This is a genomic window from Pannus brasiliensis CCIBt3594 (assembly GCF_036688125.1).
GTDB classification, from domain to species: Bacteria; Cyanobacteriota; Cyanobacteriia; order Cyanobacteriales; family Microcystaceae; genus Pannus; species Pannus brasiliensis.
Map to the genome: position 1 here is coordinate 1 of NZ_JBAFSM010000019.1, position 57671 is coordinate 57671.

A 57671-nucleotide genomic window follows, 5' to 3' on the forward strand; every position below is an offset into this window, starting at 1 on the left:
TTACTCAATTATGAACTGGCACACTCTTCTTGATTCGTGCAGGAGGTCTATTGAAGCGATCGGCGGTTACGCTCGATCGGGAGCGGACGGTCTATCTCCCCAACTGACATTAGGGGGAACCGGGATTATCGCTCTTCGGGATACCGAGGACGTTCATGTTTTAGAAACGGCTTTAGCCGGCCGCGCCGATTTTCTCGTAACGGCGAATTTCAAAGATTTCCGCTCGAACGATACCCGGATTCTCGTACCCGACCGTCACGCGATTCACGTCGCGCCGTCTTATCGTTTGGCGATCGTTCATCCGTACCTCATGGGTGAGTGGTTGAGATCTGGACGGATTCCGCCTTCGCCTGCCGGATGCGACGGGTAGGCGCGCTAATCCGGATCGTCACTTCGATTCGGAACGATCGAGAGGGCGACGCGATTCAGGTTTTTCGGTCAATTCGGCGAAGGTCGGTTGCCCGTTGAGTAACCCACGAAAATTTTCAAGGATTAAGTTTTTCTTAACTCCCTTGACACTCATCATGACTGATCTCTATTCGTTGTAATGAGTTGTAATGATCGAGGAGAAGAAAGGGCGGTGTAGGATATTAAAGATGATGATCGATGGAACGCCGTGAGCAAAAGAGTTTATTTAACTCTAGCCGATACCGTATACGAGGCACTAGAGCGATGGGCTGAAGACCAAGGCCGTCCAGTAGCTAACCTGGCGGCTTATTTAGTGGAAAAAGCGGTAGAAAAAGCTCAAGAAGATGAAAAAATCCCATCGAAAGAGAAAAAAGAGCCGATAGTAGATCGGTGAGCGCGTAAACCTAGTTTTTCCACGAACGCGCGATAAGCAATATGGAGTAAACCAGTAATCGAATGAGTTTGAGCCTAAATCCTCTTTTAACCTATTTGAACAAGGTAAATCCCGTTTTCGCTCGCCATGAAACGTTTCATCCCCGTTTCGGCTGGTTGAAAAAGGGCTTCGACGCGGCCCTGGAAAATCCGAAAATCTTTCTCCGAGAGGACGCTCCCGTGATTCTCGGCGTGGGGAAGAACATGGTGAAGTCGATCCGTTACTGGTGTCACGCCTTTAAAATACTAGACAACGATCGCCCGACGCGTTTCGGCGAACAGTTGTTAGAGGATGAAGGATGGGACTGTTTTCTGGAAGATCCCGCTTCTCTATGGCTTCTGCACTGGAATTTGCTCAAACCTACCTGCGAGGCCGCCACTTGGTACTTCACGTTCAACCTCTTCCGTGCCGTGGAGTTCGCCGATGACGAGCTTTTCCGAGGATTGCGAGACTATAGGGACGCGAACGGCAAGACTGTCGTGGATGACTCCCTCAAAAAAGATCTGAATTGTTTGTTGAAAATGTACGTCGAGCCGAGAAACTCGAATAGCTTTGTAGAAGACTCGCTCGACTGTCCCTTTACTGAACTGGGACTTGTCCGTACCGCGGGAGACTCGAAACGTTACACCTTTCGGGTTGGCGCGAAGTCGAATCTACCCGCCGAGATCCTTGTTGCCACCTGTTTGGAGTACGCCGGTCGGGTTAGTCCGGGGGCGACAACGATAGCGGTCTCTCGCTTGTTATACGATGAGGGAAGCCCTGGAATGGCCTTTAAGGTGTCCGAGAGCGCTATCTGCGACGCGATCGAAGAGTTGTCCGGACGCTGGCAAGCTCTTACCCTATCCGACTCGGCGGGATTAATCCAGTTTTCTTTCCAGGAAGAACCGGAAAAATTGGCGAACGAGATCTTGAACGGATATTATCGAGTACGGAAATGATGGATCTAGAGAATGACCGATAAAACCCTCGCGAATTATTTCACGCTCCATCGTCGCTACTCCCGTTCTATTAACTTAGAACGGGATCTAGAACGTCCGGAAGCCCTCGAAGGGTATATTTTAACCAGTAGGGCCAAAGAAGCGCTCGCTCGAATCGGTCGCCGGGAAAATCACTCTTGGACATTGACCAGTGTTTACGGGACGGGAAAATCGTCCTTCGCTCATTTTCTGTCTTCCCTGTGCGCTCCCGAAGATCATCCCCTGCGGGCTAAAGCTCTAGAGATCGCCGCTCGGTCGTTAGGTTCGGACAACCCCCTCTATAAGGTACTCAAGGAGGATTACCCGGAAAAAGGATACGTTAGAGCCGTCGCGACGGGAAGAAGAGAGCCGATCGGTCACACGATCGTCCGGGCTCTCTATTTCGGTACCCATCAATATTGGGAGGCCACTCAACGTCCTAAAATATCGGTAATTTCCAAGTTAGCCGATCTGGACACGGAAATTAGTTCGGGGAATACTATCAACACGAAAAAGATTCCGGAGCTTGTCTTAGAAGTGGCGAGAGCATCAGAAACGGGAGTTTTTTTAATCCTCGATGAACTCGGCAAAAATTTAGAATACGCGAGTTATAATTTAGGACAAGAAGACCTGTATTTATTACAGCAACTCGCCGAACTTCCGAAACATACCGATACCCCTATCTATATTTTAGGGATACTGCATCAAGCCTTTACCGATTACGGTCAGCGTCTGGCCTCGAAAGAGCGGAATGAATGGGCGAAAATTCAGGGACGATTTGAAAATATTTCGTTCGCCGAATCTTCCGGGGAAGTGATGCGATTGATCGGGGAAACGATCGACGCGACCGGGGCGGATGGTTTTCAATGCGCTATCACCCATCAAGCTAGAGAGTGGTACACCGCTCTGTCTCCACTGGTGGGGGAGGGCGATCTAACCGAGACAATTCTCGCCGGGATCTATCCCCTCCATCCTCTGACGGCTCTCGTTTTACCGATTCTCTGCCAACGGTACGCCCAGAACGATCGCTCCCTGTTTACCTTTTTAACTAGCTCCGAGCCTTATTCTTTTAAAAATTTTCTAACGGAAGTCAAAACGGAGGGAGATCATTTACCGACCCTCAAGCTCGATCGATTATACGATTATTTTATTGAAGCCGTGGGAGCGGGATTAACCTCTCGCCCGCATCTCCAGCGATGGGTGGAAATTCAAGAAGCGATCGCCGACGCGAGAGACCTTTCGGTAGACACGCTTAGGGTATTGAAAACGATCGGTATTCTAAATCTCATCACCACCACGGGGACAATGAGAGCCACGAAGCGGTTAGTAACCTTAGCGATGTCTGACATTCCCTCGGATCTAGAACAGAACCAGTATTGGGAACAGATTATTCAAGAACTCTTCCGAAAAAATCACATCACCCATCGACGGCAATTAGATGAATTACGAATCTGGCAGGGTTCGGATTTTAATATCGATTCCGAGTTAGTGAACTATCTTGAACAAGAGCGCTCGCCTCTCGTGAATCTTCTCACTACATTACGTCCTCTCGCTCCCCTAGTAGCCCAACGCCACAGTTACACGACGGGAACCCTGAGATTTTTCGAGCGAGTTTATGTGGATAGCTCGACCCCGCTCGCTCGATTGGAGTGTTCCTCCGCCGATAGGGATGGGTTGATCGGTTATTGGGTCGATGAGAAGTCACCCGATACGATCCCCCAGTACACGGCGGACGGTAAACCCCTGATCGTTTTGTGCGGCTCGAACTTAGAGGTACTCCGAACTCACACCCTCGAGTTTACCGCTCTCCGGAAAATCCAAACCACCGCCCGCGAACTCCAAACCGATGGAGTCGCCCGGAAGGAAATGCGCTACCGCGTCGTTGAAGCGGAAAGGCTGTTAGATGAAACCCTCGATCGGGCTTTCCGTCTGGAAAATCATCAGAACGCTTGCTGGATGCTAGGAGAGCGCGAGTCGATCGCCCGCGTGACCGAGTTCAAGGCTAAGTTATCGGCCGTGTGCGATCAGGTATATTGCGAGAGTCCGACCCTGCGTAACGAGTTGATCAACCGACGGGAGTTGACTTCCCAAGGGGCGAAAGCCCGACGGGAATTAATCGAGGCGATGGTCGAGCGCGGAGGCGAGGAGAGACTAGGGCTACAGGGATACGGGCCGGAAGTCAGTATGTATTACTCCCTCCTGGAAATGACGGGTATCTATCGGCGGGAGAACGAGGAATGGCAATTCCACCCGCCCGCGAAATCATCGGGTCTACGTCCGTTATGGCGAACGATAGAGGACTTCTGTCTAGAGGCGAGCGACAAATTACAAAGTTTAGAGAAGCTGTATCAGAAATTAGCGGCTCCTCCCTACGGCGTGAAACAGGGGCCGATTCCCGTGATCCTGGCCGCGGTTCTCCTATATCACGTTGAGGATATCGGGGTTTATAAAGATGGGACGTTTATTCCCCTGCTGGGGGCGGAGCATTTCGAGATCCTGCTGAAAGATCCCTCGCGTTTTTCGGTGAAGTATTTCGAGATGGTAGGCTCGCGCTCACGGGTATTCAAGGAACTCGAAGCGATTTTACGCGATCCGAGCCAGAAAAAAACGGAGGCGCTCCGTAACTCGACTTTACTCACGGTAGTTACGCCCTTATATCGGTTCGTTAAGAAACTTCCCGACTACACGAAGCGGACCGAGCGAGTCAGCAAGGAAGCGCGGGCGGTTTTGAAAGCTCTCCAACAAACCGTAGAACCCGATGAGTTGATATTCACGGAGTTACCGATCGCCTGTAATTTATCTCCCATCGGTACGGAGGAGACGGATGACGGGGAGATCGCCAGAAATCTCCGCGATAAGCTGGTTCAGGTAATACGGGAGATCCACTCCGCCTATGACAATTTACTCGGCTCGGGTCGGAATTTGCTTCACGATGCCTTTGGAATACGGGGTACCGAAACGAAGTTACGGGAGGATTTACGAACTAGAGCCAAATATATCGTCGATCGATGTGTCGATCGGGGTTTGAAAAGTTTCGTTCTCGCCGCTATTGACGAGGGTAAGAGCGATCGGGAATGGTTAGAGGCTTTGATGATGATCGTCGCCGACAAGCCGCCAGAGTCATGGAAGGATGAGGATATCACGAAATTCGAGATGAATCTAGCGGATGTATCCCGGCGGTTCAATAACCTAGAAGCGATACAGAAAGAGGTGGTAACGGGTGGAGACGGTCGTGAAGCTCGCCGGATCACGGTAACGCGCCCCGACGGTCAGGAAACCCATCGCTTAGTTTGGGTTGATAACGAGAGCGAGGAACAGGTAGAGAAATATGTTAGAGAAATTTTAAACCTATTACCCGATAATGACCGAATTCGTCAGTCGGTACTGGCGAAACTGACGGAACGAATTTTAAATTCCGAGATCGACGAGGAAGCGACCTCGAATCGAGTCGGGCGTTCATTGCGACAGGGAAAGACGGATGAGGGAAAAAGGTCAAAAGGGAAAGATAGATAGCTATCTATCTTTGTCATTCTGTTCCCTGAACTCGTAACCACGAGGTTCTGAAAAACTTGTAGCGGGGACAGATAACTTTAGAAAATTTTAAGAAAATTTATCGGTAAGGTTGAGCTAACAGGACAATTTACATCTATCATAAGAAGTAGAACGATAACGGTAGAAGCGATGTCACGGAGAAAGACCAGACATATTCTCGGCCTTTCAGGCGGTAAGGATAGCTCGGCCTTAGCGGTTCTCTTGCATAAAGAGATTCCAGAGATGGAATACTTTTTCTGTGACACGCACAAGGAACTACCGGAGACTTATGATTACCTCAAGCGGATCGAGGCGCGGCTAGGGATAAAAATTCACTATCTCGAAGATAAGCGTGGTTTCGATCACTGGTTAACCGTTCACGATGGCTTGCTACCTTCACCGCAAATGCGCTGGTGTACGGTAAAAATGAAGATTAAGCCGTTGGAAGATTTTGTCGGGGATGATGAAGCGATCAGCTATATCGGTATCCGAGCCGATGAGAATCGGCTCGGATACGTCTCGACAAAGCCTAACATTAAACCCGTGTTCCCGTTTAAGGAGCGCGGTTTAGTGAAGGAAGATATTTTCCGAATTTTGGAAGAGAGCGGGATCGGGCTTCCAGACTATTATCGTTGGCGTAGTCGCTCTGGATGCTACTTCTGTTTCTTTCAACGCAAATACGAGTGGGTAATGTTAGCGCAGGAACATCCGGACTTATTCGCTAAAGCGGTCGAGTATGAGTCAAATCATAAAGATGGTAGAACTTATACATGGACAGAGGGTGAAACCCTGTTAGAGCTTTTGGAGAGAAAGGATGAAATCATCGCTAAACATAAAAAAGAAATGGCTAGAGAGAAAAAAGCTACTCCTAATAGACCTTTAACAGAAGCTTTAGAGGCAGTGTTAGATAAAGAAGATGACGATTTACCTTGTTTAGCGTGCTATTTATAAATTTAGTTTTCTATTAGAGTTAAAATGCCTCGAATAGAAATTACTAAAAAAATTATTCCTGATTATTTTGTTTATGTAAGGAGTGGTTCACTTAAATTAGAAAATCTGCTCAAATGTATTTCAATAATCGTTGTTTGGAGAAATATTAAAGATGACTATCACTCCAACTCCAATTTCAAAATGGATTACCTTTCTCCGTAAATACGGACCCATCCCTCGTAACGATAATATGTATGATGAGGCGATTCAACGAGTTTTAAAGAAAAACAACATAAAACCGATTAAATTTGAAACCCCTTACTTACAAGAATTGGTCAATAATTTTCAATCTGATTTACCTAAATCTGTAATATTGACAGGAACAGCAGGAGATGGGAAAACATTCTGCTGTCGAGAGATCTGGGAAAATTTAGGAGGCTCAAAAGAAGGCTGGAAAACAGAAGAAAAAATACAAGAATTACCCGTTAAACAGAAAAAGCTAATTATTATCAAAGACCTCAGCGAACTAAAAGATGAGGAAAAAAGGCAACTTCTACCTCAAATAGCGGAAGCCATTATCGCTCCCTACAGTACAGAGAAAATTTACTTAATAGCGGCCAATGATGGGCAACTGATAGAATCATGGAATATTGCTGAAAATATCCCTTGTGTAAAACAAGTACATCAATTAATCGAAACCTTACTGGTAGAAGATAAAAAAGAAAAATTAGATTTTAACCTACTTCTCTACAATCTAAGTCAATTAAATAATGAAGAAATATTTTCTCGAATTCTTGATGCGATTCTAGCACACTCAGGATGGGAAGAATGTAACCAATGTCCCTATCAAAATCCCGCTGATATTCATCAACGCTGTCCGATTTGGGAAAATAAAACCCGCCTGGAAGGAAATGGCGAGCAACAGTTAATGAGACAGAGAATTACTGACCTTTTAGAATTATCCCGTCATAATGGGATGCACCTTCCTATCCGTCAGTTGTTACTTCTCATTGCTAATCTAATCTTGGGACACCCTGATGCTAAAGATAAACTACTAGACTGTGAGCAAATACCCGAAGTTTTGGCAACAAAAAAAGCTTATTTAGCTAGTCCTTATAGTAATATTTTTGGCAAAAATCTCTCTGTTAGAAAACGAAATAAAACTGATGTATTTGTTACTTTAAGCTCTTTTGGTATTGGTACAGAAAGCAGTAATCACATTGATAATATACTTATTTTTGGGGCGGATGACCCGAAACTGAAGAAAGATTATGAAGACCTAGTATTAGCTGATGCCTATTATGGCGCGCATCAGAAATTTCGCATCGCTCAAAAAAGTTATTTAGAAGGTAATGATTCTCAAGATAATAAAGAAGCCTTCTTAAATATGCTTCAAACACAAAGACAACGATTATTTTTTACTATACCTAACTCTAGAGTGTCCGAATTAAATTTCTGGAAACTAACCGCTTTTCAATATGCAGGGGAATATTTGGAAAAAGTTTGTCGAAATTTGCAACAACATAATCAACTTCCAAAAAACCTTGTGTTTCAATTAGTGAAAGGAATAAATCGCATCTTTACAGGTTTATTAACTAATAATCAAGATAAGCTAATTTTAGCTACATCTGGCAGCTATTCTCAAGCTAGAATTAGTCGAATCTTTGAAGAATCTATTTCCGTTATTAAGAGCCGAGGCGAAAGTGTAACCATTGAATTAAATCCTCACCATAACGCACCCGACTTAGTTATTTCCTTCTCTTCCCATACTGAAATCAAACCCGTAAAACTTCGGTTAAATTTAACTCGTTATGAGTACCTACATCGAGTAGCAGAAGGAGCATTGCCAAGTAACTTTTCTCAAGAATGTTATGAAGATATGTTAGCTTTTAAGACTCGACTGTTAGGACAGCTTAATTTTAGAAGAAAAAAAGAAGAAGAGGATGAAAGTGCAGAAAATGAAATGATTATCCGTTTACTTGAACTCAATGCTGATGGAATTACTAATCCAAGAACTTTGGAGATTCAATTATGACCATAGAAATTCTGCCTAAACCTCAATCTCAAAATAAAATTACCCATAAAGAAACTCAGATGTGGGTTGATGAAGCCATTTGGGGTCATCGTCTTTATGATGAACAAACTCCCTGGTTAACCCTTCTAGAATTTTTCGGAATTGTTCAAACTGAATTAGAAGCGGGGCGTGCTTTTGTCGAAGAACAATATAATCAATTAGAATATGCTTCCTATACTCGTCTCTATCTAAGAAATATTTTATTTAATAATCCTTGTTTAGAAGCTGTTAACGCTGAATTTTCTACTGAAGAAGAACGTTGGCAAGAATGGCTAACTTTAATGATCAATAATTGTGGTGGAATTAATAACCCTGACTTTAGTTATTTACGACAACGCTTTACCACTTTTCGGAACTTTTTAGAAGTGGTAAGATTTCTTCAATCTAATGCTATTGAAGGAGATAGTAATAAACGTTGGAGTTCTAAATTCGTGTTTCCCTACGGTGTGGATTGTCTCTACGAAGATTTAAGAGTTACACCTAACGGTTACAATAATGACCGTCGGTTTTTCGCTAGGACAGGCGAACTACTTTATTTGATGATAAGTCGTAGTTCTCAAAAATCAGAGATTTTAACCCATCTTCAGACAATAGGAATTATTAATAATAAATCTAGTAAATGGAATAAGTTAGTTGCTATTCTTCAGCCCGACTCTGATAAAAAAACAAGGAATAAAAACAGCAATCCCCCTTATCTTCCCTATAAAACCCTTACCGAGTTTGATAACTTAGCTAATGATTGGCTCAATTTATTTAATTGCCAACTTCCCGATTATGATTCTCTACCCCATTTAGTTACTATTACAGGGCTACATCTAGTCATTTATTTACTCAAACGAGCTAAAGCAGTCTTAAATAATCAAGATGACTCTAGATTTATTAATGAAGCGGTCTTAATTAATCAAAATGAACCTAAATTTATACCACAAATAGTAAATGCTCAAGATAATCCCCAGGATAGTCCTACATTTACATTTGTTCTCGAAATTGTTGCCCCTAAGAAAACCATTATTCGTGATCTTGCCTCAGATAGTTTTTTAAACAATAATAATCTCAGTACACAAGCAGTTGAACATTATATTAGAAGATTATCACAACTGTCTAAATGGCAAAATTGCCTAAATTCAGGTAACTCTACAGATGCTTTAGACATTCTAACTGAAGAGTTTTGTTTATCAGATGAATCCGTCAATGAAATAAAAGCTAGTTCACCAGAGATTTTATTAGATAACCTCTCTGAGAAAGCTATTACCAGACACAAACAGCACGTTGGCAAATTTCATGGTAATTGGACAAAAGAAATTGGGCTCGCTTCAAGTCGAGGAAGTCGTCGTAACCGTTATGCGCCTACCGACTCCCTATTAAAAACATTGGTACTGTGTTGTGTTCCCCAACGGATGGAATTTCAAGAATTTTTAGAAACTCTCTATCGAAAATATGGCTTTATTATTGGGGAAAAACAGGCGATCGTAAAGAGATTGACATCATTAGCCGATCAAGAAGCCTTTTCTGATAATGCAGAACGTCTCGAACAACGTTTAGCATCGTTAGGGTTACTTAAACGCCTCTCCGATGCTTGCGCTTACATTATTAACCCTTACACAGTGGAGAAACCGTAAATGCGTTCTATTGACTTAATTGGGCAAGTAGCTACTAAATTCCTGAGAAAATCCCTTAATTTAGAGGATTCCGATGGAGTCGCTCGTTTTTTGCTTGATCGTCTCACAGGAGAACAAGTCACCAACATTTGTCAGTCTATTCTCGTCACTCCCGACTTATCCCCCCGCATTAAAATCCAAATTCCTCGCGCCCTAGTCGAGGGATACAACCTTCCTGAAGCCATCCTAACGGATGAAAAGACAGTTCACCTACGCCATGCTCCCTGTGACCGTCCCTGTTTGCTACTAGCGAACACTAATGACGACCAAGGACAATCCTTAAAAGATATTTTCCCCTTGGGAGCAGGACTATTGAAAGAAAAAATAGAGTTTTGGGTGGAAGTTGCGAGTGAGGGTTTAGATTTACCAGAAGAACAGCTAAAATATTGGCAAAAAGCCTTGAAAGGGCTTCAATCTGCCAGTGAATGTAGTTTAGAGCAATTTGCCAACTATGTAATGGACACTCGTGAGCGCATCGCGTCAGAAAGCGTTCCTATCATTAATGCGTTGGGGTGGGCATTACCTGCTTTGCGATTACCCCGCGATTCAGGCTATTTTGAAGCTATTCCCGAAAAAGAATGGGGACACGCCCAAAAGTGGCAACAGAAATATCAACAAGCTATCTCTAAACGAGGTTGTCTGCTAATCAAACAAACCCCTACCCGTAAAGCGATTGAGGAAAGTGAGCTACAATCAGCTTTTGAAAAAGTTAAAGACGAAATTCCCTCACTTGCCTATTCTACGGTTGAAGCCTTCATAAAAAGTGCGCCTGAATGGAATGAATCAGCGAGAGCATTGACCTATTTTGAATGGGAAACTGATAATATTAACTCTCTTTTTCTGGGGTTAAAGTCCAAAAAGACAGATTTATATAGTTTAACTAAGCAATTTTACGAAGATGAATATCCTAATAGTTTGACAGAAGCGGATATTGAATATTTAGAAACCTTGAAAAAAAGGGGAACAAAGGAAGCTAATGAGGAAGATAAGGAATTTTATGATACCCATCGCTCCGAATTAGAAAATGATCGTTCTCTCAAAACTAAATGGGATAAATTCGTCTATGGTCAACCTATTGAATGCACAGATTTTTTGGTCGGATTATTACAAGCATTTGAGCGACTGTTTGACCAAAATGACTCTCAAAATACTCACTCTCAATTGATTGTTAGCACCCAAAAAAGTTCCCGAAAAAGTAATTGGTTAGAACTCAATGCAGATATAGGATTATATTTTTGTACACGCTACCGAGGGATTGAACAGTTAACCCAACCTGAAATTATTTGGAAAACACACTGTTTGTTTGAATATGACGAATTATTGAAAAATGAACAAACTAAAAATAAGAAAAAATATAAAAAGAATGTCTCGGTTGCTAAAACTGCAACTGAACTAAAATTTTATGTGGAATTGCGTTCTCGTTCCTCTCAAGAATTAATTGGAAAAACTCAATTGATTTGGAAAGGAAATCCTAATGCTATTGGAATGGAACTTCATGATGATTTAGAACGTTTAATTAACCCTCAAAATTCTCCTTTTGTCCTCTCTCAAGTTTCACGAGAATTAGTGAGTAAAAAAGGTCGTCTTCAAGGAATTTCTTTAGAAGATGTCGGTACTTTAATGGCCGCTTATCGGCAAGATAGAGGATCATTAGTCAGTAAATACGAACCAAAACAAGATCTAGCGAAACAGTTTCCCAATGCCCTTAAAGAAGCTGTTAAAGATAATCGCTTATCTTCAGACTCGGCGGAGTTGATCAAACAAGCTTGGGAAAAATTTCAAGAAGTATATCAAAAAGCCTTGAATAGTTTGCTTGGTCTAGAGGGAATTTCGAGTCCTTACTTGCTAGAGCAGTGTGATACGTATCAAAAACTTATTAAAACTCTTCTCAATCATGGGCTTGGGGATATTAATAGAGTTAAATTAATAGAGCCGATTTTACGCTTAGGTTGTGTTCGAGTTGAGCGAGGAAAACCTGCCGCTATTATCCCCCCTTGGCATCCGTTAAGATTAGCTTCTCTAGGTATTAAAGCTCGTCAAATTTCAGGACTGCTCAAACATATTCTTTCAACCGAAGAAGTAAACTTCGGGGATTCTCGTTTATTTTTTTCTGATTTAAGAAATGAACTACTACATCCCTACTATCCCGAAGTTTGTTTAGGTTACAAAGGTAATGAACCCTTATTACTTTCTCTTTCCGATACCGTTAATGATTACAGCCTTTTAGAACAGCCTGTCAGAGATACTACTCAAAACTCCACTAATGATGACCCTAAAGTAGCGGCCACAAAACTGCTAGACTTAATAAAGCGATACCTTGAATTACTTCCCCATAAAAAAAATAATTTAAGTATTGTTCTCTATCAATGTGATTCTACTAGATTACCTCAGAAAATTATTACTCAATTTAGTGAATTACAAGATGATTATAACGAAGCTCGTTGTCAAGTGATTTTATACCATCGAGATTCCAAAAAGTTAAGTGGCTTGTATGAGCAACTCTTAGAAAGTTCGGAAACAGATTCAGATGCTTTTATCGCTAATGAAGCCTCCCGTGATTTTATGGCTAGACTGCGAATTAGTATCATGTCGAATGCCCTCCTTTCTTCCACTGAAAAAGTCGCTGATATCGTTTTTCTTCAAGATATTATTTCCCGGCAAGCAGAGATAGTTTGGCAACCTACCCCCTTATCTGATGATAACCCTGATATTCTCAAGCACGTTCCCTCACGCTGGTCAAAAAAACGCCCAGCTACTAAGGATGAATTAAAATCTACCGTTTATCTCGTTTGTCCGAGCCAACCCGTTGTTGGACAAACTTATCTTGATGCTATTTATAGCAGCTTAAAGCGGGAAGATTGCTCAGATAATCATTTTCTCCCTGCGCTACAAATTTCTTTTCAAGATGAAGATACCTGCACAGTTTTTAAAGAAGTTCATCGTTTAGGGGAATGGGTAGTAAACTATGATAGTTTACTTGAAAGACGACAATTAATGAATCAAGGAGTTAATGTTATTCGCTATCAGCAAACTCGCACAGATGATCCTAATCTTTTAGTTTCCTCTAACGCTCCATTTAACCTTTTGCAAGTCCTTGTTAAATGCCGTTTAGAAGCCTTAAATTTAGGATTGGATGAAATCACACTTAATACTTTAGCCGAAGGCTTTATTAACGAAGCTAATGGTATTTCAGGGGATATTGTGTTAAAGGCCGCCCAAAGTGGCAAGTACGCAAGTGAATTGATGGGAGTGGTGTTAAGTAAGGCTTTATTGTCATCTGAATTAGGTAATAATAATCCTATCGGTTGGTATTTCTTAGATGACTATGCTACTTGGCTGGGACAAAAAGAAGGAAGAATTGCCGATATTTTAGCTATCAGCCCTCAAATCAAAGATGAGCAACCTGTTTTAAAGCTAATCATTTCTGAGGCTAAATATATTGAAGCTAGTGGATTAAATGATGCCCGGAAAAATTCCCAGCATCAATTAAGAGATACGGTAGAAAGAATGACTAATGCTTTATTTGTTAGCCCAGGGCGACTTGATCGGGATTTGTGGTTGTCTCGTTTAGGAGATTTATTATTAGATGGTATTGAATTTAATTCAATTGATCCCATTTCTATTGAACAGTGGCGAAAAGGAGTCAAAAACGGGACGATCAAGATTGATATATTGGGTTACTCCCATGTTTTTATTTCAGGGCCTAGTGATTCTTCTGTTAATAATGATCAAATTCCCATTGCTAAAGTTGACCGATGCTATCAAGAAATATTTAGTAGAGACGCTGTGCGTCAGCTAGTGTTAGCAATTCATCAAAAACGACCATTAGCACCTATTCGAGAACAATTAGGACATGAACAACCTTGGACTATTTCAAACCCCCGATTTCCAGCTTCTAGAGTTGTTTGGGTTAGTCCTATTTTAGAATCACCCATAATTGATAACTCTAGTTCGTCAAAATCTTCTGAAAAATCCCTACAGAATATACCTCAAAAGGGTAAGATTAATGAAGAAAGCTACACTCTTAGTAAAGAAAGTATTACCTCTAATCATCATGTTGAAACTATAAACGCAACTCAGAAATCTGAGAACATTCACGATGATTCTCTCTCTAGCTCTTCAACTATATCAACTCATGTGATAGAAACAGAACATCGCTCGGTTAATCACATTGCACAATTAGCTTGGGCTTCCCCCGCATTAGCAATATGGATCGATCGAACTACCCAATCTCAAATAGCTAATACAGAAGCGGAACAATGGCTCGTTCAAACCGTGTCAGTATTACGAAAAGCTCTGATAAGCTATGATTTACAGGCCAAAGTTTTAGGACAAAGATTAACACCTAATGTAGCTTTAATTCGCTTTCAAGGTTCAGACAGGCTGAATATAAAAGATGTGGAAAATCGACGCTCTCAACTGTTAACCACTCACGGATTAAATGTGATTAATGTTTCAGGTATTCCTGGTGAAATTATTATTTCTGTTGCTCGTCCGAGCAGGGAAATCATTTCCCTATCTCAAGTCTGGAAACAACGGAAAATTAATTTAAAATCGGGAGTTAATCTTAGCCTAGTGATTGGTGTTAAAGAAATAGATGGAGAGCTATTATATCTGAATTTAGGAGGCGATTTTGCCCATCGTCAACAACACGCACCCCATACATTAATTGCAGGAGCGACTGGAAGTGGTAAATCAATTTTATTGCGTAATCTGCTTTTAGATGTTTGTGCTACTAATTCTCCAGATTCTGTTAAAATTTATTTAATCGATGCCAAACAAGGAACAGATTATTTTCCCTTGGAAGATTTACCCCATCTCACACAAGGAATTATTACTGAGCAAGAGCAAGCCATTGAAATATTTGATAATATTGTCAAGGAGATGGATTCCCGATATCAAGCCTTTAGAGACAAAAAAGTGAATAATTTATTCGCTTATAATCAGAAAGTTACTACTAATGAAAAATTTCCCGTTCTTTTTTTAGTTCATGATGAATTTGCTGATTGGATGTTAGTAGATGAATATAAAGAAGCTGTATCTTCTGCTGTACAACGCTTAGGGGTGAAAGCCAGAGCGGCCGGAATTCATCTGATCTTTGCGGCACAACGTCCTGATAGTAATGTCTTTCCCATGCAGCTTCGAGATAATTTGGGAAATCGCTTAATCTTAAGAGTTGAAAGTGTTGGTACTTCGGAAATTTCCTTGGGACAGAAGGGTGCTGAAAGTCTTTTAGGAAGAGGTCATTTAGTAGCACGACTTTCAGGAGAATCAGATATAATTTATGCTCAGATTCCCTTCCTATCTGACGAAGAATTTCCTTTAGTTGCTAATGCTATTAAACAGGATTTAAGTCAAAATTCATGACAACTAAACCTATTTATCTCGATTATCATTCTACAACCCCCGTTGATCCCAGAGTAGCCGAATTAATGCTCTATTATCTGACTACGGCTTTCGGTAACGCCAGTAGCATCGACCACGCTTACGGCGACGAAGCCGATAAAGCCGTATCCAAAGCCCGCCAGCAAGTAGCCGAATTAATCAACGCCTCCCCCCAAGAAATTATCTTCACCTCTGGGGCCACTGAAAGCGTTAATCTCGCGATTCAAGGAAGCATCCGCGTCGGGAAAACCTCTCGTCTCCCCCGTATCGCCCTATCTCCCGTAGAACATAGAGCCGTCATCGACACCTGTGAGAGTCTTCGCAAAAAACAACTCGCCGAGCTAATTTATCTCGAAGTTGATAGTAAGGGCGGATTAGACCTCGAAAACCTCGAAAAAATTTGTGCTGACGGGCTTGATCTCCTCTGTGTCATGGCCGCCAACAACGAGATCGGTAACGTTTACCCGATCGAAGCGATCGGCCGCATCGCCAGAAAATACGGTATTCCCTTTCTCTGTGATGGTTCTCAAGCCGCGGGGAAAATCCCGATCAACTTTTGGGAATGGGGCATCACCTACCTCGCCATTTCCGCTCATAAACTGTACGGGCCGAAGGGAGTGGGTGCTTTAGCGGTCAGAAAAGGATATCCCCTCGAACCGCTTATCTACGGGGGCGGCCACCAAAAAGGAACGCGATCGGGAACGCTAAATGTCCCCAGTATTGTCGCGTTAGGGGAAGCCTGCCGGTTACGCGGGTTGGAAATGGATGAAGACGAGAGAGCGATCGCCGCGAAACGAGATCGATTACAGGAATCACTGCGGGAGCGAATCCCCGATTTAGTCATCAATGGAGATATAGAAAACCGTCTAGCGGGTAATCTTCACATTTCCATTCTAGGAATTCCCAATAGTGCCGTTATCGCCAGAATTCGCCAAAAACTAGCTATCTCTACTGGTGCGGCCTGTTCATCCGGCGTGGTCGCCCCTTCCCATGTTTTACGGGCGATGAAACTCGCCGACGAAGTGATGGAAGGAGCGTTGCGGATAGGGATCGGAAAATTCACGACCGATACAGAAATAGAGCGAGCGGTCGAGATTCTGAAGGGAGCGATCGGTGAAATCCGTCAACTTATGAGCGATTAACCTCTTATTTCGTTTTTACGATTAACTAAAAGGTTTTTGTTCTTGCAGTTTGTTTCTGGTTTTCCAGGGTCATGGCTGGCTTTCTCCTTCGATAGAGCCATATTTTATTCGATTTTTTCGACCCATCTCTAGCATATTCTTCTTTAAAACCGACTTGCTCCCAGATCCGCTATTTTTTCGGTAACTCGATCGAGAAAGTAGTATAGTTCGATCGCCCGTCCACTAATTGCAGTTTTCCCCCGTCTTTCCCCACAATAATATCGCGGGCGATCGAGAGTCCTAAACCGCTTCCTTTTCCCGGTGGTTTTGTCGTGACGAAAGGCTGAAAAATCTTCTCCCGTAATCCCGGATCGATCCCGATACCATTATCGGCGATCTGTATCTCGATAAAATCTCCCCGATCGCGCGTGGCGATAATGATCGTGGGTTCATAATCGACAATTTCCGTGCGAGATCGTTGATAGATCGCGTCGTAGGCATTATCGATCAGATTCACAAAAACCTGAGTGATCTCCGGGACGATAACCGCGATCGGTTCGAGAGATCGATCGTAATCCGTCTCTAACTTGACCCCGATACGCGAATCGGAAACTTTTTTAGTATAGAAAACTAACCGAGCCGCCGTATCTAATAAAGAATGTATATCGGTCAGTTCTGGCTCTATCTCTCGAAACTTCACCCGCGGGGACAGAGCTTGAATCAATAGAGTAATTCTTCGAGTTTGATTTTTGATGGTTTCGATATTCTCGTGAACTAAAGATAATTCTTCTCGGATCTCGTCAGAATAGTTCTCCGGTAGAAAATCCTGACAATCCTCGATTCGCTCTCGAACTTCCCGTTCCGCTTCCAAAGATAGATCGGCGAAATTATCGATTAAATTCACGGGATTTCTAATCTCGTGATTAATACCAGCGCTTAACATCCCTAAATAAGCGAGTTTTTCTTGAGCGATGATCTGCTGTTGGGTTGCGGTTAATTCTTCTAACGTTTTTTCCAATCGCTCATTTTTTAAATACAGTTCTTCCGTCCTTTCCTGTACCGTTTTCTCCAAAATATCCTTCGCTTTCCTAAGCCGATCAATATACAGGGCGATAGTGATCCCCGCGCTCCCTGCCAGAACCCCGGCGAGTGCCGGCACTAGAGGAACCCACCAAGAACCGAGGAAAAGCAAATAGGAACCGCCGATTAAACCGATCGACATCAGGGAAGTTCCGAGCAGAATTCTCGATAGTAAACCGATCGAGTTCCGGGTCGATCGCCCTCTCCATCCCCACGAGGCGGCAAGCGCTATCCAGGCCCAGATCCACAAATACTCTACCGGTTCCGTCCAAGTTTGTAAGAGCGGTCTCTTATCTAAAGCCGTGGCGAGAATCTGACTCGCTAGATTCGCATGGATCTCGACCCCGTAGACTAGAAGCGCGTTAGTATTAAATCCTTTGCTATAGGGGGTAAAAAAATAATCTTTCAAACTCACCGCACGAGAACCGATGAGAACGATTTTATCGTGGAAAAAATTGGCGGGAATCCGTCCCTCCAACACATCGGCGAAGGAAACCGTCGGAAAAGTCCCCGCCGAACCTCGAAAGTTGAGGAGAATTTGATACTCTGCCGTACCGATGCCGACGTACCCTCCCGCGTTTCGATCGAGGGGATAAAAAACCGTGTTCCGTAGTTGCATCCAACCACCATCTTGGGAAGCGATCGGTCGAATGCCTTCTTTTTCCAAATACGCGAGCGCGAGGGCCAGACCGAAGCTCGGGAGAGCGGGATTATCCTTCGTTCTCGGAAACAAAATGGCGCGCCGGAGAACCCCGTCACCATCCAAGAGCGCGTCACTCGCGCCGATCCGTCCCTCTCCCGCTAGAACCGGAGGGGGAGCGATCGCCCCGTACACCCCATCCCCGTTCACTTTTTGAATCCCGATCAAATTCGGTGTTTTTTGAAAAACTCGAACTGATTCATCATTTCCGGGAGGAACGGGAAGATCCCGGTGAAGATCCAAGCCGATCGCCCGAGGTTTTCCTGCATGGATGCGAGTAATCAGTCGGGCGAGCAGTCGATCGCTGACCGGCCACTGTCGGTATTTCTGGATATCGCTTTCCTCCAAACCGACGATGACGATGCGAGAGTCGGGAGATTCGCGGGGACGGAGTTGGAGAAAAAGATCGTACCCCGTCCACTCGGCCGGCTGAAACCAACCCATCAGTCGGAGCGCGGTGATCAGTAAGCCCACGCTTGGAACCACGACCCACACGCCCCACCATTCCCGCATTATTCCGCGTCGCGCTCGATCGACCATAGTTCTACCGGATTTCAAAAAACAGGACGGACTTGCCAGGAATGGGGGAAAGGTTAAAGGGTAAAGGGTAAAGGTGGCTGGCTCGGGCTTTCCCCCTTTCCCCTTTCCCCCGACCATATCCTCGCTAGAACGACAGAACATCGAGATTAGTGTCGGTTGGCGAAGTCCTCGTCTTGCAGAATTCTATTTAAACCGATCTGCTGTAACAGTTGCCGGAAGTAATCGGTTTCCCCGGAACGCTCGCGAGCGGGTACATCCGATCGATAGCTCAGGGCGAGCGCGTCGTACCAGATCCCCGCGAGAGCGTACATTTCAGCTTTCCCGAGGCGATCGGATTCGGCATCGAGTTCCCGTTTCAACTCGGAAGACACGGGAACTCTCTCGATCGCCGCGCGAGCGTAGGTGTTGGCGGAGGGGCGTTTGTCGTTGCACGAGAGGGCGATCGTCCAATAATACTCCTTGCCCTCCTCCAATCCTTTACTATTCGCGGGTAAATTGAGGGAAACGATACCCGCCCGAGCGAGGGTAAATTTTTTCTGAAAGATCGGCTCGGCGACACCGGGTTCTACCAAAGTGAAAATCAAAGGTCGAGGGAAAATGGCATCGAGATGAAACAGAAAAGTGGGATGGCTCAAAGTAGTGGTCGGGACGTGATCGATCGGGACGAGAGGGGTTACGGAGACGTTTCGGATTCCGTCACATCCTCTCGACCCACCCGACACCGTACTCTGGCGACGCTCGTCTCTCGGTGGCGGCGGAACGTATTTCGGCAGAGTTTTCGCTCCCGTGAATGTCCCCCCCGCTAACCCGATGAGTAAGGCGAGCGCTAAAGAGGAGAAAGAAAACACGACTTTTCGATTCATTGGTAATTCGATCGAGAAGGTTGGAAACGGTCAAAAAAATCCTCGAATTGTTTTTGCTATTTTATAGAATTATCGAAGAAAGTCAAGTCTTTTAAAACCTATCTATTGGGCAATCATATATTTTAAACCCTGTAGCTATTTTACAGTTTGTAGTAGGCATGACTCATTTAAAAAAAAGCCGATTCAGAAAGAAAATTATTGCTCGTATATTATCTGTCTATTTATGCCTTATTTTTATCGCTGTAGGGGCGTTCGGGGTGCGGGGTCAAGAAAAAGTAGATCCCTATCAGCAAGCTCTAAATTATTACTCGACGGGAGAATATCGAGCGGTGATCTCCCTATTTGAAAATTTACTTTCTACCTCCGCGGGACTGGAAAAAGCCGAGATTCATTGCTATCTAGCCGCTTCTTACCGAGAGATAGGAGAGTTGAGTCGCGCGATACACGAGTGGAATAGTGCGTTATCGATCTATCGGAAAACGGGAGACAAAAATTTACAACCCCGACTCGCCGCTCTTCTTGTAGATCTCGGACAAACTTACAATTCCTCCGGACAGTTTCGCCAAGCGATTCCTTTACTAGAAGAGGCGATCGAGTTAGCTCGAAAGCGCGGAAATAAAGAGATCGAGGCCATCGCCCTCGATGTACTGGGAACGAGTTATTCCCGAGCGGGCGAACTCGATCGAGCGATCGAATCCTATCGGAAGAGTTTGGCTATAGAACGCGGGTTAAATCGTCCCGACTCGATCGCTACCCTTCTTAACAACCTCGTCAGCGCGTTGCAAAACCGGGAGGCGAGGTATCTCGATCGAGCGCGGGCCGCCGATCTAGAGGGAAATGACAGAGAGACCGATAGATTCAAGAATTTAGCCGAAAAAGACCGCTCGGAGGCGTTAACGACCGCGAAAGAGGCACTAGAAGCGAGCCGCCCCTTGAAAAATCTATCGACCGTGCGGGCGATGCTGAATTGGATGAAACTGTTTCCGAACGAGGATTATCGTTCCGCCGCCCTCGCCCTTCTCGATCGATTGCCCGATTCCCGCCGAAAGGCTTACGACTTAATCGATTTAGCCGAAGGAATGGAGGGAGAGAAAGCCATACCTCTTCTCGAACGGGCGATCGCCGTCGCGCGAAATCTAAATGACCCGCGTACCGAATCTTTCGCCCTGGGCGCGTTAGGAAACGTGTACGAACGGGAGAAACGATACGACCTCGCTTTAGATTTTACCGAGCGGGCGCGATCGGCCGCCGGGGAGACTCTAGCGCGGGATAGTCTGTATCGCTGGCAGTGGCAGGCGGGACGGATTCATCGGGCGAGGGGACGGATACCGGAGGCGAAAGCGGCTTATCGACAGGCGATCGCCAGTTTGGAGAGTATTCGCGGGGATATCGCCATCGCGGGTCAGAATTATCAATTAGACTTTCGCGACGAGGTGGAACCCGTTTATCGGGGGTTATTGGAATTGTTACTCGATCGAGGTTCTGCGATCGAGATCGAGGAAGCGATCCGCGTGTTCGAGGGCTTACAACTATCCCAATTACAGAACTTTTTCGGCGATGATTGCGTGGAGATTCGCGAAGCAACACGACAACCGAAAGAGGTATTATCCCGAACAAAAACGGCGGTCATCCATTCGATTATTCTAAAAGAAAAAACTTATTTTATCCTGCGATTACCGGACGGTAAAATCCGAAGTTATCCGATCGCCGTTTCCCGCGAGCGACTCCAACAAAACCTACTCGACTGGCGGTTAAAATTAGAGGATATTTCTAATTATCAATATTTACCCCTATCTCGAAAGCTTTACGATCTCTTGATTCTTCCTTTAGAAGCCGAGCTAGATGCGGCGAAACCGGATACGGTCTTGTTTATCAATGATGGTCTGTTACGGAACGTGCCGATGGCGGCTTTTTACGATGGGCGAAAGTTTCTGATCGAGAAATATCCCGTTGCCCTATCTCTAGGCTTGAATTTTTTATCCGAAGTTCGTCCATCGCGAAATTTGCGCCCGTTAACCTTCGGACTGACGATAGCGATCCCTCCCTTTAATTCGCTACCGAACGTCGAGAGAGAAACCCGATCGCTACAGAAACTTTTAGGAGGGAGTCGGTTTATCGATCGAGACTTTACCCGCGAGAATATAGAGCGACAACTCCCGAAAAAAGATCACTCGATCGTCCATCTGGCAACTCACGGACAATTCGGAGGAAGTCTCGACAGCACCTTTTTACAGACTTTCGACGGGCGGCTATCGCTAGAAAAATTAGAAAATATCCTCGGAATTAGCGGGAAGAAAATCGAATTGCTTACTCTCAGTGCCTGTCAGACCGCGGCGGGAAACGATCGAGCGACTTTAGGATTAGCCGGTGTGGCCCTTCGATCGGGAGTGAAAAGTACATTAGGAACGCTCTGGTCGGTCAATGACGCGATAACGGTCGATCTGATGGAGGATTTCTATCGATATTTGAAAGAGGGAACAACCAAGGCGGAAGCTTTACGAAAAGCCCAATTAAATCAGATCGCTCGATCGGGTAGCCACGCCTCGATGTGGTCGGGTTTCGTCCTGCTCGGTAATTGGTTGTAAACCGATTTTCAAAAATAAGAGAGACTTGTTTGTAATCAGGGCTATTTCATTCTAAAAAGTGCCAAAAGGTGCTTGAGTCCATAACCACAGAATCGTTTCGCCCGCGCCATATTCGTAAAACCGGCCTCCCGGTAAAGATTAATGGCTAAATCTCTAGTAATCGCCCATAAAATTGGTAGAACTCTTGTTCTAGTTCGAGAACGATCTTCCCAAAAAGTCACATCTCGAACATAATGAACGCCATTCTCTACTTTCCAGTAATCCCGGATTCTTCGGGCGAAATCCTCGGCCGATTCTTCTAGGTCGGAAATATACTAAACTGTCTCGAACTCCACCCAGTTTCGGAGAGTTCGGGTTCTCTCTACCAAGATAATTGTCTTGGCCTCCGGCCAATCGGGAAATCGTTCTGTCTGGAAACCGCAAATGCTCACCGTCCGTTTTTCTCTTCGTCCGTGTCCCTTGTTGACCGCGGTAAATGTCTCGACCGGGACGAAACTTGGCCCGATTCCCTCGTAAAGTGTCGGTTGATTAGCTTTGACCGCCGCTAGATAATGATTTCCCGTTCCCACGATCGTGGTCAGCGTTTTTTTTGCGTGTTCATCGCGTCAAAAGCGAAGACCACTCCTCGAAGGGCTAGATCTTTAATCAGTTCGGGTAAAACCGTGATCTCGTTACTATTGGGTACTACCGCGCGGGGCGGTAAAATGATTCCCCTTTCCACCACAGATGCCGTTACCAGAATAATCGCCGGGTGCGGTGCGCTGGTCGGGTTATTATCTTGTACCATATAAGAACCTCTTAGAGTCTTACCGTCTAGGCTGACCGTCTCTCCTGACCCTGGCTTGACCCCGAAAAATTCGGACCCCTCTTGCGGCGTAATCCCGATAATCGATACCGAGTAGTACCCGTCGAATCGAACTATACGAGGGTAGCCTTTTGACCCCGAACTGTTCGGTGAGTTCGGGTCGATGTTCTTGCAACCAGTCCCCGATGGCCTGAAATCCTTGATTTCCCGCCGCTACGGCCAGGGTAAATAACGCTAGACACAAGGAAACGGAATGTCTTCTTCCTTGGGCGCGTCGGAGATCGGGCAGACCCTCGAAGGCTTGCAAGATAGCTATTTCAGACATAGGTTCGATTGGCTTCTCAGTTTATCCTACCTAGTTTACCGGACAGAATGAAATAGCCCTGGTTTGTAATGGGGAAAGGGGAAAGGGGAAAGGTCATCGAATAATAATTTTCCCGCGTCCCCGATCGTATTCTGACTCACGTTTCTTCGAGCCGTAAACGCATTTTCCGCTCGATCGAATTCGTTGGAAAAACCGTCTCGCCCCGCGGGAGATCGGCTGTAACCCGCCAACGGTAACGGCGCGAGAGAACCGTCAAAATTACTTTAATTTCCATCCTCGCTAATTCGTGGCCGAGACAGTGATGGACTCCGCCACCGAAACCGATGAGAGCGAAAGGATGTTGTTTATCTTCCTCCCGAGGTGGGGCGAAGCGATCGGGATCGAAACGATGCGGATCGGTATAAAGTTCGCTCGAACGGTGTGTTAATAAGGGGGAAAGAACGACGTACCATCCCGCGGGAATCCGATAGCCACCGTACTCCACCTCTCGGATAACACCGCGAGGAATGCTGTAAACGGGCGGATATAAACGTTCGACTTCTTTCAGGAGGCGATCGAGCCGTGTTAATCCCCGGATAGCCTCAAAGGAGATTTTTTCCTCCCCGGCAACTCGCGCCCCTTCTTCACCGATTTTCTCTCTCCACTCCAGGCGATCGCTTAACTCGAATAAAGACCAGCATAACAGTTTAGCCGTCGTTTCATGAGCGCCGAATAGTAATTGTAAGGCTTGAACGATTATCTCGTTATCGTCGAGTCGATCGCCCGATTCATCCGTCGCGCTCAGTAACGTTCCCAGCACATCCGAACCGGTATCGCTATCCGGATTTTTTCTACGTTCCTCGATAACAGAGCGTAAAAATCTCTCGATATTATTCCGGGCTTTTACCGCACGGCCGAATTGGGTGAACGGGACATTCCAGCGAACGACCGTCCGAATCCCCGCTATCAATTCCGAGAAATACCGAGCGAGTTCGATCACTTTTCCCTCGGAAGATACTCCCAATAACAAACGACAAGCGATCTGTAAAGTTAACGAGCGGGATTCATCGGCTAGAAAAACCGGACTTCTCGTTTTCCAATTGTCAATACATTTTTCGGCGGAAGTTTGAATAATCTCTAGATAATTCGGCAATATCTTCTCGTGAAAGGAAGGATACATAAGCTTTCGACTTCTCCGGTGCCGCTCGCCGTCCTGTAAGAGAATCCCCTCACCTAACAGGGGTTCTAATAATGACCACCCTATTTTCGAGGAAAAGTTACCCGCCCCGTCCTTGAGAACGAATTGATTGGCGGAACACCCGACTAGGCAGACGATATCTTTCCCGAGTATTCGGGTCTTAAAAATATTGCCGAAACGTTGAAAACGCTTCCAGTAGAAAAGCTCTTGAGCTTGGAAAAGTTCGAGAGCTTCCCCGACGAAAGGATAGCCGAGATTTCCCCCGATCGCTTCTGCTAATTGAATCATTTGATGCGGATCGATGATGAGTTTGCCACCTAAAGTTCGGCTGGAAAGCTAATTATCTATTCCCCGAACTTTGCTGTAGTATATCGGGAACAGTAACCATCTTTACCAAGTTTCGTATGTCATCTATCGCGAGAATTCTTTTCGGACTAAACATCGCGATCGGGAGTCTCACCCCGGCGATCGCTCAAGTGATCCCCGATGCCACGCTAAAAAACGAGAGTTCGATCGTTCGCCCCGATCGAGATATTCGCGGCATTCCGAGCGTTCTGATCGAGGGGGGCGCGCGACGGGGGGCGAATTTATTCCATAGTTTTCAAGAATTTAACATTAACGAGGGGAAAGGAGTTTATTTCGCCAATCCGAGCGGCGTTACCAACATTCTCAATCGGGTGACGGGAGGTAATCCCTCGCGAATTTTCGGCAGGCTAGGTGTGTCGGGAAACGCGAACCTGTTTTTTCTCAACCCGAACGGTATTCTTTTCGGCCCGAAAGCGAGTTTGGATCTCAATGGCTCTTTCCTCGCGACCACCGCTAGTTCTCTTCGTCTGGCGGATGGAACCATTTTCAGCGCTCGCGACCCCGATACCACTCCCGTCTTAACCGTTAGCGTCCCGATCGGTCTAGGATTCACGAATACTACGGGCGCGATTCGAGTCGAGGGAACGGGGCATAATATCATCAGCCCCGGCGATACCCGCCGCCCGAATATCCCGCTCGGAGGACAGTTTCCACCGGGATTAAGCGTCGCGCCCGATCGAACGCTCGCCCTGATCGGTGGAACGATCGAGCTAGACGGCGGTATCGTTAACGCCCCATCGGGACGGATCGAGATCGGTAGCGTCGGTTCCGGATTGGTCTCGATCGCTTCCACCACCCCGGAGAATTTCCGCATCGAATACGGGAAAATCAACGATTTTCGAGATATTACCCTCGCCCGACAATCTTTTCTGAACGCCAGTGGCGCGGGGGGAGGAAATATCTCCGTCTTCGGCAGAAATATCGGGGTAACGGATGCCTCGCTCCTCTTTATCGAGAATCGCGGCCCGCTTCCCTCGGGAACGATCGAGGTAAACGCCTCTAATAACCTAACTATCACGGGAACAACCGCATCGACCCCCCTTTTCGCTGGTTTCGTGCGGCCGACGCGAGGTATCGTCAGTCAGGCTCTCGATAGCGGCAAGGGAGCCGATGTTAATATTCGAGCCGAGAAATTAGTGGTCGAAGATTCGGGACGCATCTATCTTTCTACTTTCGGTTCCGGTGCCGGCGGAGATCTGAAGATCGTGACCGCCGATTCCGTTCAAATTCTCGGAATCTCTCCTGCCGATCCCACCTTTCCCCTCAGTGGTATCGTCGCTACCGCCACCGCCGGGTCTGGAAAAGCTGGCTCCGTGGAATTATCCGCCCGCGATCTAGTGGTACGGGAGGGGGGACTACTGAACTCTAGCGTTTTCGGTCGCGGGCCGGGTGGGGATATAACCATTCACGCGAGCGATTCGATCGAGGTTTCCGGTTTCAACCCCAACAGCCTGATCCCTAGCTTGATTTCCTCGATCTCGCAAGGTTCCGGACAGGGGGGCAATCTCACCATCACCACCACTCGTCTGAGCGTCCTGGATGGGGGTCGGGTCGATACCTCTACCCTCGCATCGGGTAACGCGGGAAATCTCCGGATTACCGCGGGCGAATCGGTTCGGGTTAGCGGGAGGGTTCCGGGTTCGATCACGCCGAGTCTAATTGTCTCGTCCGCTAACGAGATCGATCCGGTCATTCGGGCGGGTCTGAGGCTCACGGAATCGCCCACCGGCACATCGGGAAACGTCTGGCTCGATACCCGACGCCTGATCGTGTCCGACGGGGGTTCCCTGAGCGTGCGGAATGACGGCACGGGGGATGCCGGGACGCTCCAGATCTCGGCGCGCTCGATCGAATTAAATAATTCGGGCAGTATTACCGCCTCGACGCGATCCGGCAACGGGGGAGATCTCGCGCTGTCGGCCGATCGGATTCAACTCCGACGCGGTAGTGACATCACGGCCACGGCGGGAGGCGCGGGGAATGGCGGGAATATTTCTCTCCGGACGAACACGCTCATCCTTTTAGAAAACAGCGATATTTTGGCGGACGCTTTCGCGGGACGGGGCGGGAATATTCGGATTCTAGCCAGAGGGGTTTTCTCCTCGCCCGATAGCGCGATCTCGGCGAGTTCGCGATTGGGGATCGATGGAACCGTGGCCATCGCGACTCCCGAAACCGATATCGGGACGGCACCGGCCATCACTGAAGCGGTATTCGTTCCCGCGCAAGAGGCGCTCGCGGGAAGTTGTTTGCTCGATGGCGGACGACGGGGGGGAACTTTCACGTTCACCGGAACCGGCGGCGTACCGATCTCACCAGGAACGGCGATCGATGAACGGGACGCGTTGAGCGCCCCCCGCGTGGACGCGTCCCCATCGTCCTCCCGTCCCCCGGTTCCGTCCGATCGAACCGGATTGATCGTTTCCGTTCCCCCGTGGAGATCCGGCGATCCGATCGTTCCGGCCGGAAAGCTGATCCGTACTGCCGACGGGCGGACGTTGCTCGTGGCGGGAGTGACCTCGCAAAACGGGGCTTTACTAGACCTCCCGCTCTGTAAGCCCGAAAAGCCCGGAAACGAACGTTAAATTTTTCGTTCCCACCGGACGGAGAAGGAAAATCCCTCGCCCTGTAGAGAATGATCCGAACTCCCGTCCCGGATCAGGGGAATACCGTAATCCAATCGAACGGCGAGATTCTCGATCTCCCAGCGTAGCTCTAAACCCGTACTGGCTAAAGTATTCGGAGAGGCGATCGGGAGACGGTTATTCCAAACCGTACCGAGATCGACAAAGGGAGATAGCGCGACGCTCCCCCATCCCGCGTCATCGAGCAGGGTAAAACGGGTCTCGACGGAAGCTACGAGGCCGCTATCGCCGACCCGAAAACCTTTCGGATAGCCCCGGACGGTATCGATCCCGCCGATATCGAACTGCTCGATCGGTAACAACGCGTCCGGGGTGAGTTGGGTCGCGAGACGACCGATTACCATTACCCGGTCATCCAATTTCTCCCACCACTGGAATTGTCCTAGCCACGAAAAAAATGTCCCGTCAATCCCGATGTCGTTGGTTGTCGCGTCGAACAGGGGCAGGCCGACACTAAACTGCGAGTTGGCCAGTACAACCCGTCGCGAGGAACGCTCGATCCATTCCCCCGTCAATCGCAAGGCGGTCACTCTCGATCGCCCGTTGTCCGGCCCGGGGGTAAACGAGAAAGGGATCTTATCGAGCAGGAAGGTTCGACTTTCCCGCAAATCGAGCGAGAGAGATAGGGCGAGTTCCTCGGTCGGACGTTGGATCAGAGGCTGGCGGAAACCGAACGATAGGGTATTGGCGCGCGATCGAATGCCCACATCCCGCAAGAAATCCTCGATTACCTGACTCTCCCCGTTTTGATAGGCGACGCTTAATTTCCCGTCTCTCGCGTCGATCGGGAGCGTGTAGGCGATATCGAACCGGTCTAATCCTTCCGCGAGACCGTAATCCGCCGCCAGACGATCCCCGAAACCCAAAAGATTTCCGTGGGCGATTTCTAGGGTTCCCCGATACTCGCCGACGCTAGGATACTCGTAATTATCTACCTGAAGACCGGCGGAGAAATGGGGTGCTTCCTCGATCTGGACGTTTAAAACGCTAGAATCCGGGCTGGTTCCCCGCGATAATTCGGCATTTACCCGAGCGAATAAAGGATCTGATCGCAGTAATTGCAATTTTTCCTCCAACCGTTCGATATTAAGCGGAAAATTCCCCCCGGCCATCAACCGATCCCGTACATAGCCCTCGCGCAGATGGGTCAATCCCTCGATGTTGATAGCTTCTAATTTTCCCTCGATCACTTGAATTTTAAGGGTTCCCCCGGAAAGATCCTGCGGGGGAGGGTAAGCGTCGGAAGTCCGATAACCCCGCTCGTGATAGAAACTCGCGATCGCGCGGGTGATTTCCTCGATCGTATCGGACGAAATCTCTTTTCCGACGTAAGGAGAGATAATTCGGGCGATATCGTCTTCCGAGAGAAGCGTACTACCGAGTACCTCGACTTTTTTCAGCACCGGTGACGGGGAAACGGGAGATGCCTCAACTGGGGCGGTCGGGACGGAAACCCCCGATCGATCCGAAAACCTCTCCAGATAACCGCTCGCTCTCGCGAAAACCGGGTTAGCTTGACCATAAATCAAAAATACTACGGGAATCCAAAGCGATCGATAGGTTATCGCTAACTTTTCCCGAATCTCTCCGATATTTGAATGATAGCTCAACGTTTAATCGTCTTCCACTCTTAATAGGTCATCGATCGTTAGCTCGCTATTTCCGGTCAAGTCTCGAACCCAGTCCCGTAGTCTCAGTAAGGTCAGGTATTCACTACGGGCTAAAGTCCCGCTCCTCGCGGCCGATAGCGTGCGTCGATCCACTTTCGCCCCCCGGATCAACAGTTGCTCGTAGGCGGCATTCACCGATAGTTCGACCGGCCAAAATTTACCGATATCAACGTAAACGCGCACGATAGTCACTCTAAACATTACGTCGATCGATATTCGCGTATTTTACCACCTGTACGTTAAACGTTTAACGTAAATGTCCGGCGTTGTTATAATAACGTTACACTGATAAAATTTCGTCATCTACCGCGGGAGCGGTCATCAGTAGAATAAATAGGAAGTTAGTTTGTCCGTGGCACTTTCGCGGACCCGATTCATGCCCGTCAAATTATTATTCGTGGACGATGAATTAGATTTTGAACGAGCGATCCTACAGCGTTTCCGTCAAGAGATCCGATCGGGAGAGTACGAGATTATTTTCGTCCATAGCGGCGAGGAAGCTCTAGAGGCGATCGAGGCGGATCGGAATCATGAAATCGAGTTACTGATCACCGATCTGAAAATGCCCGCGGCCCGGCTCGATGGATTCGGCTTGATCGGGGCGTTACGAGACCGGGGGATCTCCCTGAAAACGTTGATCGTTTCCGCTTACGGGGACGTGGAAAACTATCAGAACGCGATCCGGGAAGACGTTCTCTTATTTTTAACGAAACCCATCAATATTCTCGAACTGAAACCGTTAATTGAAGAAGCTCTAAAACGACCGGAATCGATCGGGACAAGTTCCCGAAAAGTTCGGCTGAACACGCTCCAGAGGGTGATCAAGGAACTTCCTTCCGGGCAAAAAGGCAAGCTCATCGAAAACTTACTGGAATCTCTCGATCTCGAAGATCTAGAGCGACTCCGGGAAGAACTTCCCGATCGATTAAACGAGCGGATCGAGGCGGCTCGAAAACGTGAAGAGGAAAAACAGATACTGGTTTCCAAGATAAAGAATGGGGAGATCGATGTCAATACTCCTTTAGAAATATTAGATGGCGCGTACATCGAGGAAAAATATATTCCCAAAGACGGAAAGACTTTCGGACCGTATTACTATCTCCGCTGGTGGGAAGAGGGACGATTGAAAAACAAATATCTCGGTAAGAAAGATCCCCGCAAAAACTGAAGAGTACGTTTTTGGTACGGTAAAGTTTTATTAAAAAAACCGAGCGGGTCGCGCCCGTTCGTTCAAAAACGGAAAAATCGGGTACAATTCATCGTTAGGTGAAGGGTAAGGGATTTAGGAACCTAACCCAGAACCGACTCAATGACAGAATCCTCGATCGACACACCGGCGATCGCACTCAAAACATCCGCAGGACAATCATCATGGTAACAACAGTTAACGGAACGGCCCCCCGTAACGCCGACAAGGATTCCCGCTCTCTACCCGACGGCATGATTCCCGCTCTCCAGGAAACACTCGCGCCGGGTGTGGGGGACGCGTCACCGCTAGAGATGAGTATCCCCGACCCGGCCTGCATCGATGTCAAGCATATCGCGACCATTCCCCCACGAGAGTTAACCGCGCGGGAGTTTTGCCGGAGAATGTACGGACTGACCGGACTACCGGAGGCGACGATCTTGGAGGTCGAGATCGATCCCGACTATCGAAAACGCTGTATCGGACTCCTGAGCCGAGTATTGGATCTTCACAGTCAAACGATTCGGAATTGGGGCGCTACCCGATATTTCCCGAATATGCCACCGCATTATCGCCGCGTATTGGGATTGTATTGGGAGCGCGGGGAATTAATCGTGGAAAATCGGCGGCTACGTCGCTTTAACGCCTAACGGCGACTTAGAGCGAGTCGCGTTCGTAGGGATGACCGAAGCGCGACCAATAGGATGCCGCCGCTCGATCGAGCGAACAATCGCAAGAAAAACGAAGGGACTTCCCGAACAATTAAAATCTCGAATCCCCATACCTGACCCCTTGCTAGGAAGCGGTACGTCTTCATCGGTCTCCGAGAAGCCCTATCGCCTATCATTAAATGCAATTCCACACTAGCAAAATCCCGACGGCCTGTAAAAAGGCGTTTTCGCCCGTATAGTCAAGTTCCGGTGATAGAGAGTTAGGTTCGAGAAGTTCCTCCCCACCTCACAGGAGGAACAAATATGTTGTTAACGAGGGTCGATCTCGACCTTTCGGCAGGCTCGTCTTTCTTAAAAGACGGAGCGCTCGCCGTATCTATTACGTTTTCCGCGCCTACTTCTAGCACCCCGATCGAACTGGAGGTGGCGCGATGAGATGGAAAAGATTTTTCCGCGGAGATTGCCCGGTCTGCGAGGGCGCGCGGAAGGACTGCCGCCAGAACCCGAAAACGGGGCTTTATCACTGCCGCGACATCACCACCGAACCGCGAAACTTTCTCTTCCGCGGTTACGACAATCTCGGTTTCGGGATGTGGGCGGACAAAGCCAACGTGTCAGCGTGGACGGAAGAGAAACGACGGGAACGGGAAGAGGAACGAGAAAGACGGAGCGAACTGGAGCGGGTTAGACTCGATCGCCTTCTTCCCGATCGAGACCGCGATCAAACGATACGGGAGATTCTAGGACAATTAACCCTGAGTCCGTCGCACCGGGAGACGTTACGGAAACGGGGACTGAACGACGCGGAGATCGACGCGGGAATGTACCGAACGGTCGATCGATACCAACCGCTCCGATTCCGGGTCGATGACCGCCTCGCCGGGGTAATCCGCGGGGGTAAGAGTCTCTATATTCCCGCGCCCGGTATCCTCTGTCCGATCGCCAACGAGAAAGGCGAATTCGTCGCCTGGCAGATCCGGTTCAACGACCCCGGCGACCTGCCCCGATACCTCTGGGCTTCCGCGGAGAAGAATCGGGGAGAAAACGGGCCATCGGTTCACCTCAAGAACGGGGAACTGCCTTTATCCTTCCACGCGCCCGCCGGAGACCCCCACTCGGTTATCAAACGCCGGCTCAAGGATCTGAACGGGGACGGGACAAAAAAGGTCGTACCGATCGCCCTGACGGAAGGGATCGCCTTTAAACCGCACCTGACCGCTACCCGATTGGGAATCCACGCGATCGGCGCGTCCGGGGGACATCACGCCACCAGCCCGAAAACACTGGAGACGTATTTAAAGGCGATCGAGGCGAAATCCGCGGAAAACGTGGGCGAAAATGGAGAAAACGTTACCGTTCAACCGATCCTTTTCGCCGATGCCGGTTGCCTGAAAAATCCGAATATCCTCGCCACTTACGAGAACACTTTTCAGGTGCTTGAAGAACTCGGTCACGAGGTCAGGGTGGCGTGGTGGGGACAGGTAGAGAAGGAAGACGGCGACATCGACGAGATCGACAACGAGACCGTAAAGTCCATCCGTCTCCTCTCTCGCGTGGAATTCGACGCGTTGGTGAAAAAAACGGAGCGAGAGTTAGAGGTCGAGGCGGTACAGGAAAAATTACGCGGCCTACACCCCCACGAACCGATCGCCCGTTTCAACAGCCGTTATCTCCCCGACCTGACCGAACTGACCGACGCGCTACCGTCCGGGAATTTAATCGGGATCAAAGCCCCCAAGGGATGCGGTAAAAGCGTTCAGATCAAGAAAATTATCGAGAAGGCGCGGGAGAAGGGCCAGAAAGTGATCGCCCCGACCCCGCGCCGCGCTCTCGGACGGGAGCAAAGTCTCAAGTGGTCGATGGAGTGGAGCGGCGATCTAGAGATCGACGGGATCGATCGCCAAACCCTCCTCGAAAACTTGGAAACCCTCGGCATCTGTTGGGATAGCCTCTGGAAGTTGATGCGACGGGATTGGAGTAACACGCTGGTCGTTTTCGACGAGGTGGAAGCCTCTCTGAACCATCTTCTGACGAGCGTCACCTGCAAGGAGAAACGCGCCCTGCTCCTGAGAATGCTGGAGATCAAACTCCGCGAGTGCGTTTCGGGTGGGGGAAGTATTCTCTTCTCCGATGCCGACCTGAGCGCGCCATCGATCGATTATTTCAAAAAGCTCGTCCCGTCCGCGCGTGTCGATCTGATCGTCAACGATTACATCGGCGAGGAGACGAAATTTCAAATCACTTACCACACCGGCAAAAAAGACGTGACCATCGCCGAGTTAATGGCGACCCTCGCTACCCCCGTGCCGATCTGTCCGGGGAGTTCCATCACGCGGCAACCGCGGATCGCGATCGCCAGTGATTCTCGCGAGGCGGCGATCGCTCTAGAACGCTTGATTAAAGAGCGCTTCCCGACCCTGAAGATTCTACGGGTCGATAGCGGCACGACCGAGACCGAGGAAGTGAGCGCGTTTGTCGAGAACCCCAACGAGAAACTACTGGAAATCGCTCCCGACGTTCTCATCTACACGCCCTCGATGGGAGCGGGGGTATCGATCGATGTGGAATGGTTCGACGAGGTTTACGGTTTCTTCCACGGAGTTATTGAACCGAGCCAGTGCCGCCAGATGCTGAGTCGTATCCGGGTCAACGTCCCCCGTGTCGTCTGGTGTAACGCCCACGGTCAGCTAGACGGAAATCGCTCGTTCATCCCGGAAGAGATCAAATCCCGATTGTGGGGCTTCCATCACGAGAGTAGCATCCTCATCGACGTGGCCAAAGCGATGGCTGGAGAGGAGGCCGACGATCGCCGGCTCCGCGAGGTTTATGACGCGCTCTGGAACGAGAAAACGAAGTCCTGGGATAACCCCCACCTCGATCTCTACTGCTCGATCGTCGCCCGCAAGAACTACGGGCTGGCCAACCTCGCCCGCGAACTGCGCCGCCAGTTGATCGAGGAGGGTCATCGGATTCTCGACCGCGACGACCGCGACATCACCGACGACGGGGCGCGGGTAGCCGAGATCAAAAAACAGATTCCCTTGGAAGAAGCGGAAGCGATAGCGGCGGCGAGAGACATCCCCCTAGACTACGCCCTGAGCTTGAAGCAGAAGCCCGATCGAACGGAAGCCCAACAACACCAGATCACCAGAGCTTTATTAAAAGCGGAACTCCCCGGCGTAGAACTAACGAGCGAGTTCGTTTACAAGGTGGTGACGAAAGATCGGCGGCGCTGGCTCAACGCGGTCAAATTCTTCTGGTACTGCCAGAATCCGAATAAGACGAGGGTGATCGATCGACGGGAGTGGTTGAATCACCTACACCGGTTCATCGACGGGGCGGTACTCCTCGCCGACATCCGTACCTACTCGCTACAGGCGCGGGTGATTAAAAACTTACGGCTGTTCGAGTTGATCGACCTCGACGACCCCGATCGGGAGTACGCGAACGACGGCGAGGAAATGGCGAAGATCCTGAAGTACGCCTGCGAGTACCGACGCGATCTCTGGCTGGCCTTCGGGTTGAGGGTGACGGATAAAACCAAGCCCTGCCAGTTCGTCAATCATTTACTCGATCGCTTGAATCTTCATCTAATGCAATCGCGGCAGGTTAACGGGGGTCGTCGATTCTACCGACTCGATCGCCGTTTACTCGAAGACCCCGATCGATTGGCGGTGTTGAACTCGTTGAGTGGCAAGTGGGAGGAGGTCGGCACTCGCGCAACGACCGAAGATTCGCGGTTTGTGAACGAAGAGAGTTTCGAGGAAGATCTCGCGACGGAATCGGGCCCCGAAGACGCGGGGGTCGGTGAAGCCGAGGAAGCCGTTAGCCGAGCGCGTCCATCACAACGGAACCCGATCTGTATAAATAATGGCGCGCGTTGTGATGCTCCCGTTCGCTCCGCGCCGCTCCTCCACGGTACGAGTGAACTTGACCTGGCGATCGCCCAACATTCGGATACGGGGGAACTGTCCGGGGATGAATCTTCCGGAAACAACGGAAAAGAGAGCGAGAACCGAACGCTTCCATCACAACAGAGTCCAATCTATATAAATAATGGCTCCCGTTGTGATGCTCCCGCTCGTTATTCCGATTTCCCCGACAATACGCTCGAACCCTCTACAGATAACGGGAATCGTCTCTCGGAAACCTTCACGGGCATCGCTCCGAATCCGGTGATATCCTCGATCCCGATCGAGTCCTTCCCAAAAGAACATCGGGCGAATATTCTCATGCTCCTGCGATCGCTGACGGACGCGGTGGAGGATACCGCCGAGAGTCTTGAACAGGTTCTCGATGTCGCGGTCGGGTGGTTCCAGGAGTTGCCAACCCCGCGGGAATGGGTGAGCGCGGCCTTATCGGAACGGGTCAAGCGGGAGATCGCGCTACAGTTCCCCGATTATCTCGAATTGATCGTCGGCGAGGCTTTCTGACGCGGGGATTCGGGGGGTGCTCGATCTCTGTATCCCCGATCGGATACGAGCGAACACTACAAACTTTCAATAGAAGAGTCGATCCGCGTTAAAGAACTCAAACCAATTCGATTATCTTTATTCCCCGACGAGACGGCTTCCACATCCTTTTGATACGGGTCGGGATTCAAGCCAGTTCGGACGGATTAATTCACGGGGGATTTCCAGTAGATACGGCGGGAGGGAAATTTTCCTAATCCTACATTGCCACGGGATTCAACATTTCTGACATTTCTCCAGTTCCCGCCAGAATTTTCGCTCGGAAGGTCTACCTTAGGAAAAAGGTTTCCCGTCGATCAATATGCCTGGCGGAAACAGGATACCTCCCCGTTCGGCTAGGGATTATCTCTCTTCTGTCACTCTAGTCAGAGGAACAGTAAAAGTCATTCCAAAAATGGAGTAGATATTGCAAAGGTTTAAAGTCATTTATTTTGTCAATAAGTCTAGGCAATCCTAGAGAAAGTTGAGGGATTGGAAATACTTTTAGCCATCTTAAAATTAGATTAAAACAAATGAATGGCTGGAAAATTAATTGAAGGTTATTTAATCCATTTTTCCAACCTTTTCCCTCGTCCCATCGAGAATGTTCCGAGAAAGGTTCCGACACGGGAACCACGGAAGGATTGAACGATTCGTTGTGAAGACACACTAGCAAATAGGCGGACATAACCAATTCCCACCACTTTTCTATCTCCGCGTAATCCGTGAAGCGGAAATCCGACGAACCTAACTCATCTTTTCTGTTTCGGAACCCCTTTTCTTCCCAAGCTCTAATTTTATACATCCCACCCACCTCTCGGTATTTTACACCGGGGATTTTGGTCATCACTAACCAGGTCGAGGAGGAGGGAACGTTTTCTTTATCGGTTGTTATTTCCCAATATTGTACCGTTCTTCTTTTTCCATAAATGATCTCTCGAATATATCTCTTCTCCTCTTTTCCATCCCATCGAATATGTGGGAATTCTCTCCATTTATTCACTCTCACTTTTTGCTCCTTCGGTAGCCACACCCCATGATTACTGAGGATTCCCACCGCGTACTCTATGTTTAATTCGTCCAATACTCTCAAAAAATTGCTCCCGCTCTCACCGTAAAGACTGTCCGCTAATACTCTCTTGATTTTAAAACCCATTTTTATCAACTCTTTAACCAGCTTTGCTCCGATCTCCGGTTTCGTCTCGTACTGGTCTCCCTCTTTCAACCTCTCTCTAGGTTTATAAACTTGAAAAATCAACGGAAAGACAATTCCGTCCACGTAGCCATACGCGTTTACCGAGACGATTCCATTTTCAACTTTGCCGACATTTCCAATGTATTGCCTCTTGACATAATCCGTTTTATTTCCTTTTTTTACATCTCCTGTTTCGTCAATTATTACTTGAATCTCTCGGCTTTCTAGGATTTTTAAAATTAGGCTTAATCTTCTTTTTTTTAGTTCCTCCGCTGACCACGGGGATTGACTGACAAAATGATGCAATCCTTGAGCGTTGTCTAATCCGACCACTTCCGCTATCGCCGGCAAAGTCTTTCTTTTTAGATTACTAATTAGTCCGACATGAAGATATTTGAAGCTCTCGTAAGCTCGTACATCTACGAATAGGTCTCGATACAATTCACAGTAGCTGTCTATAGAAGGGAGGGTAATTCGGGCGGGGCGAGGCGCGACCATTGTCCGTGTCTAGCTTTGGGACTTTTTTTCTAATTCTATTCTACCCGATTTGACACAAGAGAGTTATACCAAATCCTGTTACCACGGTATAGTTATCCAGGGGTCTGGAATCCCGCTATAGCGGGAAAGTCATAAATTTTTTAAAAGCGGATTTGGTATTATCCCCCGATCGAGTTGATAGCGAGCGTCTCCGACTTCCCCGGCTCGGCGATCGAGCGTGAACGGTTTCCACTATCTTAAATTTCGGAATGTTCCGATTCCCTGTGCCTTCACCCTACCCGGTTTACCGCGCGATCGGAAATAGCCCGGTCTAAAACGGTAGAGAAAAACGGGATTCGAGTATAGCGAAACACTACGGCGGCGATCGTCGATCGCTACACTGAAAACAAACAACTGTATTCCGCTCGGCTTTTAGTTTTTTTGAAAATAGCCGCGGCCTGTTTCGGGTCGGGAGTGGCGGTCGTCGGGATATACAGTCTTTTGCGGTAAGGAGTCACCGTTTATGGTAGATATCAAGTTCGCGTACTGGGTTCCGAATGTCAGTGGCGGGTTAGTGGTTAGTAAAATCCCGCAGAACACCGACTGGACATACGATTACAACGCGTGGTTGGCGCAAACCGCCGAAGAGGTAGGATTTGACTACGCGTTAGCGCAGGCCCGATTTATCGCCAGCTACGGCGCGGAGTATCAACTAGAAGCGCTCGCTACCGTCGCCGCGTTAGCGCCCGTCACTCGAAAAATTACCCTAATCGCCGCCGTCCATCCCGGTTTGTGGCATCCGGGAGTCGTAGCTAAAATCGGTTCGACGATCGATGTCATTTCTAACGGTCGTTTCGCGCTCAATATCGTCAGTGGCTGGTTTAAAGGCGAGTTCACCATCTACGGCGAACCTTGGCTCGATCACGACGAGCGCTACCGTCGCTCCGAGGAATTTATCCGCGTTCTCAAGGGATTATGGACGGAGGACGAGTTTCATTTTAAAGGCGATTTCTACCGTATCAACGGCGGTTGGGTCAAACCCCGACCCGTGAACGATCGACCCCACCCCGAAATTTTCCAAGGGGGTAACTCTAAAGCGGCCCGACAGATGGCCGGTAGGGTATCGGATTGGTATTTCATGAACGGCAACACGATCGAGGGAGTCCGCGAACAGATCGAGGAAGTTTCCGCGCTGGCCCGTCAGTCAGGTCGCCAGGTTAAATTCGGCCTCAACGCGTTTATCCTCGTCCGCGACACCGAGAAAGAAGCCCACGAGGTACTACGGGAGATTATCGCCAAAGCCGACCGGGAAGCCGTCGAGGGATTCGGCGAGGCGGTGAAACAGGCGGGCGCGGCCACTAGCGAAAAGGTGGGAATGTGGGCGAATTCCAATTTTGAAGATCTGGTGCAGTACAACGACGGTTTCCGCTCCGGCCTGATCGGTACAAAAGAACAGGTGGCGGAAAAAATCCAGCAATTTCACGCCGCGGGGGTCGATCTGATTCTCGGCGGTTTCCTCCACTACAGCGACGATCTACCGGCCTTCGGTCGCGAGGTGATTCCCTTGGTGCGCGAACTGCCTTCCCGTCGTTCCGTTGTCGAGGAATTGGCTTTAGTGTGACGGAGAGTCAGGAGTCAGGAGTCAGGAGTCAGGAGGCGGAATCTGTAAAACTCTCGCTTTCGTTCATCCACTTCTGACGGTCTACCTATTCATTGATTCAATCTCAAGGAGCGGAAATTATGACTACGTTAGTAAATGTGGAAACGGAACCGAGAGCGCGGGTAATTCAAGACGATCAGGAAGCGATCGCTATTGCCAAGGAACTGGCGATCGAATTCGCGAAAGAAGATTCCCTCCGCGATCGCGAGCGCCGTTTACCGGTGGAAGAAGTCAAGAAATTCTCCCAAAGCGGGCTGTGGGGAATTATCGTTCCCAAAGAATACGGCGGCGCGGGCGTGTCCTACGCCACCCTAGCGGAAGTGATCGCGATTATTTCCGAGGCGGATTCGAGTTTGGGACAGATTCCCCAGAATCATCTTTATATGGTGGAAGCGATCCGACTCGACGGCACGGAGGAACAGAAGCGATTTTTCTTCGATCTGGTATTGCAGGGCAAACGCTTCGGTAACGCTTTCTCGGAGATCGGCACGAAATCGGTCACGGACGTGCGGACGGCTTTAACGCGATCGGGCGACGGTTACGTTCTTAACGGACGCAAGTATTATTCCGCCGGCGCGCTTCTCGCCCATTGGATTCCGACGATCGCCGCGAACGAGGAGGGGAAAACGATCGTCGCTTTTGTCGAACGGGACGCGGAAGGCTTGACCCTGCTCGATGATTGGACGAGTTTCGGTCAGCGTACCACCGCGAGCGGTACGACGATTCTCGAAAACGTCAAGGTGAAACCGGAATACGTCATCCCCCACTATCTCGCGTTCGAGCGGGCGACCCCGATGGGCGCGGTCGCGCAGATTATTCAAGCGGCGGTGGACGTGGGTATCGCCAAGGCCGCCCTACGGGATACCCTCTATTTCGTCCGTAACCATACCCGTCCTTGGGTGGACAGCGACCTAGAACACGGCTACGAAGATCCCCTAACCCTCTACAATCTGGGTAACGTGATCCTGCAAATTCACGCGTCCGAAGCGCTCCTGCGACGCGCCGGGGAGTTTATCGACGCGGCCTACGAATCGGGTTTAGAAGAGGCGAAAGTGGTGGAATCCTCGATCGCCGTCGCCGAGGCCAAAGCGATCGCCACGGAAGCCTCCCTACTGGCGACGAATAAACTCTTTGAACTGGCCGGCACGAAATCGACCCTACAGGAATTCAACTACGATCGCCACTGGCGCAACGCCCGCGCCCACACCCTCCACGACCCGGTTCGCTGGAAATACTACGCGATCGGCAATTATTTCCTCAACGGCGCGAATCCGCCCCGCCATCCGTGGCTCTAAACACCCGCGCCCGTCAAAACCCTACAACCCATCCAGGAGATTACCATGGCCAATATTCTCTCGATCGCCGGCAATCCGACCGATCCTTCCAGAACCTACGGATTAGTTCAATACGTGAACGGATTACTAGAAAAAGAAGGGTTTCACACCGATACGATCGCCGTTCGCGACTTTTCCCCGGAAGAGCTAATTCACGGACGCTACGATAGTCCGGATTTGGAACCGATTAAAGCCCTGCTAGAACAGGCCGACGGGGTTATCGTCGCGACCCCGATCTATAAAGCCGCCTATACGGGACTGTTGAAAGCTTTCTTAGATTTACTTCCCCAACGGGCGTTCGAGGGCAAAGTGGTACTGCCGATCGCCACGGGAGGCACGATCGCCCATCTACTGGCGATCGATTACGCGCTCAAACCCGTTCTCTCGGAACTGAAGGCGCGCCATATCCTCGGCGGTGTTTACGCGGTCGATAAACAATTGCCATTCAAACCGGGCGGCGAACTCCAGCCCGACGGGGAAATCGAGGAAAGAGTCCGGGGGGCGGTAAGGGATCTCATCGCCGCGGTCAATCTACACCGATCGGCGAGCGCGGAAAAATCGGCTTCTCCCGCGTTGGTTTAGTCACAAACGTGGCAGAAAGTCAATAGTCCTTTCGTTAGAATATTTTTTTAACCGCTTCTTGCATGATCGAGCCTACACTTTCCCTTCCCTCTTTTTCCCGAAGCGTTATCGGTCATCAACCGAATTCGATCGAACCCCGATTCGACCCGATCGATCTCGCCCTCGCCGCCCTGCGATCGGGGCGGGCCGCGGTCGTCGTGGACGATGAAAACCGGGAGAGCAAGGGGAGTTTAGTCTGTGCCGCCGAGTTCGCCACGCCGACGATGATTAACTTTATGGCCACGCGGGCCCGAGGATTAATCTGTTTGGCCATGACCGGCGATCGCTTGGACGAATTGCGAGTACCGCTCATGGTGGAAGGAAAAGGCGCTCTCTTTCAGACCGCGTTTACCGTTAGCATCGATGCAACACCGCGTTACGGGATCACCACCGGGATCTCCGCGAGCGATCGGGCCCGTACCGTTCAAGTGGCGATCGATCCCGCGACTACCCCCGACGATCTCTGCCGTCCAGGTCATATTTTCCCGCTCCGATCTCGCGCGGGCGGGGTTTTCGAGCGCGCCGGCCACACCGAGGCCGCGGTGGATCTCGCCCGTCTAGCCGGCCTCTACCCGGCCGGGGTCATCTGCGAGATCCAGAACCTTGACGGTTCGATGGCGCGTTTACCGGAGTTGTTCGTCTACGCGAGCGATCACGATCTACCGATTATCCGAATCGCCGATCTGATCCGCTACCGCGAGCGGGTGGAACTCTCGGTTCGCCGGGAAGCGATCGCCCGTCTACCCACGGAATTCGGCGAGTTCGAGATCTACGCGTACCGCGATCTCCTCGACGGTTCGGAAGTAACGGCGATCGTTAAGGGCGATCCGGCCGGGTTCGGCGATCGGATTCCCGCGGTCGGAATTCATTCCGAGTGTTTCGCCGGGGATGTTCTCGGTTCGATCGAGTGCGATTGTCTTCAGAAATTGCATAAGGCTCTACGGTTCATCGAAGCCGAAGGACAGGGGATTCTGGTTTATCTCAAATCGGGGGAACCGAAAAGTTTCGTAAATCATCACGGAACTCACTCTTTACAGGAGTTAAATGGGGGGACGGCGCGGTTAGCGGCGGGAATCTTTCAAGATCTGGGAGTACGGAAGATTCATTTACTAACGGACAATTCTCGAAACGCGAGCGAATTACAAGAGCGCGGCATCGAGATCGTCGAGCGGAGCGCTCCCGTTACCGAAACCGAGCGATCGTATTCCCGCGGGCAACGGGAAAAGTTCGAGCGGATCGTACAATTCAGTTAAGATTCGATCGAGATTATGCGGGTATCCGATATTCAATCTACGGAAGATTATTTAGCGTTAGGCGCTTCTCTGGCGGCGGAATTCGTCGTCGATGCCGTCGAACGGGATCGCCGGGGCGGAACCCCGAAACCGGCGCGCGATCGTATCCGCGAGAGCGGCCTTTTAAAATTAATTATCCCGGAAGAATACGGGGGGATAGGGGAAAGTTGGATCACCCTATTCGGGATCGTTCGGGAGTTCGCGAAGGTGGATAGTTCGATCGCCCATATTTTTTCCTACCATCATCTCGGGGTAATCGTTCCCCATCTTTTCGGGACGGACGAACAGAAGGAGTATTTTTATCGGGAAACGGCGCGACAGAATTGGTTTTGGGCTAACGCGTTGAACCCCTTGGATCGGCGGACGACGATCGCGCCCGAGGGGGAGATTTTCCGATTGGAAGGAAAGAAAAGCTTCTGTTCCGGCTCGTGGGATTCGGATATATTACCGGTCACGGCGATCGATCGGGAGACGGGTAAAATCTCGGTTTTCGTGGTTCCCACCGGTCGCGAGGGGGTAGAATTACACGCCGATTGGGATAATATGGGTCAGCGGCAAACCGATAGCGGCAGTGTTTCTTTTCATAACGTAAAGGTTTACCCGAAGGAGTTTTTCGGTTCGCGAGGGTTTCCCGCGCCGCCTTTCGCGACTTTTCGCGCCTGTTTGGGGCAGTTGAATCTAGCGCATATATATTTGGGGATCGCGCTCGGGGCTTTCGAGGCCGCGCGACGGTACACGCGGGAACAAACCCGGCCTTGGTTAACTTCCGGGGTCGATCGCGCGACGGAAGATCCTTATATCCTGCATCACTACGGCAGTCTGTGGGTCGATTTAGAGGCGGTCGGTTGTCTGGTCGATCGCGCGACGGAAATTCTACAGGACGCGTGGGAAGACCGGTGGGATCTGAGCGAAGAAAAGCGAGGTCGCTGTGCCGTGGCAATCGCGACCGCGAAGGTAGCGGCGACGAAAACCGGTTTAGAGGTCGCCAATCGGATCTTCGAGTTGATGGGGGCGAGGGCGACGGCGAGTGCCTACGGGTTCGATCGCTACTGGCGGAATCTTCGTACTTTCACCCTCCACGATCCCGTCGATTATAAAATTCGCGATCTGGGAAATTGGATAGTAAACGAAAAATTTCCCGAGCCGAATTTTTATTCGTGAGACTTCTAGTGGTCTGTCTATCTTAAATTGACGGGTTGAGACAGGCGGGGAGAACAGGAAGAGCGGAGGAAGATCTCACTGTCACAAACATTTCCCGTTCCCCGTTCCCCGTTCCCCGTTCCCCGTTCCCCGTTCCCCGTTCCCCGTTCCCCGTTCCCCGTCAAAATTAGCTTGACACAGCACTAGATCCCGCGGTTAAAATCCTGAAAACACAAAATATTTTCAGCGTCGCTTATCCGCGGTATGAATTTCGTTTTTCGCGCCCGATCCGATCTCTCGGGCGATCGGGTTTTCTCGTTTCACACCTTTCGGGTATCATACTCCCGTTCAGCAACACCCGCTCGGGAAAGCGACGGAATCACGCGCGGGTTACGAGCGGTCTCGTCAACGCGTCGGGGCAATAATCCGCGAGGAAGGGCGATCGATACCCCTCCGCCGTCCAGAGAATCGGGAAAAAGTTCTCGTCCATCATCGTATCGCCGACCCGTTTGTATCTGCCGAAAATGTAACTCGCCCCCGTCGGTTGAAATCGGGCGTTATCGGGCAGGAGATGCACCCCCAAACTACGGCGGATCGTGTCGGAGCGTCGGTTGGGGCCGGAACCGTGCCAGAGATAACCGTGATGGATGACCGCGCTCCCCGCGGGAACCTCGATCGCCACGATATCGAGATCGGTGATTCCCAGAGCGCTCGCCGCCTCTTCCATCGCGTATCGGTACCATCGCTCCGGCGCGTGAAAATCCCCCGGTCTCTCCACCAGCGGCCAGCGATGGGAACCGCGAACGTACTCGATCGTTCCCCCGTCGGCGCGGGTGTCATCTAGCGTTAACCAGCAGGTCATCGATAGCGGCGGATCGAGATAGCTGACGTAGGTCGCGTCCTGATGGAACGCGATTTCCTTGCCCTTCGGCGGCTTCATCCAGAGGGTATCCTGTCCCATCCGGGCCCCCGACCAACCCGCCAGAGTCGCCACGATCCGGGCGATCTCCGCCGATAGGACAACACCGGCGATCGTCCGATCGCTTTTCCAAACGTTGCCCATGTGACGGGTCACGTCCGACAGACTCATCCCCGTTCGCCAGTACCACTCGTCCGGATAGATACCCGTATCGAACTCTCCCGAGAATAGGGGATCGAATCGACCGGCCAGGCGCTCCACCAGTTCCCGATCGAGAAACCGTTCGAGAACTAGAAAGCCATCCCGATCAAAGCTCTCGATCTGTTCGGCGCTCAAGGTCAATCCCGTTTTGTCATGATTCATAAAATTCGCGCGCGTCTCGATACTGTACCTACTCTACCGTTGATTCTCTCCCCGGTTCGGGAATCTCCAGCACTAACGTTAATTCAGAAAATAGCGGCGAACTCGCGATCGTCGAGAGCCGATCGAGTCTCGGATTCCGTCAGACGCGGATCGCGTGGACATGGGAGGTCGAATTACGTCCTTGGGTAGAGAATTTTTAGAGAGTTTCGCGATAATTAAGGGCTACATCCGCTCGATCGCCTCGATCTCGTCGCTCCGAATACTATCCACCAAATTTTCCCGCATCTCCACGAATTCCCGCGATAACCGCAAAGAAGCCGGCGTTACCCCGTCGGGACGGTAGGCGAAAGGATTAGTCATCTCTTTCACCACGCGACCGGGGCGAGCGTGTAGGATAACGATACGGGTGGCGAGTAATAACGCCTCTTCCACGTCGTGGGTGATAAAAAAGATCGTTTTCCCCGTTTTCTGCCAGATCCCTCTTAGATGGGTTTGGATCGATTCACGGGTCAGCGCGTCGAGCGCGCCGAAGGGTTCGTCCATTAAAATAATCGCCGGTTCCGCCGCGAGGGTACGGGCTATCGCCACGCGTTGTTGCATTCCCCCGGAAAGCTGATAGGGGAGAAGATTCGCCGCGTCCGCGAGTCCCACCATCTCCAGGGTCGCGGATACCCGTTGTTTCCGTTCTCGCGCGCTGACTCCTTTCATTTTCGGCCCGAACTCGACATTTTTGGCGATCGATAACCACGGGAACAGGTTTGGACGCTGGAACACGACTCCCACATCGGGATCGGGTTTCGTGTGGCGTTTCCCGGCAACGGTGACGATTCCCGTCGTCGGCGGTTGATAGCCCGCCAATACCCGTAATAATGTGGTTTTACCGCACCCGGAAGAACCTAACACGCAGACGAAATCCCCCGAAAACAAACTCAGATCGATGTCGCGTAGGACTTCGTGGCGATCGCTACCCGTTCCGAAGGTAACGCCCACGTCGGTCAGTTCGCAAACGATCGCCTCTCGCGTCAGAGGATCGGAGAGAGTTTTCGAGGGAATAGAGGAACTCATGGATTTTCAGAATTTAGAGAGCTTTGGTGAGGAGGCTTTTCTGGAAGGCGGCTAGATCGGGAGCGTTGGTGATTTTTTTCTGTTTGACCGCGAAATCTGCCGAATCTTTGAGGATTTTCGCGAACTCGCCGGGATCGTTCGGGGTTCCCAGATACTTCGGCGATCGCTGTTCGATCGAATCCAACCAGATCAACTCTTTAACCGCGGCGGCCGTTTCCTCCGGCGTGATATTCAGTTCCTTGGCGAGAGCCTTCGTCGCGCTCTCCGGATCGTCCCGGTACGCCTTAACCGCCTCGTCCAACACGCCGATATATTTTTTAACCGCATCGGGATACTGCTCGGCGAATTCCGATCGAACCGCGCCGAGATCCGCGGTGATAATGCCTTTCTTGGCGAGATCGGCCGAGGAGATCAGCACCTTTCCTCCATCTTTCTGAAGTTTACTCAAATTCGGTTGCCAGACATAACTCGCGTCGATATCTCCCCTCTGCCAGGCGGCGACGATATCGGGAGGTTGCAGATCGAGAATTTTCAGGTCTTTCTGCGGGATATTTTCCAGCGCGAGCAGGGATTCTAGGGAAAAGTGGGCGGTGGAACCGAAGGGAGTGGCGACTTTTTTGCCCTTAAGATCGGCGATCGAATTGATGCCCGGCTTCGCGATCAACGCCTCGGCCGCGCCGATCACGTCGAGGATAAAATACACCTGATAGGGTAATCCGCTGGCGATGCCCACGCTGGCGGGAACCGTTCCCAACGCGCCGAAATCGATCCCTTTCGCGGCGATCGCCGTGTTCACATCCCGCCCCGAATCGAAGCTGATGTATTCTACCTTGGAATCGGGAAACGCTTTCTCGGTTAACCCCAACGCCTTCGCCAGTAATTCGGGATTGGGAATTACCTGATAGCCGATCCGGATTTTTTCCGGAACCGTCCCGGTCGTCGCGGGCGCGGCCGCGGTAGTGGGCGATGGATTGGAAGAACTCCCGGTTTTCTCGCTGACACAGCTAGAGATAATGACAGGTAAACTCGCGCCCAACAGACCGAATAATATTTCTCTACGTTTCAATGACATAAGACCTCTTGTGGGATTCAAAAATTGTCGTGTGGTTAAGGAGTCAGGAGTCAGGAGAAATTATCGTTAAAAAGTCCAGAAAAATTCTATTTATCTTGTACGATTCCGGTTTTTGAACTTTTTAGATTCTCAAAAACGAAGGGTACGAGAGGTCGATCGGATATCTCGTCGCAATCACTAAAAAAAAGCTCACGCGTCGCGACCGATCCACGGCAGTCGCGTTCTCTCTATCCAACGGATGCCCGAGTCGATCGCTATCGCTATCAGTCCCATGAGGATGATGCCGACGAAAATGACATCGCTCCGGAGAAATTTACTCGCGTCGAGTACCATCCAACCGATCCCGGACGCGGCGGCGACCATTTCGGCCGCGACCAAAGTAGAATAGGAAACCCCGATCGCCGTTCGCAGTCCGGTGAAGATCTCCGGCAGACAGGACGGGAAAATGACATAGAGAAATAACCGCCAACCGGACGCGCCGAGCGATCGCGCGCCGTTGATCCGGTCGATCGAGATCCGTTCCACCCCGGAAACCACCGCCAGAAAAAGCGGGGCGAAGGCCGCCAGGAATAAAAGGGCGATTTTGGAAGGATTCTCGATACCTAGCCAGATAACTAATAAGGTGTAATAAGCGAGCGGGGGAAGGGGTCGATAGAACTCGATAATCGGGTCGAGAGCCGCCCGGATCGGCTTGGAGAAACCGCACAACATTCCTAACGGGATAGCGGTCACGATCGCCAGCGATAGCGCGGCGATCAGTCGGTACATACTCTGAAACAGGTGATAGAGGAGCGAGTTTCCCTTGTAGCCCTCGGACAGGATATCGAGAAACGCCGACCAAACCGCGGCGGGAGAGGGAAGAAAGAGGGGATTCACCCAACCGAGCGCCGTACTAATCCACCAGAGCGCGAAAATCAGCAGAACCGATCCCGCGGAAATGGCTCGCTCCGAAGAAAAAAAACGGGCGATCGGCGATATTCTAAATTGATTTTTGGCGTTTCGCCCTGTTTTTCGAGAAACCATAACGCTCTTTCGGGAATAGTTAAAGGGGGCGGGAGGCGGGAGGAATAATAAAGCGTAAGATGTCTAAAATTCGACTCCGAAAGCGATCTATTCTCCTATCCAACCAATTTTCAAGCTTTTAGATAGCGAAAAATGAATCGCGCTTCGAGGTCTCGAAAACTTTTTCCCGCTCAAGAGGCTTGTAACCCGTTGGTTTCCGGTCAGGAAATAGCGATCGCTTCCCAGGTAACTAGGAAACGATCGGGCAACAGATACATTGTCTTGTTGTGCCTGCTACTAAACTTCCGACAACTAGCCAGATCGTCGAGATTTCTCTAAAATACAGTAACTCGATCGGAAAAGTCAAGTTTAAAAATTCCCGTCCGATCGAAAAGCCAAGCCTTCCTGACAAAGCCCGTCCGACCCCTTTTGCGGAGAAGGATCGTCGATATAATACGGTAAATTTATCAACTTACTGTATTTATTGTGGTGAAGGAGTCTACGATCATGTTCGATCGATTCCAGGTTCGATTACTATTCGGCTCGGCTATTCTCGGGATAGCCCTAGTAACCGCCAACCCGTCGCGAGCTGACGAGGATAACTTTTTAGAAAACCGGCCGCCGATGGCCCAGATCACTTCCGTTTCCCAATTACGGGACGTATCGCCGAGCGCGTGGGCCTATCAAGCGCTACAACAATTAGTGGAACGTTACGGCTGTATCGTCGGCTATCCCGATCGGACTTTCCGGGGCGATCGGGCCTTGACGCGATGGGAGTTCGCGGCGGGATTGAACGCCTGTCTGAACACGATCGAGCGTTTGCTTCAAGAGAATGTAGCGATCGTCCGCGAGGACATCGACGCGCTGAACCGATTAGCGGAGGAATTCGCCGCCGAACTGGCCGCTTTGGGAGCCAGACTCGATAATCTCGAACAGCGCGCCGCCTTTCTGGAAGACCATCAATTCTCGACAACGACGAAACTAACCGGGGAAGTGATCTTCGCCCTTACCGACGCGTTCCAGGGTTCGACGCGGGGAAGTGTCGCCGTACTTCAGGATCGGGCGCGTCTGGTTTTCGGCTCTAGCTTCACCGGAAAAGACCGTCTAACCGTTCGACTGGCCGCGAGTAACGCGGCCCGATTTCAACTGCCCGGATTCCCGAATAACGCCCAGGGAAACCAAACCTTTAACCTCCCGCCTGGCAACGGGAACGATATCGTCCTTGACTGGCTCTCTTACGAGTTTCGCGTGGGCGATCTGTTCGTTTATCTTCCCGCCCATAGCGGTCGCTGGTGGGATTTCGCCCCGACGCTTAACCCCGTGATCGGCGGCGGGACGAGCGGCCGGAAAGCGCTGAGTATCTTCGCCCAATTCAATCCCATCTATACCCTCGGCGGTGGTGCGGGTGTCGGTCTCAACTACAATATCGGCAAACAGTTCACCTTTAGTACGGGCTATCTGGCGGGAGACGGCTCATCGGGCAATCCCGCCCCCGGAAAAGGTTTATTTAACGGGGAATATAACACGCTGTTCCAATTCACGTGGTCGCCGGGCGCGAACGCGGGGATCGCGCTCACCTACGTCCACGCGTATCAACCGAGCGGCCCTCTCTTCGATTTCGGTACGGGAGGGGCGAAGATCGGTACGGCTCCCGCGAACGCTCCCTTTAGCGGGCCGGTTTCCTCGAACTCCTACGGCGCTTCCGGTTTCTACCAGTTCAATCCCTACGCGATCCTTAACGGCTTCTTCGGTTATACGAACGCCAGAACCACTAGCGGCTCCGGTAGTGCCGATATCTGGTATTACGGGCTAGGACTCGGCCTTCCCGATCTGGGAAAAGAGGGTAATTTGGGCGGTCTCGTGGTGGGCGCGGAACCGTATCGAGGAGATACTAGCCCGAACGATTTCTCGCTCCATCTAGAAGCGTTTTACAAGTACCAGTTGACGAACAATATCTCGATCACGCCGGGGGTAATCTGGATCACCGCTCCCAACCAAGACGCGAGCAATCCCGACGCGATCATCGGGACGGTTAGAACCACCTTCACGTTTTAATCGGCGATCGGGCGGGTAAATTACCGATCGAAACTCTATCCCTACCCGTGACGGGATTTTACTCCGCCCGAGATCGTTCGATCGATAGCGGGATTCTGCCGTTCGGTTTTTCCTGGAGCGATCGCTTCCGGATACTATGGCGGCTTGTCTCCCGCTATTCGTCGCGCGTGGCCGAAGTCGATACAAGATATAAAAAAAATTTTCCGCGAGCCTCACCTTAGAAAAATCTCGATAATTGCAACTCGTTATACCGAGAAGAGACGATGGCTCGATTTAAAATTCACAGAAAATTAACCCGTACATAACGAAAATTTTACTTAACTTCTGTACAGTCAGTTGCAGACCATTATCGGCGTGAAGAAAGGAGACAATTTTGATAACGCTTATCCTAAAAGCCCTCTCGATCGCTCTGGCTCTCCTACTCCTCGGTGACTCGATTTCCACGTTTCTCTACCATGTACCGGAACACGTTTTCGGTAAATTTCACGCCGAGGTACATCACGGGAAAAATCGGAACTTCTTTCACTACGCGGTGCTAACCCGAAATCCTTGGGTTTTACTCGATGGATTTCTCGGCGCTCTCCCCTACTTTATCTTTGTGCCTTGGTTCTGGACGATTTCGCCGGTGGGAACGATTCTCGGCTTAATTCTAGGGGAATTACACGTTATCTGGCGACACGTTTCGATTTTAAACTGGGGAACCCCGGTGCCGATCGCGCGAATTTGCGATCGCCTCTATATTACCACCCCGGAACGTCACTGGTTACACCATCAGAACGCGATGGTCGCCTACGGTGATATTTTCACTTTTTACGATCGTCCCGCGCACGCCTGGCTATCGTGGTTAACCGCGAAGAAAAAAGAACTCAAATCACGCGCTCGCGATCGGGAGAACGCGGGATAATCTCTCTGGAAAGTTGTACTCGATCCTCGTATATCGCGCTACTGGAAAATTCGGGCGATCGAAAAAAATATTGATACACTGTAGCTAGAAGAATTTAAGATAGTCCCGACAACCCTAGAGCGTCGATCTCGATTCTAGGAGCGTTGATTCGATCTCGATCGCTTATCAAAGCGTTGGATGGATTTCCGTAAAATTTTTCTCGACGCGCGCTTCGCTAGGAACAGACTAGCGATTCCTGTTTGATGGAGCGCTATTTTCTCGTGGGGACTGTTGCCTCGATCGCCGACCTTTCTTATTTCAGGATAGATATTGTATGGCCTTACTATCTTCTTTCGAGCTAATCGTACAGCGAATCATTCCGAATACCGTAACCCCGTCCGGAATTCCTAATCCTGTGGCGGTTCAAGCCTACTTCCTGTTACTATCTAACCCTTCTACCGAGATCGCCGAGGTTACGTTAACTTTTATTTCTAACCCAGACACGGACGGGCCGAGTAATTTTAACGGAGGGGGTATCGTACCGGATGGGGATAAAAACTTCGGGCCGGTCACTTCCTTTATCAATCTGGCTAATTTCAGTCCTTTAACTACTTTTAAAATTAAGGACGATTTTACGGCCGTGGCTACCTTTAGCCTTCCCCCGTCGGGTACGGCCTTATTGCTCCTACAACCCGATGTTTCCCCACTACAAAAATTCGATCGAACCACGGAAAACTTTAACTTTGAACTCCGGGGATTTGTCAATATCGACGCGAATCCGGGGGTATCGATCCTCGCGTCCCCTCAAGTTCGGGGAACGTTTTTCGATCTAGGGGAAACCGGGGAATTATTAGCGCCTCCCATCCTACAACCGTCCGCGGTAACTCTAACGGCGGAAGAAGCGGAGCGAAAACTTTCCCTCCGAGCTTACGCTCAACAGGCGTATTCTTTGCCCACGGCGGGTAGTGCATTGTATCAATTTTAAGCGACAAAAACCATCGATAGACAGAACCTCGAAAAAGTCAAACCGGCGCGGGATAGATTCGCGCGAGTCAAATCGAATCTCTACCGGTTTAACAAGTATCGAGGTTTCGGTCTGTAGGGCGATCGCGGGCGATCGCCTTCTAGAGTAAAAAAGACCGATCAATCGGGAATTCTCACACTTCCACGGCGGTAGTCTCTACCCGACCGATTTCCGTCGCCTTGGGAACCTCGATCAATTGTCCCGTTTTCACATCGTAGATAAATCCGTAGATCGGAATTGTTGGCGGCACGAGGGGGTGTTGGCGAATTCGTTTCACATCCACGAACACGCTTTCCGCCAGATCCTGAAAGGTTAACCAATCGACGAATTCCGCTTCCGTCGATCCGGGTCCCCGTCCGGTATCCCGCCAATCTTCGCCATCGAAAATCGCGGTTTCTAAACTGTTGGCCAGCAATTGCCGGATAACGCGATCGGTAAAGAGTTGCATCCCGCAGTCGGTGTGGTGGATGACGAACCACTCGCGGGTTCCCAATAGTTTATAGGAGATCACCAAGGAGCGGATCGCGTCATCGCTCGCGCGTCCCCCCGCGTTGCGGATAACGTGGGCATCTCCTTCCGCCAGCCCCGCGTACTTCGCCGGGTCGAGACGGGCATCCATGCAGGTGAGAATAGCGAAACGACGACCGGGAGGCAGGGGTAAGTCGCCTTTATCCCCGAAATCGGTTACGTATTCTTGATTGGCGGACAGCACTTCCTGTAGAACTTGGCTCATAGTTGAATTTTCCTCGACGATAGGATCGCGATCTAGTAAATACACTAAACCGATAGATAAACTTGATTTTATCGAATCCTATCTTTCTCGGGATGTTCTCTATATACTTTTCGCGCCGGGATAACAGACCTCCCGCGAAAATCAAAAATCTCTCGTCGGGACAGGAGTCAGGAGTCAGGAGAAGAAAGAAGAATTCAAGAGATCGTAAAGGTACAAAAAGTATATTTTCGCTAGATATTCTCGAAATCTTCATTTTTTAGCTAGATTTTGCTTTTGCCAGAGATCTAACGATCGAGACCGGATAGACGATCTCGATCGACGGGGGAGAATCCACGCTATCTTTAGGTCGCTGTACTGACCGAACGGAAAATCCGCGATACTAGCGCGCCGCTATCGAAAAACTCCCGTCGGATCTTCTGCCAGCCCCCGTAATCTTTCACCGTCGCGAGGGAAGAAACCGCGGGATAACGCGGCCCGACATTCGGGTCAACGCTCCGATAACCGATCTTGGCGAATTCCTCCCGCGCTTCCGGACTGTAGAGATAGCGGACGAAAGCTTCCGCCACTTCCCGGGTTTTATGTTCGTCCGCGTTTTTATCGACGACGGCGACGGGATTATCGATCGAAAAATTCACATCGGGGACGCGATAGGAAAGTTTCTGTCCCTTGCTCTCTTTGAGAATCACCTCGTTCTCGTAGGTGAGTAGAACATCTCCCCGACCCTGTTGGAAAAAGTCTAGGGTCGCTTGACGCGCGCTTCTGGGAAGACTCGGGGCGTTTTTATATACCCGCGTCAGGAAATCCAGGGTTTTCGCCTCGTCCGCGCCGGATTGTTTCGCCGCGTTCCACAGGGCGAGGAAATTCCAGCGGCCACCGCCGGAGGTGAAGGGATTCGGGGTGATCACTTGAATCCCGTCCTTGGTGAGATCGTTCCAGGTCGAGATCCCTTTCGGATCGCCGGAGCGGGTAACGATCGCCACCACCGACCTCGTGACGATACTCTCGTCGGGAAATTCTTCCTGCCAGCCCGCGTTAATTAGACCGGCTTCCTCGATTTTCATCACGTCGGGAGCGAGGGAAAGGTGTACCACGTCCGCCTCTTCGCGTCCCTCGACCACCAGAAGCGCCTGCGTCGCCGACGCGCCGTAACTCTGTTTAAAGCCTACCGTCTGTCCGTGTTCTTGGCGCCATTTCTCGACAAATTTCGGAATAATGCGATCGTAAGCCGCTTTTGTCACCGAAAAAGAAACTAAATTCAGTTCCACGTCCGCTTTCGGCGCGGTGGTCGTCTCTTTCGTCGGGGTGGGGCTACACGCCGCGATCGCCAAGCTTATACTCAATCCGATCAGTAGCCAATAAAGGAAACCCGACATCGGTTGAGACCGGGTAAAGTTTCCGAAAAATTTCTTTTGTAACTGTCCGGCCCGTCGCCGAACCCGATCGATAAACGCTCCCGCGCCCTGAACCCGAATTAAGTTACGGTTCAGATTTTTTTCCATAGTTTTTCTCTAGAACTCAGACTTCTCGGAATATTATACTTAATTCCGATCGATTTTAAGTAAATTATGTTAAGAATGGTTAAATCGCGTGATATTTCGAGGAAGAGGCGACGGGCAAAGACGGTTTCGATAGCGGGTGAAAAATAGTACAGATCGAGAGCGCGCGCCGAAAAAATGGCGTATTGTAGCGAACTTGTTTCCGATAAATTCTTTTAAAAATCTATAATTTTCGGGGCGCTACTTAATAAAAATTCACGCGGGCGATCGATCTCGATTTTTCCCGATCGCGCGGGGACGATCGCCCGATCGATGGCCTTTCCCGCTCAATGACGCGTTCCTCTTTCCAAAAATACTGTAAACTGATAGATTAAGTGTAGTTTACGAAATGCCTATGACTCTGTATTTAATAGAAAGCGGTCTGAAAGAGCGCACAACAGAGGAAGTGGGCGAGATCCTAGAACGGATCGCGACATTCGCCCTCAAATCGAACGGGGAACTGATCGAAGCCCAGATCGGCGAGGATCGAGAGCGGCTATTCCTGATCTTGGAAGCGATCGATCGCCCTTCCGTCCAACAGATCTTAGAAATCGGTGGCTTGACCCCGGATCTCGTCAAGGAAGCGCGTCTAGTCGGGCAAGACCTTGCCAGCGTCCGGGAGCGCAAGGATAAAGCCAATTACCTCGTGCAGTGGAACCTACCCGCGGGGTTAACGATGGACGCGTACCTGCAACGCAAGGCGGAAAAAACGCCGCTCTACGCGAAAGTTCCCGAGGTATCGTTCGAGCGTACCTACGTCTGTGAAGACCTCAGTAAATGCCTCTGTTTCTACGACAGTCCCGATGAAGCGGGAGTTAAACGGGCTAGAGAGGCGGTCGGCGCTCCCATCGACAGCTTGACCCCGATTCGCAAGGTTCATTAAGGGGGAGGAACGGTTATGCCGGCGCGAAACTTTGAAATTCGCTCGTTTCTGGAAGAACGGGCCGATCGCCTCAACGACGGTACACCGGGTGTTAGTGTCGGGGATTCCCTCGCGCTACTCGGCCGCTCGGGTTGGTTAGGGTACGGAATCCCTGAAAATCTCGGCGGAAGTGGTGGCTCGCTGTTCGACGCGGTAGAGGCGATCGCCGCGGTTTCGGAATCCTGTTTGACTAGCGGTTTCGTTTTCTGGTGCCAGCGGGTTTTTCTCGAATATCTCGTCGCGAGTGACAATCCGTGGCTACAGGAGAAAGTTCTGCCGCGAGTCCTATCCGGAGAGATCGCCGGCGCGACGGGACTCTCGAACGCGATGAAATACCTTTCCGGGATCGAGGAGTTGCGGTTAGAAGCGGAGATCGATCGAGAAACGGTCACGCTGAACGGTTTCCTACCGTGGGCTTCCAATCTCGACGATTCGGGGGAATTCGTCGTCGCGGTCGCCGCGCGCGCCCCGGACGGGGAATCTCTCGTCGTCGCGGTTCCCTCCGTCGCCAAAGGGTTGAAACGGGGCGAGGACTTACAATTACTCGGACTACAGGCTTCCCGAACCGGCACGATCGAACTCGATCGGGTACAACTCTCCCGTTACTGGATCATCAGTAGAGAGGCCGGGGTTTTTTTACCGAAAGTTCGCCCTCGTTTTCTCCTGCTCCAGTGCGGTCTGGCCCTGGGAATCGCGAGGCGCGCGTTACAAGAAGCGGGCGAAAGTTTACGGGGAGCGGCGAGTCTGTCCGCGGAACGCCACGCGGAAACCCGTCATTTTCTAGACACGTTAGAACATCTCATCGAGGATTTAAGCTGGCCCGAAAACCTCGATACCCGACAAATCCGCGAATTATTCGAGTTGAGAGTGGCGATCACCCGATTGGCGGTGAGGTCGGTCTGGTTGGAAGCGGAAGTCAAGGGAGGGAACGGGTATTTCCGCGATAGCGCGACCGCTCGCCGCACGCGGGAGGTAGCTTTCCTGCCCGTGTTAACCCCTAGCCTCGTTCAACTAGAGCGGGAATTACAGCGTCAGGCTCTCACCGATAAAGTCGTTCCTTTCGATCGAGAGAGACCGAGAGAGCGGGGGAGGGGGGAATGAGATCGATCGAGGTGGCTAACGATTTAGATCCCGCCGTTTTAACCGTTCGCGGACTGGAAAAACGCTACAGCACCCGTCGCCACTCCCTCACCGTCTTCGAGGACATTAACCTACGAGTTCGATCGGGCGAGGTGGTCTGTTTGCTCGGGGCGAGTGGCTGTGGGAAATCGACCCTACTCGCGACGATCGCCGGTTTACAGAGTGCCGATCGCGGCGAGATCGTCTTACACTCGCGACCCTTGAACGGGCCCGATCCCCGGATCTCGATCGTCTTCCAATCGCCCGCCCTCCTGCCGTGGTTAACGGTGTGGCGAAATGTGGCTTTCGGTCTGAAATTACGGCGAATGCCCCCGATCGAGCGCGAGGAACTGCGGGAACGGGTTCACACCGCTCTCTATAGCGTGAAATTGGCGGGATTCGAGCGCGCCTATCCCCACCAACTATCGGGAGGCATGGCGCAGAGGGTCGCGCTCGCCCGCGCCCTCGCCCGCCGTCCGTCGCTTCTTCTCCTCGACGAGCCGTTTAGCGCCCTCGACGCGATCACCCGGTTGGAGATGCAGAAACTCCTCTTGGAGGCGATCGATCTCCACCACAGCACGGTTCTCCTCGTCACCCACGATATCGATGAGGCTTTACTGGTGGGCGATCGAGTTCTCCTGATGGCCCGCCACCCGGTAGGCATCCGTCGGGAATGGACGATCCCGATCCCGAAACCCCGATTCGAGGGATCGCGGGTTCTCGGCGACCTACGAATGGAAATTTTGCAAGAATTAGCCCGCGTGATGACGGGAAACGCCTATGAACCTACACGATAACTGTCTATGTTGCGGTATGAGCCGCCGGGATTTTCTCAAACTGTCGGGACTGTTCACGACTTCCCTGGGCGCGGCGATCGCGGCCGATAGTACGCCCCTACCGGCGATCGCGCGATCGGACGACCAACCGGTGAAAATCGGCTATCTACCGATTACCGACGCGGCTCCCCTGTTGGTAGCCCATTCCCGAAAACTGTACGAGGCGGAGGGGTTGACGACCGAACCCCCGCGGCTTTTCCGATCGTGGGCCCAGATCGTCGAGGCGTTTCTCGCCCGACAGGTGAACGTGATTCACGTTCTCGCGCCCACCTCGATCTGGATTCGCTACGGGCGGAATTTTCCCGCCAAGATCGTCGCGTGGAACCATACCAACGGTTCCGCGCTCACCGTCCTCCCGGATATCGAGAACCCGAAAGAGTTGGGCGGCCGGACGATCGCCGTTCCCTTCTGGTACTCGATCCATAATGTTGTCCTGCAACAACTCCTCTCGCGAAACGGGTTGAAAATCGTCCGGAAACCGAACGACGCGCCGATCGCCAAAAACGAGGTGAATCTCGTCGTTCTCCCGCCCCCGGATATGGTTTCCGCCCTCGCCAACAAGAGTATCGGCGGTTATATCGTCGCCGAACCGTTCAACGCGGCGGCGGAGAATCTGAAAACGGGAAGGATTTTCCGTTTTACCGGGGACGTGTGGAAAAATCACGCCTGTTGTGTCGTGTTCGTTCACGAGGAAGATATTACCCAGCGGAAACAATGGACGCAGAAGGTGGTAAACGCCCTCGTCAAAGCGCAACTCTGGTCGCGGGGCAATCGTTCCGAGGTGGCGCGGATTCTCTCGAAGGATGGCGGTAAATACACGCCCCATCCCCTGCCGGTGTTAGAGCGCGCGCTCACCTACTACGA

The 57671-nt window shown here is 50.2% G+C and carries 40 protein-coding genes and 1 pseudogene (1 of these 41 running past the window's edge); 26 read left to right on the forward strand and 15 right to left on the reverse strand.

Going from position 1 to position 57671, the window contains the following annotated elements:
* From V0288_RS11345 to V0288_RS11385, 9 genes are all read left to right on the forward strand, one after another.
* A partial coding sequence (locus V0288_RS11345) for a PIN domain-containing protein (RefSeq protein WP_332865209.1) occupies window positions 1-370 on the forward strand: 370 nt, incomplete at its 5' end.
* A 246-nt stretch (window positions 371-616) separates the two neighbouring features.
* Entirely contained in the window at window positions 617-802 is a 186-nt protein-coding gene (locus tag V0288_RS11350) for a ribbon-helix-helix domain-containing protein (protein ID WP_332865210.1), read from the forward strand.
* Window positions 803-864: 62 nt separating this feature from the next.
* Window positions 865-1779 carry a DUF4007 family protein gene (locus tag V0288_RS11355; protein ID WP_332865211.1) on the forward strand — a complete coding sequence of 305 codons (915 nt, stop codon included), beginning with the start codon at window positions 865-867 and terminating at the stop codon, window positions 1777-1779.
* Between the two features lie 12 nt (window positions 1780-1791).
* Window positions 1792-5310, forward strand: a complete 3519-nt coding sequence (locus V0288_RS11360; protein ID WP_332865212.1) for a hypothetical protein — start codon at window positions 1792-1794, stop codon at window positions 5308-5310.
* A gap of 168 nt (window positions 5311-5478) precedes the next feature.
* Window positions 5479-6279, forward strand: a complete 801-nt coding sequence (locus V0288_RS11365) for a phosphoadenosine phosphosulfate reductase family protein (RefSeq protein WP_332865213.1) — start codon at window positions 5479-5481, stop codon at window positions 6277-6279.
* Between the two features lie 151 nt (window positions 6280-6430).
* Window positions 6431-8293, forward strand: coding sequence for a hypothetical protein (locus tag V0288_RS11370; RefSeq protein ID WP_332865214.1), 1863 nt, complete (start codon window positions 6431-6433; stop codon window positions 8291-8293).
* Window positions 8290-9951, forward strand: coding sequence for a methylation-associated defense system protein MAD7 family protein (locus V0288_RS11375; RefSeq protein WP_332865215.1), 1662 nt, complete (start codon window positions 8290-8292; stop codon window positions 9949-9951). Before V0288_RS11370 ends, V0288_RS11375 begins: the two co-directional genes overlap by 4 nt.
* Window positions 9952-15357 carry an FtsK/SpoIIIE domain-containing protein gene (locus V0288_RS11380; RefSeq protein ID WP_332865216.1) on the forward strand — a complete coding sequence of 1802 codons (5406 nt, stop codon included), beginning with the start codon at window positions 9952-9954 and terminating at the stop codon, window positions 15355-15357.
* Window positions 15354-16517, forward strand: a complete 1164-nt coding sequence (locus V0288_RS11385) for a cysteine desulfurase family protein (RefSeq protein ID WP_332865217.1) — start codon at window positions 15354-15356, stop codon at window positions 16515-16517. Before V0288_RS11380 ends, V0288_RS11385 begins: the two co-directional genes overlap by 4 nt.
* Before the next feature lie 169 nt (window positions 16518-16686).
* Here V0288_RS11385 and V0288_RS11390 read toward each other — a convergent pair whose 3' ends face one another.
* Window positions 16687-18816 (reverse strand): CHASE2 domain-containing protein, encoded by a 2130-nt coding sequence (locus V0288_RS11390; RefSeq protein ID WP_332865218.1) that lies wholly within the window; start codon window positions 18814-18816, stop codon window positions 16687-16689.
* 146 nt (window positions 18817-18962) lie between these two features.
* Complete coding sequence (locus tag V0288_RS11395) at window positions 18963-19679, reverse strand: DUF928 domain-containing protein (protein WP_332865219.1); 717 nt, start codon at window positions 19677-19679, stop codon at window positions 18963-18965.
* A 257-nt stretch (window positions 19680-19936) separates the two neighbouring features.
* Here V0288_RS11395 and V0288_RS11400 point away from each other — a divergent pair, with 257 nt between their 5' ends.
* Window positions 19937-22264 carry a CHAT domain-containing protein gene (locus V0288_RS11400; protein WP_332865220.1) on the forward strand — a complete coding sequence of 776 codons (2328 nt, stop codon included), beginning with the start codon at window positions 19937-19939 and terminating at the stop codon, window positions 22262-22264.
* A 314-nt stretch (window positions 22265-22578) separates the two neighbouring features.
* Here the strand turns inward: V0288_RS11400 and V0288_RS11405 are convergent, their stop codons facing one another.
* The 4 genes from V0288_RS11405 to V0288_RS11420 all read right to left on the reverse strand — a co-directional run bounded on the left by V0288_RS11405 (window position 22579) and on the right by V0288_RS11420 (window position 24859).
* Window positions 22579-22833: a hypothetical protein gene (locus V0288_RS11405; RefSeq protein WP_332865221.1), complete on the reverse strand. Its 255-nt coding sequence runs from the start codon at window positions 22831-22833 to the stop codon at window positions 22579-22581.
* A gap of 8 nt (window positions 22834-22841) precedes the next feature.
* On the reverse strand, window positions 22842-23051 hold the full coding sequence (locus tag V0288_RS11410) for a hypothetical protein (protein WP_332865222.1): 210 nt from the start codon (window positions 23049-23051) through the stop codon (window positions 22842-22844).
* Window positions 23052-23070: 19 nt separating this feature from the next.
* A complete protein-coding gene (locus V0288_RS11415) occupies window positions 23071-23394 on the reverse strand; it encodes a transposase family protein (protein ID WP_332865223.1) in 324 nt (107 codons plus the stop codon).
* 136 nt (window positions 23395-23530) lie between these two features.
* Window positions 23531-24859: a cytochrome P450 gene (locus V0288_RS11420; protein ID WP_332865224.1), complete on the reverse strand. Its 1329-nt coding sequence runs from the start codon at window positions 24857-24859 to the stop codon at window positions 23531-23533.
* 116 nt (window positions 24860-24975) lie between these two features.
* Between V0288_RS11420 and V0288_RS11425 the strand changes: the two genes are divergently transcribed.
* Window positions 24976-27522 carry a two-partner secretion domain-containing protein gene (locus V0288_RS11425; protein ID WP_332865225.1) on the forward strand — a complete coding sequence of 849 codons (2547 nt, stop codon included), beginning with the start codon at window positions 24976-24978 and terminating at the stop codon, window positions 27520-27522.
* Here the strand turns inward: V0288_RS11425 and V0288_RS11430 are convergent.
* Both V0288_RS11430 and V0288_RS11435 read right to left on the reverse strand, forming a co-directional pair.
* A complete protein-coding gene (locus V0288_RS11430; RefSeq protein ID WP_332865226.1) occupies window positions 27519-29192 on the reverse strand; it encodes a ShlB/FhaC/HecB family hemolysin secretion/activation protein in 1674 nt (557 codons plus the stop codon). The genes V0288_RS11425 and V0288_RS11430 overlap by 4 nt on opposite strands.
* Window positions 29193-29195: 3 nt before the next feature.
* Entirely contained in the window at window positions 29196-29453 is a 258-nt protein-coding gene (locus tag V0288_RS11435; RefSeq protein WP_332865227.1) for a hypothetical protein, read from the reverse strand.
* A 175-nt stretch (window positions 29454-29628) separates the two neighbouring features.
* On the opposite strand from V0288_RS11435, the gene V0288_RS11440 reads away from it, so the two are divergent.
* From V0288_RS11440 to V0288_RS11450, 3 genes are all read left to right on the forward strand, one after another.
* A complete protein-coding gene (locus V0288_RS11440) occupies window positions 29629-30420 on the forward strand; it encodes a DUF6788 family protein (RefSeq protein ID WP_332865228.1) in 792 nt (263 codons plus the stop codon).
* 203 nt (window positions 30421-30623) lie between these two features.
* Window positions 30624-31088, forward strand: a complete 465-nt coding sequence (locus V0288_RS11445) for a hypothetical protein (protein WP_332865229.1) — start codon at window positions 30624-30626, stop codon at window positions 31086-31088.
* Window positions 31089-31540: 452 nt separating this feature from the next.
* A complete protein-coding gene (locus V0288_RS11450) occupies window positions 31541-35542 on the forward strand; it encodes a plasmid replication protein, CyRepA1 family (protein WP_332865230.1) in 4002 nt (1333 codons plus the stop codon).
* A 400-nt stretch (window positions 35543-35942) separates the two neighbouring features.
* On the opposite strand, the gene V0288_RS11455 is transcribed toward V0288_RS11450, so the two are convergent.
* Window positions 35943-37253, reverse strand: coding sequence for an IS701 family transposase (locus V0288_RS11455; RefSeq protein WP_332865231.1), 1311 nt, complete (start codon window positions 37251-37253; stop codon window positions 35943-35945).
* A gap of 502 nt (window positions 37254-37755) precedes the next feature.
* Here V0288_RS11455 and sfnG point away from each other — a divergent pair.
* The 5 genes and pseudogenes from sfnG (at window position 37756) to V0288_RS11480 (ending at window position 43300) form a co-directional block, all read left to right on the forward strand.
* Window positions 37756-38853: a dimethylsulfone monooxygenase SfnG gene (sfnG, locus tag V0288_RS11460; RefSeq protein WP_332865232.1), complete on the forward strand. Its 1098-nt coding sequence runs from the start codon at window positions 37756-37758 to the stop codon at window positions 38851-38853.
* 119 nt (window positions 38854-38972) lie between these two features.
* Window positions 38973-40187 carry an SfnB family sulfur acquisition oxidoreductase gene (locus tag V0288_RS11465; RefSeq protein ID WP_332865233.1) on the forward strand — a complete coding sequence of 405 codons (1215 nt, stop codon included), beginning with the start codon at window positions 38973-38975 and terminating at the stop codon, window positions 40185-40187.
* 45 nt (window positions 40188-40232) lie between these two features.
* Window positions 40233-40808, forward strand: coding sequence for an NADPH-dependent FMN reductase (gene ssuE / locus V0288_RS11470; RefSeq protein ID WP_332865234.1), 576 nt, complete (start codon window positions 40233-40235; stop codon window positions 40806-40808).
* Between the two features lie 128 nt (window positions 40809-40936).
* Window positions 40937-42019, forward strand: a pseudogene (gene ribB, locus V0288_RS11475) (3,4-dihydroxy-2-butanone-4-phosphate synthase); the annotation flags it as partial.
* Between the two features lie 96 nt (window positions 42020-42115).
* A complete protein-coding gene (locus tag V0288_RS11480) occupies window positions 42116-43300 on the forward strand; it encodes an acyl-CoA dehydrogenase family protein (RefSeq protein ID WP_332865235.1) in 1185 nt (394 codons plus the stop codon).
* 358 nt (window positions 43301-43658) lie between these two features.
* Here V0288_RS11480 and V0288_RS11485 read toward each other — a convergent pair whose 3' ends face one another.
* The 4 genes from V0288_RS11485 to V0288_RS11500 form a co-directional block, all read right to left on the reverse strand.
* Window positions 43659-44561, reverse strand: coding sequence for a phytanoyl-CoA dioxygenase family protein (locus V0288_RS11485; RefSeq protein ID WP_332865236.1), 903 nt, complete (start codon window positions 44559-44561; stop codon window positions 43659-43661).
* A 222-nt stretch (window positions 44562-44783) separates the two neighbouring features.
* Window positions 44784-45626: an ABC transporter ATP-binding protein gene (locus V0288_RS11490; protein ID WP_332865237.1), complete on the reverse strand. Its 843-nt coding sequence runs from the start codon at window positions 45624-45626 to the stop codon at window positions 44784-44786.
* 13 nt (window positions 45627-45639) lie between these two features.
* Window positions 45640-46698: a taurine ABC transporter substrate-binding protein gene (locus V0288_RS11495; protein ID WP_332865238.1), complete on the reverse strand. Its 1059-nt coding sequence runs from the start codon at window positions 46696-46698 to the stop codon at window positions 45640-45642.
* A gap of 189 nt (window positions 46699-46887) precedes the next feature.
* Window positions 46888-47721, reverse strand: coding sequence for an ABC transporter permease (locus V0288_RS11500; RefSeq protein ID WP_332865239.1), 834 nt, complete (start codon window positions 47719-47721; stop codon window positions 46888-46890).
* A gap of 486 nt (window positions 47722-48207) precedes the next feature.
* On the opposite strand from V0288_RS11500, the gene V0288_RS11505 reads away from it, so the two are divergent.
* From V0288_RS11505 to V0288_RS11515, 3 genes are all read left to right on the forward strand, one after another.
* The gene (locus V0288_RS11505) at window positions 48208-49755 is read left to right on the forward strand and encodes an iron uptake porin (protein WP_332865240.1); all 1548 of its coding nucleotides are present in this window, start codon (window positions 48208-48210) and stop codon (window positions 49753-49755) included.
* Window positions 49756-50128: 373 nt separating this feature from the next.
* Window positions 50129-50659: a sterol desaturase family protein gene (locus tag V0288_RS11510; protein ID WP_332865241.1), complete on the forward strand. Its 531-nt coding sequence runs from the start codon at window positions 50129-50131 to the stop codon at window positions 50657-50659.
* 313 nt (window positions 50660-50972) lie between these two features.
* The gene (locus V0288_RS11515) at window positions 50973-51623 is read left to right on the forward strand and encodes a hypothetical protein (protein WP_332865242.1); all 651 of its coding nucleotides are present in this window, start codon (window positions 50973-50975) and stop codon (window positions 51621-51623) included.
* A 172-nt stretch (window positions 51624-51795) separates the two neighbouring features.
* On the opposite strand, the gene V0288_RS11520 is transcribed toward V0288_RS11515, so the two are convergent.
* Both V0288_RS11520 and V0288_RS11525 read right to left on the reverse strand, forming a co-directional pair.
* A complete protein-coding gene (locus tag V0288_RS11520) occupies window positions 51796-52395 on the reverse strand; it encodes a beta-class carbonic anhydrase (RefSeq protein ID WP_332865243.1) in 600 nt (199 codons plus the stop codon).
* A gap of 341 nt (window positions 52396-52736) precedes the next feature.
* A complete protein-coding gene (locus V0288_RS11525; protein ID WP_332865244.1) occupies window positions 52737-53894 on the reverse strand; it encodes a sulfate ABC transporter substrate-binding protein in 1158 nt (385 codons plus the stop codon).
* A 391-nt stretch (window positions 53895-54285) separates the two neighbouring features.
* On the opposite strand from V0288_RS11525, the gene V0288_RS11530 reads away from it, so the two are divergent.
* The 4 genes in view from V0288_RS11530 to V0288_RS11545 are tightly spaced (at most 15 nt apart) and all read left to right on the forward strand, a layout consistent with a single transcriptional unit that may run on beyond the window.
* The gene (locus V0288_RS11530; protein ID WP_332865245.1) at window positions 54286-54813 is read left to right on the forward strand and encodes a DUF4242 domain-containing protein; all 528 of its coding nucleotides are present in this window, start codon (window positions 54286-54288) and stop codon (window positions 54811-54813) included.
* A gap of 15 nt (window positions 54814-54828) precedes the next feature.
* Complete coding sequence (locus V0288_RS11535) at window positions 54829-55953, forward strand: acyl-CoA dehydrogenase family protein (protein WP_332865246.1); 1125 nt, start codon at window positions 54829-54831, stop codon at window positions 55951-55953.
* Window positions 55950-56768 (forward strand): ABC transporter ATP-binding protein, encoded by an 819-nt coding sequence (locus tag V0288_RS11540; protein ID WP_332865247.1) that lies wholly within the window; start codon window positions 55950-55952, stop codon window positions 56766-56768. The genes V0288_RS11535 and V0288_RS11540 overlap by 4 nt, the downstream gene beginning before the upstream one ends.
* Window positions 56752-57671: the 5' portion of an ABC transporter substrate-binding protein gene (locus tag V0288_RS11545; protein ID WP_332865248.1), read on the forward strand. 289 nt of this gene lie beyond the right edge of the window; 920 of the gene's 1209 nt are visible here — the first part of the coding sequence; the start codon lies at window positions 56752-56754; its stop codon lies beyond the right edge, outside the window. Before V0288_RS11540 ends, V0288_RS11545 begins: the two co-directional genes overlap by 17 nt.

Coding starts and splice junctions, on each gene's coding strand:
- V0288_RS11465 (WP_332865233.1), top strand. CDS start 38,973: ATGACTACGTTAGTAAATGTGGAAACGGAACCGAGAGCGCGGGTAATT.
- V0288_RS11380 (WP_332865216.1), top strand. CDS start 9,952: ATGCGTTCTATTGACTTAATTGGGCAAGTAGCTACTAAATTCCTGAGA.
- V0288_RS11515 (WP_332865242.1), top strand. CDS start 50,973: ATGGCCTTACTATCTTCTTTCGAGCTAATCGTACAGCGAATCATTCCG.
- V0288_RS11370 (WP_332865214.1), top strand. CDS start 6,431: ATGACTATCACTCCAACTCCAATTTCAAAATGGATTACCTTTCTCCGT.
- V0288_RS11435 (WP_332865227.1), bottom strand. CDS start 29,453: ATGTTTAGAGTGACTATCGTGCGCGTTTACGTTGATATCGGTAAATTT.
- V0288_RS11390 (WP_332865218.1), bottom strand. CDS start 18,816: ATGGTCGATCGAGCGCGACGCGGAATAATGCGGGAATGGTGGGGCGTG.
- V0288_RS11410 (WP_332865222.1), bottom strand. CDS start 23,051: ATGGTACAAGATAATAACCCGACCAGCGCACCGCACCCGGCGATTATT.
- V0288_RS11445 (WP_332865229.1), top strand. CDS start 30,624: ATGGTAACAACAGTTAACGGAACGGCCCCCCGTAACGCCGACAAGGAT.
- V0288_RS11365 (WP_332865213.1), top strand. CDS start 5,479: ATGTCACGGAGAAAGACCAGACATATTCTCGGCCTTTCAGGCGGTAAG.
- V0288_RS11525 (WP_332865244.1), bottom strand. CDS start 53,894: ATGGAAAAAAATCTGAACCGTAACTTAATTCGGGTTCAGGGCGCGGGA.
- ssuE (WP_332865234.1), top strand. CDS start 40,233: ATGGCCAATATTCTCTCGATCGCCGGCAATCCGACCGATCCTTCCAGA.
- V0288_RS11520 (WP_332865243.1), bottom strand. CDS start 52,395: ATGAGCCAAGTTCTACAGGAAGTGCTGTCCGCCAATCAAGAATACGTA.
- V0288_RS11415 (WP_332865223.1), bottom strand. CDS start 23,394: ATGTCTGAAATAGCTATCTTGCAAGCCTTCGAGGGTCTGCCCGATCTC.
- V0288_RS11425 (WP_332865225.1), top strand. CDS start 24,976: ATGTCATCTATCGCGAGAATTCTTTTCGGACTAAACATCGCGATCGGG.
- V0288_RS11490 (WP_332865237.1), bottom strand. CDS start 45,626: ATGAGTTCCTCTATTCCCTCGAAAACTCTCTCCGATCCTCTGACGCGA.
- V0288_RS11360 (WP_332865212.1), top strand. CDS start 1,792: ATGACCGATAAAACCCTCGCGAATTATTTCACGCTCCATCGTCGCTAC.
- V0288_RS11500 (WP_332865239.1), bottom strand. CDS start 47,721: ATGGTTTCTCGAAAAACAGGGCGAAACGCCAAAAATCAATTTAGAATA.
- V0288_RS11455 (WP_332865231.1), bottom strand. CDS start 37,253: ATGGTCGCGCCTCGCCCCGCCCGAATTACCCTCCCTTCTATAGACAGC.
- V0288_RS11535 (WP_332865246.1), top strand. CDS start 54,829: ATGCCGGCGCGAAACTTTGAAATTCGCTCGTTTCTGGAAGAACGGGCC.
- V0288_RS11480 (WP_332865235.1), top strand. CDS start 42,116: ATGCGGGTATCCGATATTCAATCTACGGAAGATTATTTAGCGTTAGGC.
- V0288_RS11485 (WP_332865236.1), bottom strand. CDS start 44,561: ATGAATCATGACAAAACGGGATTGACCTTGAGCGCCGAACAGATCGAG.
- V0288_RS11375 (WP_332865215.1), top strand. CDS start 8,290: ATGACCATAGAAATTCTGCCTAAACCTCAATCTCAAAATAAAATTACC.
- V0288_RS11395 (WP_332865219.1), bottom strand. CDS start 19,679: ATGAATCGAAAAGTCGTGTTTTCTTTCTCCTCTTTAGCGCTCGCCTTA.
- V0288_RS11440 (WP_332865228.1), top strand. CDS start 29,629: ATGCCCGTCAAATTATTATTCGTGGACGATGAATTAGATTTTGAACGA.
- V0288_RS11505 (WP_332865240.1), top strand. CDS start 48,208: ATGTTCGATCGATTCCAGGTTCGATTACTATTCGGCTCGGCTATTCTC.
- V0288_RS11530 (WP_332865245.1), top strand. CDS start 54,286: ATGACTCTGTATTTAATAGAAAGCGGTCTGAAAGAGCGCACAACAGAG.
- sfnG (WP_332865232.1), top strand. CDS start 37,756: ATGGTAGATATCAAGTTCGCGTACTGGGTTCCGAATGTCAGTGGCGGG.
- V0288_RS11540 (WP_332865247.1), top strand. CDS start 55,950: ATGAGATCGATCGAGGTGGCTAACGATTTAGATCCCGCCGTTTTAACC.
- V0288_RS11450 (WP_332865230.1), top strand. CDS start 31,541: ATGAGATGGAAAAGATTTTTCCGCGGAGATTGCCCGGTCTGCGAGGGC.
- V0288_RS11355 (WP_332865211.1), top strand. CDS start 865: ATGAGTTTGAGCCTAAATCCTCTTTTAACCTATTTGAACAAGGTAAAT.
- V0288_RS11385 (WP_332865217.1), top strand. CDS start 15,354: ATGACAACTAAACCTATTTATCTCGATTATCATTCTACAACCCCCGTT.
- V0288_RS11420 (WP_332865224.1), bottom strand. CDS start 24,859: ATGATTCAATTAGCAGAAGCGATCGGGGGAAATCTCGGCTATCCTTTC.
- V0288_RS11495 (WP_332865238.1), bottom strand. CDS start 46,698: ATGTCATTGAAACGTAGAGAAATATTATTCGGTCTGTTGGGCGCGAGT.